Here is a 57,671-nt window from a genome sequence, read left to right as displayed (position 1 = left end):
AAATTATCAATAACTACGGGGTTTGGGCCTATGCCATCCTGTTCCTGATCATTTTTGTGGAAACCGGTCTGGTCGTTATGCCTTTTCTGCCAGGCGATTCCCTGCTTTTTGCGGCCGGCGCATTTGCTGCTCCCCAGATAATTAATGGCCAGCACGTAGACGGACCCTTTAATATTTATTACCTGATCGGCCTTTTATTTATTGCCGCCTTCCTGGGCGATACGCTCAATTATGCCATCGGCAACTGGTTCGGCCCGAAGGTTTTCCAGAAAGACTACCGTTTCTTAAAGCGGGAATACCTGTTGAAAACCGAAGAATTCTATCATAAACACGGGGGCAAGACCATTATTTTCGCCCGCTTTATTCCCATCATCCGCACGTTTGCCCCTTTTATTGCCGGAGTAGGCACCATGAAATACGGCCGTTTTATTACTTACAACATTGTGGGCGGCTTTATCTGGGTGGCAGGCTTCGTAGTGGCCGGTTACCTGTTTGGCAATATTCCGGCGGTTAAAAAGAACTTTACGCTGGTTATTTTCGCCATCATCATCTTGTCGGTGCTGCCTCCAATCCTGGAAGTAGTAAAGCATAAGATGAAACAACGGCGGGTTAACGCTTAAAACCCTAGGTTTTGGAGCAAAAAAGTACCTGTTCCTGAAGAAATAAGTTGATGCGCAGATACGGGCTGATCGGTTATCCATTAGGGCATTCCTTTTCGGAGAAATACTTTAATGCGAAATTCAAGGCCGAAGGAATAACGGATGCCTCGTACCAGCTTTTCGAGCTTCCTGCAATTTCCCAGTTTCCGGAATTAATCGCTTCCCAGCCCGACCTGAAAGGCCTGAACGTAACCATTCCGCACAAAGAAAGCGTTATTCCGTACCTGAATGCCCTGGATCCGGTTGCGGCCAGAATTGGCGCCGTTAACGTGCTCAAGTTCACGCCCGAGGGTATAATCGGCTACAATTCCGATTACCAGGGGTTTATGCAGGCCCTGCAGCAATTCTTTCCTGTTTCTTCTTCTGCCCAAGCCCTGCTTCTCGGAACCGGCGGCGCTTCCAAGGCTGTTCAGGCAGCACTCGATCATCTCCAAATTCCGTTTCGGGTGGTATCCAGAAATCCGGCGCCTAACGTTTTAACCTACGGGCAACTGAACGAGGAAATAATAGCGGCCAGTACCCTTATCGTAAATACCACGCCTCTAGGTACCTATCCTGATACCGAAGCCGCTCCGCCTATTCCGTACCACTTCCTTTCCAGCCGGCAATACCTGTTCGATCTGGTTTATAATCCGGCCGAAACGCAATTCATGAAAAAAGGAAAAGCTGCCGGCGCAAGCGTAACCAACGGTTATGCCATGCTTTGCCTGCAGGCGGAAGCAGCCTGGCAGATCTGGAACGCCTGAATTAGCTTCCTTGCCTGGTTTCTCCGTAAAAGGTAAAAAGCCTTTACATGAAACTCATCCGGAAGCTTCGCGAAAAAGCCCGCGCCCTGAATGCAGAGATCTTTGCCTTATACCTGGCCTACCGGCATCCGCAGGTTTCGTGGGTGGCAAAGCTCATTATTGCTATTACCATCGGCTACGCCTTGAGCCCGATCGATCTGATCCCGGATTTTATTCCCGTTTTCGGTTTCCTGGACGATCTTTTAATTGTTCCCGCCGGCATTGCCCTTTCCATAAGGTTAATCCCGCCCGCCGTTCTGGCTGAATGCCGGGCCAAAGCTGCTGCTCAGTTCCAGGCCGGAAAACCGCATTTCCGGTATGCCTGGCTCATCGTGCTGTTTACCTGGCTGCTGGCCCTTGCCCTTGTTTACATGATGGTTTCTAAGTTCTTCCGGGATCCGGTTACGTAAAATACTCTTCTTTTTAGGAACCTACGGTATATACACATCTTTAAGAACCAATAGCACCTCGGTCTGTGCCCTCACAGACCGAAGCAGAGGCCTTAAAAATTAGCAATGGTTTTGCTGTTTAAACTATAAAAGAAGTTCGAAATTCCGCAATTTCCGGGCAAAGCCTTTATTAAACATTAATGAGCAGGTAGCTTTTTAACCTTTAACGGCAGTGCTTCGGTCTGTGAGGGCACAGACCGAGGTGAAAAAAAGTTTACATAAATGCACTTGTCATCATGAACGTTAGTGAAGGAACTCATTGGCTCACAGCAGAAAAGGTATAAACAACGCTTGGCTATTTGCCGACTAGTTATTTCGCTACCGCTCCGCGAGGCCGCTGTTTATGAAATAGCTTCTGGACCAATCCGGGAGAAAAAGTAAAGTAAGCGAGCGGGAATTACCCTTCCGGAATTCGTATAAATGGTACCGGTTTCAGGTAAAAAACTGCCTGTAAGTAAACTAAGCTGCTGCCGGAAATGTTCTCAATTGTCTATCTTTACCAAGCTATAAAACAACCTGAATGGATTTTAAATTAACCTCCGAATTTCAACCGACCGGCGATCAGCCCAAAGCGATTGCCCAGCTTACGGAAGGAGTTCTGAACGGCGAGCCGGTCCAAACGCTGCTTGGCGCCACCGGTACCGGTAAAACCTTTACGGTAGCCAACGTGATAAAGAATACCGGTAAGCCTACGCTGGTGCTTTGCCACAATAAAACCCTGGCCGCCCAGCTTTACGGCGAATTCAAGCAATTCTTTCCGGAAAACGCGGTAGAATACTTTATCTCTTACTACGATTACTACCAGCCGGAAGCTTACATTGCCTCTTCAGATGTTTTTATTGAAAAGGACCTTGCTATTAACGAAGAGATCGAAAAGCTCCGCCTGCATTGTACTTCGGCCTTGCTTTCCGGCCGCCGCGATATTATTGTAGTGGCTTCGGTATCGTGTATTTACGGTATCGGGAACCCGGAAGAATTCGGCAAGAACGTGATCTATATTTCAGCCGGACAACGCGCCAGCCGCAACAACCTGCTTTATTCCTTCGTGCAGATCCTGTATAGCCGCACCGAAGCCGAATTTACCCGCGGTACGTTCCGGGTGAAAGGCGATACCGTAGATATTTATCCGGCTTATGCCGATTTTGCCTATCGTATTTATTTCTTTGGCGATGAGATCGAAGCAATTCAACGCATTGATCCGGCCAGCGGCAAGAAGCTCGGCGATGAAAGCAGCATTGCCCTTTACCCGGCCAACCTCTTCGTAACCGGGAAAGATACCCTGCAACAGGCCATTCATGAAATTCAGTTCGATATGGTGGCCCAGCACGAATATTTCGAGAAGGAAGGCCGCGATGTGGAAGCCAAACGCATAAAAGAACGCACCGAATTCGACCTGGAAATGATCCGGGAACTCGGTTATTGCTCCGGTATCGAGAACTATTCCCGCTATTTCGATCGCCGGCAACCCGGCGCCCGTCCTTTCTGTTTATTAGATTATTTCCCCGACGATTACCTGATGGTAATTGATGAAAGCCACGTAACCGTGCCGCAGGTGCGCGCTATGTGGGGCGGTGACCGCGCCCGGAAAACCCAGCTCGTAGAGTACGGTTTCCGTTTGCCTTCGGCCATGGATAACCGTCCGCTTACTTTCAACGAATTCGAGAGCATGCAGCGGCAAACCATTTATGTAAGCGCCACACCATCGGATTATGAATTGCAACGCAGCGCCGGGGTAGTGGTAGAGCAGATCATTCGCCCAACCGGTTTATTGGATCCGGAAATCGAAGTCCGGCCAAGCACGAACCAGATAGACGACCTGCTGGATGAAATTGATGAGCGCATAAAAATGGGTGACCGGATCCTGGTTACTACGCTTACCAAACGGATGGCCGAAGAACTTTCCAAGTACCTCGAAAAGCTGCACATTAAAGTAAAATACATTCACTCCGAAATTAAATCCTTGGAGCGGGTGGAAATTTTGCGGGAGCTACGCCTGGGCACGATTGATGTGCTGATCGGGGTAAACCTGCTCCGCGAAGGTCTCGATCTACCGGAAGTATCGCTGGTAGGAATTCTGGATGCCGATAAAGAAGGTTTCCTCCGCGACCAGCGTTCGCTGATCCAGACGGTAGGCCGTGCCGCGCGTAACGAACGCGGGAAAGTAATTATGTACGCCGACCGCATGACGGGCTCTATGCAGCGCACGATTGACGAAACCAACCGGCGCCGGATGGTGCAGATGGCTTACAATGCCGAACACGGCATTACGCCAACTACGGTTTACAAATCGAAGGAAGAAATATTTGAGCAAACGGCCGTGGCCGATGCCAAAAAGCCGGAAGTGAAAATGTATGCCGGCCCGGAAGAAGTTTCGCTGGCGGCCGAGCCGGTTATCCAGATCATGAAGCGCGATGAACTGGAGAAACTGATCCGCAAAACCGAAAAGCAAATGGAAGCCGCCGCAAAAGAACTGGACTTCCTGCAGGCTGCCAAATACCGCGACGAACTGGCTGAACTTCGCAAAATTCTGAAATCGAAACGGGACTAAATCTAATTGCTGATTGCTGCTTGTTAATTGATTGCTGGATAGCTTTATTGTTTGGTTGCACAAAGCCTCGGTATACACCTGTGCATATTGCTTTGCAGTAGCTCTATTTCAGGACTTTTTCCGGTGGAAACCATACCTTTTTCAGCTGCAATCATAAAAAAAACTCCCCGCTACTTTGCAGCAGCGGGGAGTTTTTAGTTTTATTCAACCTGGTTAAACCAGATTATAATTACTGAACTACAATGCGTTTAACAGCGATCTCTGATTCGTTGTAAACTTTCAGCAGGTAAACGCCGGAAGCAGCATTCTGTAAATCTACAGAAGTGGCTTTATCAGCAGCTACGCCACTGTAAACCAGTTTGCCTTGTAAATCACGTACTTCAATGTTCAGGTTAGAACCTTTGAATTCTTTAGCCGAAACACTGAAAAGGCCTTTGCTTGGGTTTGGATAAACAGCAACCGCGCTTGAATTGAATTCATCTCTTACACCTGAAACAGTGCTGATCTCTGCTTCGATCATGTAACGACGGCCAGGGTTACCGGCAGTAGGGATAGATTCAGTTGGCTTGGAAGTGCTGCCAACAGCCCAGGTGTAGTAAGCCTTACGACGTGATGGAAGTTCATCCTGGTAGCCCATTGGGAATACGGTATTGCCAGTATAAGTGCCCATTGCCATACCCACGTAGAATGCGGTATTGGTCAGTGTGGAAGTAGTAGTGTAAGTAATTGGGAAGTTGTAATAAGCATCTAAATCGCCACCGGTTAAGGCTACAACAGAAGATCTTCCCAGCTCTCTACCGGTAGAATCGAGAACTACGGCAAAAACAGGCAGGTTTATGGTTGCTGCGTTCGGGTCGTTATAGATATAAGCCCGCACGTTGGTAACCGTAACTGGAGTTGTGCTGGTGGTTGTATAACGAGTTAAGAAAGCCCGGTTAGACGACGTAGCCAGGAAGCCTACGCCGCTGGTAGGAGTTGTGCCAACCGCATAGCTTAATGTGCTCTGAGTAACAGAGAACGAGGTAGCTTTGGCGTTATTAGCTGGTACATCATCGGCTGGAAGGCTTACGTTAGCCATTTTAGTGCCGGTTGATGCAGCTACATAAGACGGGAACGTTACAGTTACAGTTGCGCCCGGAGCAATGCTTGGTACAATTACCGGGGTTGGGTTAAAGGCAGTACCGCCGTTAACGCTCAGCGTAACCGGTACGTTGGTTTGCGTGGCAGTACCAAAGTTCTTAATTACCGCCTGAATCTGGTTGTTGTTAGTTGGAGCAACAAGCGGCTGTTTGCCTAAGGTATATACCGCCTCAACAGCCAGATCGTTTGCCGGAGCACTGTATTTTACGAAACGGAAAGTACGGCCTGCATCTGGCAGTACATTTTTGGTGGCAACAAATGTAGGGATGTAGCCTGTTCCGTTAAAAGTGGTTGTGGTTTCAAACCGGGCTTGTGACCACGGAAGGGGAGCGAAAGTAGTAGCAGGCAGGTTGCTCAAACCTAATCTGTCGTTAGGACCTCCGGAAGAGCCTTTCAGAGCAACTGAAAAAATCTGAGCATCTTCTGTGTTGGCAGACCCTGTCCATGGACCATAAACAAACTCAATGTTGTTGGTGCCTTCGTAGAGTTTTACCTGGAAGTTAATGATGGTGAACTGGGCAGGAGTAGTAACCGTTCCGGAAACCGTAGGCTTATCAGCCAGGTTCTCAAACTGAATGGTAGTTACCCGGTTAGGGGCGGTACCTGTGGTCTCCACTCTGAATTCGGTAGGGTTAGCAGTTTGGTCTGCCGCACCTTGCAAATCTACCCCAGCTAACGGAGCAATAATGTTAATGTCTGGAAAGACAGCAGCGTTGAAAATATTTGACTGAGCAGTTGCAGTAGTGAAAGGAGTATTGCCTAATTTAATTAAGCCGTTGGTATTTAAACTGAACTCCGTAAAGTTGGTACCATTGAAGTTAAAAGTGAAACCGATCGGTTGCGCTGCAGAGTTTGCATCGTCGTTATTAGCTACGGTAATGGCAGTACCAGCAGTACCTAAATCCGTATAAGTTCCAGCGGCATTAACCCCGTTGGCAGCTTTGTAATCTAGGTTAGATTGAGCAAATGCCGATCCTGCGTTAAGGGCAGCAAGTGCAGCTGCAATGGCGAGGCTGCCTTTAAGTTTAGTAAATGTTCTTTTCATTTTAAGATTGGGTTTATTGAATTAGGGTGGTAAGTTAATGGAAATTTAAACGAAAAGCCATAAAGTATGCCTTAAAAAATAGGAATTCCCTGATTTCGCCCACTTCCGTACAGCATGGACACGCCTTTTCAGCAATTTGTTGCCTGTTGCAGAAAATATTTTTTTCAGGTTGGTTTTTAGCTCCGTTTCCTTTTTTAATGGTCCGCTTTAAGAGCCCGGCTTAACATTTTACACCAGTAGCAAACCTTTCTCCCGTAACGTCTGCCACCAAATGCTGTTTAAAACATCCGGAAAAGTAAGGTTGGCTTCTGCCGGAAAACCAGCTTCCAGATCCTTTACCCGGACCACTTCGGCAGGCTGATGCACCAATTGCTCCAAGATTTTATAAAACCAGTTCCCGATGCCAAGGGGCAGTTCCAGTTCAAAGTCTTCGGCTTTTTCGTAAAAGGTCAGTTTACAGGTTTCAACCGCTTTGCCCTTTTTTTGTTTAGAAACTACCGTTTTTTCCGGCAAATTACCAAACCAAAGTAGCCGTAAGTGTTTTTTTTCAATATCCGCTTTTCCGGGCTCGGCAATAGCATTATAAATCAGGTTCTTCGAAACGGTAGTGCGCGGCACTTTAAAATCGAACCAGAACTGCAGGTTTTCTTCCAGACCAATGCCGTGCATATAATTATAAATAGCCTTGGCCAGGCCTTTTCCGAAAGCTTCATGGTCGGTGCCCTGCGGATCGTCGTGCCAGAGGTCGTTGTTAGCAAAGTTACCGGCTGGCGGACCAATCTTTTTTACCCCGAACTTTTCCGGATGCCTTCCAATCGGGCTGTGCGCGGTCATTGAAAAACGGTGCCAGAAACCCGATTGAATAACATTATTCGCGAAAAGCTGCCGCACTACTTCTAACGAATCAAGGGTTTCCTGGGCAGTTTGGGTAGGGAAACCGTACATCAAATAAGCATGCACCATAATGCCGGCCTGAGTGAACCCTTCGGTTACGCGGGCTACCTGGGCAATGCTTACGCCTTTTTCCATTTTCGATAAAAGCCGGTCCGAGGCTACTTCCAAACCACCCGAAACCGCAATGCAACCCGAAAGCGCGAGCAAGCGGCACAGATCCGGCGTAAAGGTTTTTTCGAAACGGATGTTGCCCCACCAGCTTATTTTCACGCCGCGGTTTATGAGTTCAATGGCCAGATCGCGTAAGGCCAGGGGAGGAGCGGCTTCGTCTACAAAATGAAAGCCGGTCTGCCCGGTTTGGGCAATGATCTGTTCAATTCTATCTACCAGCAACGTGGCGGGAGCGGTTTCGTAGCGGGCAATGTAATCTAAGGTAATGTCGCAGAACGAGCAGCGTTTCCAGTAGCAGCCGTGCGCCACGGTCAGTTTGTTCCAGCGGCCGTCGCTCCAGAGGCGGTGCATCGGGTTCATCACTTCAATAAACGAAATGTATTTATCGAGCTTCAGATCCGAATAATCGGGCGTACCGACTTCGGTGTGAGAAATGTCTTTCTCTGTGCAATTATTCTTATAGGAAACGCTACCGTTCTGCAGCAAAAAAGTACGTTGCAGGTTCTCTGCTTCGCGATCGCCGCTCAGGTATTCCAGAATGCGGAGCCACGGGCTTTCGCCGTCGTCGAGAGTTATGAAATCGAGATACTTGAAAATTTTCGGTTCGTTCAGGCTGCGGAGTTCGGTATTCGGGTAACCGCCGCCCATCAGCGTTTTTATTTCCGGCCGAACGCTTTTTATGTGTTTCGCCAAAAGCAAAGCGCCGAATAAATTTCCCGGGAACGGTACGGTAAAGCCAACCACGTCCGGCTTTACTTCCGCCAGCAATTCATCCATACTTTCCAGCAGCATTTCGTCCGGAATGGTAAGCGGCGCATTTAATGCTTTTTCAATGGGATCGAAGGAAGTAGCACTCAACCCTAATTTCTCGGCGTAGCGGCTAAACCCAAAGTGCGGACAAACGGCTTCCACAATAAAATCGGCAATGTCTTCCAGATACAGCGTAGCCAAATGGCGGGCCTTGTCGGTAATTCCCAACTCTCCGAAACCGGCTTCCAGGTCACCGATCTGGTCGAAACGCGATGCTTCGGGCAGAAAACGGCTGTAGCAGATTTGCTGAGCGAGGGTAGAATCCTGGTTTTGCAGAAATTTAATGACCGGCTCCACGGTTTCGAAATAGCTTTTCCGGAGGCGGTAAATGCGTTGAGAATTGTCGCAAAGTTTCTGAATATCAGTAACGCTGCCAAACATCCGTTCCAGTCCTTTCCGGCTAAACATTTTCAACACCATATCCAGCCCCAGATCTGCCTGATGCACGTTGAATCCACGGCTTTTCAGGAAACCTTTTAAATAAGCGGTAGCCGGATAAGGTGTATTGAGTTGGGTAAGCGGTGGCGTAATAAGCAGGATAACCGGAGATTTCAAAACCTGGAATTCAATTGTTTAGCCTGCAAATTTACGGAAATTTGGTGGGTTTTTAGGTGTGAATGTGGCCGGTTGATTACCAATGTAAAGACGGCCCCGGTAGAGACGCCCTAATAGGGCGTCTCTACGATTTCGCATTCCAGAATTTAAAGGAGGATATAAATCTACCTTTCGATCACCAGTTTCTGGTAGTAGCGTTTTTCTGTTCCGTTTATCTGCAGCAGGTAAATGCCATTGGATAGACCAGATAAATCTAATTCTTCTTTCAGTTCACCCTGATTTCCGGCTTTTATTTCCTGCGCATAAACCTGACGGCCTAAGGCATCTATTAGTATTACAGAAACGTTGCGTAAACCTGGCTGCCTTAATTGCAGAGTTGTTCTGCCGGTACTCGGATTCGGGAATAACTTCAGGTTACCGGAAAGATTGTTCGGTTGGAGACCGTTCACCATAAAACTAAAGGCAGCCGAAGTATCCGAAATACAGCCGTTATTCCAGACAATAACCTGGTAGCTTCCGCTTTGGGTTGGTTTTATACCGGCAGCAGTTATACCCGCTGGCAGACCATTGAGCAGCCATTCATAGGCAGTAGCCGGTCTGGTTGTGGTCAGGCTGTCGTAGTTTATAGCCATAATTACCGGCTTAGGCGGAATGGCATTTACGGTAATTTTCAGGGTATCGGAAGCTGTGCAACCGTTTTGAACAAATGTGTACACCAACTTATGCAGACCCGCTCCGGCAATAGCAGGCGCGAACGTTGAACCTGTAACTGCATTGCTTCCGCTCCAGCTGCCGCCGGCCGGGGTTCCGTTTAGCAGGAGCGGAGTAGCATCGGCGCAAAGCGCAGTATCGGCTCCGGCACTAACTATTGGCATTCCTTTTACTACAACCCGGATGGTATCGGTGGTAGAGCAACCGGTGGCAAGGTTAGTAACCAGCACTACTTTCTCAATGGTGTCTGGAAGAACAGTATTATTTAGGTGCGAAAAAGTGGGGTTGGCTACTGCGGTATTGCTAAGGCCAGTAGCCGGAGACCAGCTATAAGCATAACCCGGCAAGCCCGTTGTCCCTAAGGTTATGTTTGTGCCCGAGCAAACGGTAGTGTCCAGCCCCGCAAAAGCAACCGGGAATCCGTTAACTGTAACCATCACAGTATCGGATCTGGTGCAGCCGTTTTGCTGAATTGTATAAATAAGCTTATGTGGACCTATGCCTGCAAGAGCCGGAGTGAAAGTGCCGTTAGGCAAAATGGCACTGCTTCCGCTCCAGGTACCGCCGGCCGGTAATCCGTTTAACGCGATCGGCGCAGCATCGATGCAAAGCGATATATCTGTTCCGGCACTGACTATTGGCATTGCTTTCACAATAATCCGGACAGTGTCGGCAGTGGAACAGCCGGTGGCCAGATCAGTTACCAGTACTACTTTCTCTATGGTATCGGAAAGAACAGTATTATTTATGAGCGAAAAAGTCGGACTGGCAATAGAAGTGCTGCTAAGGCCGGCAGCCGGAGACCAGCTATAAGCATAACCCCGTGAGCCCGTTGCACCTAAGGTTATGTTTTCTCCGGAGCAAACGGAAGTATCTGCTCCGGCAAAAGCAACAGGTAAAGCAGTAACGGTAACCTCAACTGTATCGGTGCGGGTGCAGCCGTTTTGCTGGATCGTATAAATAAGCCTGTGTACACCAGGACCAGCCGCCAATGGATTGAAAGAGCCAGTAGTGGTAACGGCAGTAGAGCCGCTCCATGTGCCACCTATAGGCGTACCGGTTAATTGCAGCAGTCCGTTATTCAGACAAACCGTCTGGTCTTGCCCCGCCGAAACCACCGGAACGCCACGCACTACAATTGAGACCAGAGCGGTGCTGGTGCAGCCAGTAGCCGGATCTGTTACCCGAAGCTGTTTTAAAATGGTATCGTTTTGCGTGAAATTGTTCACCCAGGTAAAATCCGGATTGGCAATAGTCGGATTGCTGAGGCCCGAAGTTGGCGACCAGATATACTGCAGACCGGTTACCGGTGGCGTACCGAGCCGAACGGTAGCGCCTGAACACATCGTCTGGTCAGAACCGACATTGGCGGCTGGCGCGGCTTTAACTTCTACGGTTTGGGAGCTGCTTGCCGTACAGCCGTTCTGCGTAAGGGTGTAACTAATGGTATAGATACCGGCTACAGAAGGAATAAAGGTATTGTTCACTACATAAGTACCGCTGAAAGTTCCGCCGGAAACGGTTGGCTGCAAGGTTATTGGTTGCGGTGAAATACAATAAATTGCATTCAGGCTGGCGAAAGTAGCATTCGGCGCCGGTTTAAAGGTAATGGTTACCGGTGCTGCCGGGCTCTCGCAGGCATTAACGGTTTGGGAAACGTAATAAGTTGTGGTGGCGGTTAAGGCAGCAGGAGTAAAGCTGGTACCTGTTCCCACTAGTGAAGTCAGCTGCGGGTTGGCGTACCATTTCAGGTTGGTTCCGGTAGCGGTAAGGGCTGCAACCGGCTCGCCCGGGCAGTAAGTCGGCGGAGTGCTGACTTGTGGGGCAACCGGCAAAGCATTTATGGTTAATATAGCATTACTTACTATTCCTTGGTACCCTGGTGCAGTTGCCACAACTCTTAAGCGGTAACCGGTTCCGGAAATTAAATTGGCCGGCAATTGTACCGGAATAGTATCTGAACTGGTTCCGGTTTTCCGGCCGATTTCAATAGCGTTGGTAAAGCTGCCGGAGGCATTGCTGAGTTCTGCCACAAAATCGTTGCCGGAAGTAAAAGTACCCAAGGCCCGGAACGGTAATCTGAAGGAACTGCCGGCGCAGAAAATTCTGCTGTTACCAAGCGGCTCGCCGGTTAACACAGCTACTGTAGAAGTACTCCTTACGCATATAGTAAAGCTGCCATTCAGGCTTTTCCCTTGGTAATCGTACACCCGAACGTAATAGGTTTCCCCCGGAGTAAATCCAACGGCTTTGGCCCGCTCTATGCCGGCAGTGCTGCTGGAGTCGCGGCAGACCATGGAATTCAGGCCGTTACAGTTCCCGGAGAAGATTTCAACAACCGCATCAAAATCGCCGGTACTTTGCACCGTTACCGTGTTTTCAGGACTTATTGCTACAAATTTATACCACACATCGGCAGCTTTTGCCCCGCTACAGCCGGCCAAAGATTGCGTTGCATTCATGGTAGAACCTGCAATCGGGGAACAGGATGTGCTGGTGTTCAGTGAAATGGCCTGGTCGCAGTCATCGTTAGCTGGGGGAGGAGGTAAGGTTTGAACGCTTAAACTGAAGTTGCCGCTGCCCCAGCCTGTACCCTGATGATGAACCTTTATGAAGTAAACCTGTCCGACACTAAGATTATCAAGCTCCATACTTTCCTGGCCGCCCGAAGTTGTGGCATCTGCACATTTCAGTTGTTGCAGGTTCGTACAAGCGCCGGAAAAAACTTCCATTACGCCGTCGTAACCGCTTCCGCTTTGCAGCACAACTTTGTGCCGGGTTTCGGTTGCTGTAAAACTGTACCACACATCATCGTCGCCGTTGCCGCTGCAGGCAGCCATAGAAGGCTGACCGTTGGCAGAAGAGCCGGATGTGAAAACAGGGGCGGCGTAAGAACTTGTTGATATGGAAATGGCACCGCTGCAATTATCGTTTGGCACGGCCGGAGGCGAGAAAGCGCAAATCTCATATTCGCCGGAGCCTTGCTGGTTGGCACGGGTGTAAAGCTGCATAAAATATTCCTTCCCCGGCTTCAGGTTATAGAAATCGAAGTTTATCGTGTTGCTTGTTGTATAGCGTCTGTAGGGCGAAAGCAGCGATAAAGAGTCACATGGACCGGATTTTTCGTTCGTATTTAAAACCATGGCAGCAGAGGTTTTTATGGAAATGGTAGTAAGGCCCCGGGAAACCGGAATAAATTTATACCAGATTCCGGCCGTAGCATCAAGCAGCGGATTGCCGGTCGTACCCATTGGAGTGGCATTCAGTAAACTGCCTGGGGTATAACTGCAGGAACTGTTTACCGGTAAAGTCAAGGCCGTCTGGCAAGTATTATTAGCCGGAGGAGTAGTACTGGCAGGCGTTATACTAAGGGTAAAATCAGTACAGAAAGTAGGAGCCTCAGAATCAGCAATGATATAGTAGGTTCCGTTGGAAGGGAAGGTGATCTTATTGTAAGCAACCGAATCGCTGCCGGTTACAATATAGCCAAGGGAAGTCAGCCCCGGAATATAGCCAAGTTGAGGCACCCCGCAGCCGTTTTGTACCCAAAGCGATTTGTTAATGCCAAGGCCGCCCAAACGGAACTGGTAAGTAACCGGAGCATTGGTAATATTCAGTTTGTAGATCATTTCTTCCCCTTCGCCTAAAGACAGGGAAGCGGCGCTGGCATTAAGGTCGTCGCCTTTGCCGCAGGTGGTTTGTTTTCCGCTGTAAAAAGGAATAGCCGTAATCTGGATGGCATCGGTGCAAACCGAGCCGGCCGGCCGGCCGGAGGCCTCAATGATCCCGATGCGGAAACCGCCGGTTGGCCCTGCGCCGGCTTCGGCGTGATAAACCCGTACATAATAAGTTTGTCCAGGTACCAGGTTGTCAGCATATACATATTTTTCCACCGGCTGATGATTCGGGAAATCGCGGCAGGCAACGGTAGTAAGGGCGGAACAAGTACCCCGGTAAACCTGAATAATGGGGTTATAGCCGGCATCGCCAATCACTTTGATCTGCTGAAACGGGGTAGTGGCAACAAAAGAGTACCATACATCATCATCCGGAGTGCCCTGGTAGCAGGCGGAAGCACTTTGAGTAGCGTTTAACGAAGAACCGGCAGTTGGCACAAAGGTAGCATTTACGGTTAGCGGAATGGCGCCGGAGCAGTTGTCGTTAACCGGGGTTGGGGGCGCTTCGTTTATGAAAAGCTGGTAACTGCCGCAGCCGGAAGAAGCAGCTGCCAAAACGTAATAAGTGCCGTTGGTTGTAAAATTGTAAATGTTATTTGTGCCTGTTATACAGGAAGCTGGAGCGGATTCAGGGCAGCCGGAAAAAACAGTAGTTTTTATATATGTAAAACCTGCGCTGGCCAGGTAAATGTTATAAGCCACCGGCGCATTGCTTACCGTAAATTTATAGAGGTGACCTTGACCCACCGGAGAACCGTTGCAATTAACCAGGAAGTTATATCCATTGCCGCAATTGGTCCGGATGCCGCTGTTAAAAGGTAAAGCATTTACTGTTTCAGCCGTCAGGCAACTGGTTCCTACAGGCAAATTCGGTAATTCTTTTATGCAGAGCGAGTAAACAAGATTGGTAGAAGTAGCGAAAGTCCCGGCAAAAACTTTTACAAAATACACATTTCCGGGTACCAGACCGGCCAGGCGGGCAAAGGCTGAGTCGGAAGCATAGTTAGCCGAAGCGCACCGCAGCGACTGCAGGTTTCCGCAACTTCCGGAAAGCACTTCGAAAACCATATTTGTTCCGCCGGATAGATTTTTTAGACTTATCTGGTAATTAGCCTGGGTGGCGATAAAAGAATACCATGCATCCGGGCTGTTGTTGTTCAGGCAGTTCGTACCTGATTTGGTCATATTGGCCAGTGTGCCCATTATTGGCTGGCAGGTGCCGGAGAGATTGGTAATTGGAATGGCGCCGGCACATTCGTCGTGAGCTGGTGGGGGGGCTGGTGAAGGAATTTCCCGCAGGCAGACGGTAAAATTTCCGGAACCATTAAACACCCGCAAAAAGTACTGCTGCCCTACCACCAGATCGGTTCTTGTAAAATTGCTAAAGGCGGGTGTGCGGCAACTCAGAGAAACACGCGACTGGCAATTCGCCGTCAAAAGCTCCACCGAATGATTATTCCCGGCAACATTTATCTCCATAGAGGTGGTTTTAGCCGTGAACTTATACCAAACATCCTGGATGTTGCCTGAGCAGGCCGAAGCATCCGAAATTGTAGCATTTAAGGTAGTACCATTAACCGGATTACAGATATTGCCGGGGCTTAAGGCAATGGCATTAATGCATTCGTCATTAGGTGGGCTTGGTGGGGCCGGTTCTACCGAAATCTGGAAATTTCCGCAGCCATAACCATCGTCGGCTATTAAATAATAGGTGCCGTTCTGAGCAAAGTTGACTACTTTTTCTGCCGCTTGTGCCACAGAGCCGCCGGCTATTCCTGGTATCAGGCAATTGCCGCCTGCAGAAGGGCAATCGTCATAAACATACAAAACGTAAGTGGATTTAATTTTGTATTTGACAGGAGCATTGGTCACATTTAATTTAAAAACAAAATCTTCGCCCGGCGAATACGGCTCGCTGCAATAACTCCGGTAGGTATCACCTTTCCCGCAGGTGGTTTGCACACCACTGTAAAATGGGATAGATGAAATGTTTACAGCCGTAGCACAGTTGGCACCCGGCGGGCTGATTATTTCTTTTACACAGATTGTAAAAGTTTTATTCGAAGCATTACTGAATTTATCGTAAACCCTTACGAAGTAGCGCTGCCCGGTAATAAACTGATCGTACTGCATCACTTCAGTTTCTCCCTGAAAAGTCTGGTCTTCACAATGCAAACTATTCATAGCTGTGCAGCTACCGGAAAATAATTCCATTACTGCATTAAAAGTGCCATTCCCTTTTACCGTTATTTCCTGCACCGGGGAAATTGCTACAAACGAATACCATACGTCATTAGGCAGCATACCTGTAGGAACGCAGGACGGCAGCGTTCCAGTGGCACCGGCAACAGTTCCGTTAGTGGTTATACAAGTGGAATTAACCGGTAACTCCAAAGCGCCTTCGCAATAATCGTTGGAAGGCGGGCTCACGCAGATCGAAAAAGTACCGGAACCGGAGCCTGCTTTGTAATGGTAAACCCGCACGTAAAAAGTATCGGCCAGGGTCAGGTTGTTCAGGTGTGCCAGTTCCATAGCGCCGCTGCCGGTTTCATCCTGGCATTTCAGGGAAGTAAGGTTGCCGCAGGAACCGCTGAAAACCTCCACCACCGCATCGTAATTACTGGAACTGTTTACCCGTACGGTAAGGTTGGCCTTATTCGCTACAAACTTGAACCAAACATCATCGTCGGCTAAGCCGCCAGCTGCACAAGCCGCTAACGATTGCGTAGCATTGGCGGAGCCGGAATTGGTTAACACGCAGGTCGTACCGGCAGTGAGGAGCCGCGCACCAGCGCAGTTATCGTTGGCAGGTGCCGTCTGGGCCTTTAATTCAGTTCCCTCTAAAAAGCACAGGCATAAAACAAAAAGGAAGCAGAATCTTAAATAAAGCGGAAGAGCAAAAGTGTTTTTCATAGCGTGTGGCTTAAGAATTTAGCTTTCGGAAATTATTCCTTTCCGGCACAGACAATGAAAATACCTATATGGTTGTATGGGTTGGTAAATTTTTGTTATAAAGGGTGGTTTTCCGGAATTTACAGGCCAAAAACGTAGACGCCCGGTAGAGACGCGATGCATCGCGTCTCTACAATCCCCGGAACCCCCGCGAAAAATCCACCATCAAACGGAATAATTCCTGAAATTTAGTCAGCGGCAGGGTTTCGGGTTTGTCGTTTATGTCGTGGTAGGCAGCAGTGCCGCCAAGGGTGTAGCAGAAGAAAGCCGGGACGCCTTTTTCGGAGAAGGGAAAATGATCGGAATTAGCGGCTTTGCCCCGGGCTTTTACTTCCGGGAAATACCGTTTTTCGTCGCTTATGCTTTTTAACCGGGCAAATGCCTTTTCGTGAACCCGCCCGTTTACCACCATTAAGCCAGCCTCCCCGGTACCCGTTAAATCAAGGTTCAGGAGGAATTTTATTTGTTGCAGCGGGAATAAAGGATTCTCTACATAGTATTTCGAACCCACCAGACCGGCTTCTTCGGCGCCGAAGGCCATAAACGCGATGGAATATTCAGGGCGGTTTTCGGGTTTGCCGTAGTAGTGCGCCAGTTCAAGCAGGAGGGAAGTGCCGCTGGCATTGTCGTTGGCGCCGGGAAAATAGGTTTTCTTGCCAATGCTGCCCAGGTGGTCGTAATGCGCGGAGAAAACGATAAAGGAATCGGGGTAAACCGAGCCGGGGATAAAGCCGATTACGTTCTGGGTCTGGTAAGCGGGAATAAATTTCGCTTCGGCTTCAAACTTTACTTTTTTTGGCGTTTTGGCTACCCTTTTCTGCAATACTTCGAAACGTGGTTGGGCATGCTGCTCTCTGGCAACGGTGTAGGTAAGCTTTGCGGGTTGGGTAATAAGCAGGGCGGAAGCGCTTTGCATTCTTTGCGCAAAAATAGCGGGCAGGATGTTTCGTTTTGCCCAGAATTTTTCCGGCATCAGCAGCGCGTAACCGGTCAGGCTTTTTTCCAGGAATTGTTCGCCCCGTACTTCATCCGTAAATATAAGCGTATCGAGGGGCAGCACGCGGAGCTTTCCTTTTCCGGGCCCAATGCCCGCATCGGGAATAAAGTCCCGGCCGGGCTTCAGTTTCCGGTTATCGATCTTCAGTTTCACTTCCTGAACCGTATTCACCGGCAGGCTAAAAGTCTGGTAATAGTTGTCGTTAAAAGCCTGTAAACCGGCCTGCCGGAATTGTTGCTGAATAAGACCGGCGGCTTTTTTATCGCCATCTTTTACGTAACCCCGGCCGTTAAATTCCGGACTGCAAAGGGTAAATAAATTTTGTTTTACCCGCGCCATGTCCTGGGCAAAGACTCCGGAAGGGAAGAGGAGGAAAAGTAAAAGCCGGCAAATGCGCATACAGCAAATTAAGGTTTATCAGGAGCCTGATAAAACGCTGGGTTTTGGTTGAAAAAAGTACTTTAGAATACGAGTTTGCGGCGGCTGAGGTAATAAAAAAATGCGGCGCCAGCCAGGGATCCGATAAAATCGCTTACCACATCGGAAATTTCGCCGTGGCGCCCTTGCTTCATTACCATTTGGAGGAGTTCGATAAGGATGCCCAGGAAAAGGCAAAGCGCCAGGGAAACGCCAATGGTATAGCGGAGGGAACGCGGATTGCCGTAATGGAAGTAAAAACTGCGGATAACCAGGAAAGTAAGAAGGGCAAAGGTAGCCGCGTGGCAGAAGGTATCGAAGGAAAGGAATTTCCATTCGGGCGTTTCGGGCAAGGCATTTGAGGGCAGCAGGGTTAAGAACAAAACCACTGCTGCCCACAAAAGTGCCGGGAAATAGTAACGGATAAACAAACCGCTTACAGAAAGGAGGTAATGAAAATTAAGCGCCGATCAGCTCGCCGTAGGCTTCTGCCGAAAGCAGTTCGTCCAGCTCGGCTTTGTTGTCGATGCTCATCTTGATCATCCAGCCGTCGCCGTACGCATCTGAGTTTACCAGTTCCGGGTTAGCGCCCAGTTTTTCGTTCAGTTCCTGTACTGTGCCGGTAAGCGGGGAGAAAAGGTCAGACACCGTTTTTACGGCTTCAACGGTACCGAAAACTTCATCGCGGTTCACCTTTTTGTCAACCGTGTCGATGTCTACGTACACGATGTCGCCCAGTTCGCGCTGCGCAAAATCCGTGATGCCGATAACGGCCGTGTCGCCTTCAATGCGTACCCACTCGTGCTCTTTGGTGTATTTCAGTTCGCCTGGTAAATTCATGGTTTTAGTTGTTTATTGGTGATTGTTAATGGCTGATTGTTTTTAAAAACGAAAAGATAATTAACGCCGGTTAATTTCGGCTCAAAAATAGGTATTGCATTTGCAATTAACAATTAGCAATCAACAATTAGCCATTAATTCAGTTTTACTGTTTTTTAGCATAAACCGGTACCATTTATTGCGACAGACTGTAGCGGAGCTGAATACCACCCTCGGTAACCGTATTCTTGAACGAAGTCGAGATCTTCGGGTCGGAAATGGTACGGGTAAAGTAGAACTGCAGGTTCAGGTTCCGGTTAATGGTATAATCGATGGTTGGCCGTAATTGCAGCTGCAGGTTACCGTTCGTTACTTCGTTCCGGCTCTTTTCCGCGCCTTGGTTGTCCTGAACGATGGAGTGCAGCACAATGGTGTTGTCGCGGATAGAAAGGTCCAGACGGGCATTCAGTTCGTTTTTCAGCGTTTTGTATTCGCCGTTTATCCGGAACGGAATGCGGAAATTGCTGGTAGCATAACCGGCTCCGATCACAATGTCGCTCACGCGGGTTTCGGTTACCTGGGCGTTGCTCAGGTTCAGACTTAAATTTCGTTCCGTTTTATATTCGATCCGGCCGGTAATGTTGTTCTTGGTTTTAAAGTTAACTCCCAGCAGCGGCGTCAGGCGTTCCATAATGGTTACCTGGCTGATCACGTAATACGGAATGAATTCGCCCCGTTCGTTGCGTTCGGTCGGGAAGCCCAGGTTCGGCGTGGTATAAGCAAGCGAGCTGGCAAAGTTGGTGACCCCGTAAACCGAAGTATAGCCGTGCGAGATCGAGATAGAACTTAAGTACCGTTTCACGAATGCCAGGTCCGAAAGGCCGGAATAATCGATGCGCCAGTTCGGCAGCGGAATACGTTTCACGAGGTCGCCGGCTTTGGCGCGTTCGGTTTTGTAATTGCCTGCTGCCGATTTTCCTTTGTAAGCCAGCTCGAACGCCGGAATCAGTACATCCTGGGAATTCAGCTTATAAACGCTATCCTGCGGACTGAAGCCCTGGTTTGTTTCCGGATTGGTTAGTAACTGGTTCAGGATGATCTGGCGGTTTTCGATGAAGCGTTCAAAAGCAGAAGAAACGTTGCTCTTCGGCCGGGATTCGAACATGGTCTGGATCGTTACTGTGGAAACGCTGAACGAACCGGTATTGATCGGGTTCTGTGGTTCGGCCCCTCTGCCCGGAATCGGGAAAGCGGTGCTGTCGTCTACCGGTATGCGATAGAATACTTCGCGGATATCCGAAACGTCTTTCTTAGCATCTAACAAAATGTTAAAGTTCCGGATCGGCTGCAGTTCGGTCCGGATGCCCAGGCTCCAGGTTTTCAGGGAGCTGAGCGGCGTTTGCAGGTATTGGCTGCTGTCGGTGTACCAGCCGTTATTGGCGGCGCGGTTATAAAGCTCATCCAAACCGTATTGTTTACCGGCAATAAACCCGAAGCCCGGCGCATCGAACCCTTCCTCGAAACCGAAGAACTTGGTGCGTGGCAGGTAGCCCGGCAGTAAAGATCCTTCGCTGCGGGTATAGGTTACGTTCAGGTTGCGGGCCGTCATTAAGGCGCGGAGCACCGTTTTCAGGCCTTTCAGTTCCCGGGTTTTGGTGGTGTCCTTTTGGGCCTTTTTGGCTTCTTCCGGGTTCTTTACGTTGGTTGGCAGTTTAGCCGTAACCCGCTGCGGAACCTTGGCGCCCGGTTTCTGGGCGTTCGCCTGCTTTGGTTTTTCGTTGTTTATCTTGTTCAGGAACTTCACCTTATTATACAGCTTCACCAGGTCTATCCGGCCGTTCACCGAAGTTTCAGCATTGTTCTGAATGGTATTTCCCAATTTCAACTGGCTGGAAGCCGTATCGGAAAGCGAGTTCAGGGCGTTGGAGCTGGCCGTCCAGGAATACGTTGCAGCATAACGGGTATCGGCGCTGATCCAGTCGGTAAGCGGGAATTTTTCGAGTGGCAGGCGGTAGTTAATGGCTGCTGTCTGGTCGAAGTTGGTGGTACGGCCCAGGTTTTTCAGGTTTTCCCATACCACTTTGTTTGCCGCCGCGGTATTCTCGCCGTATGGTTCGTCAATAACCGCCCGGTTCGTAGCCGTGTAATCGAATGAAATCGCTTTGGTCAGATCCCACTTCAGATCGTAGATCCGGTTAAAGAAGAAATTCTTCTGATACAGCGGCGCTATGCCGGTAGTGGTTGGAAGCTCATACGGATTATTGCGGCGCTGCAGTTGCAGTTTGTTGTAGCGGCGGTCCAGGTCGGCCCGGAACGCCAGCCTGCTTGGCAGGAACGTGGCATTCAGTTCTTTCAGCGGTTTCAGGTAAGGCGAGGCGAAGAGCGTGCTTTGCTCGAAAGGCGCAAAGTTCTTCGGCGTGGCATTATAGGTATAAGCCAGGCCGCCGGTATAGGTTTTGGTAATATCCTGGTCAGTAAGAATGTTGGTATGCAGTTTTTCGCTGTAGGCATATGATACTGAAAGGTTTTCGATGTCGTAGACCCTTGGTTTGGCATCCGGGTTGGTTTTCTCCTTCCTTACGTTGAGTAAACTTACGCTCTTGGTGGTGGTCCGGTCTATTACTTCTTTCCGGTATTCGGCTTTTTCTTCCGGGTTATCCTGATATTTTTCCAGCGATTTAGACAGTTCCATGTCGCCTTCCAGCGGGTCGTAACGCGGTTCCATTTCGGTTACGCTGTACTGGAAAGACAAAGGCACTTTTAAACCTAAACCGGAAGGAATGAACTTGTCGGCAGTAATATTCGAGTTTAAATCGAACTGCTTCGTGTTTTCGCGGGCGCGTTCGGCAATTTTCTGCTGAATGGAGCCGAAGCCTACGGTGGTATACCGGCCGGTGGCAGTAATATCGGCAACGTCGGCCAGTTTGGCGTTCACGCGGGTAGTAGCCGCCCAGCCCGCCGTTTTATCGAAGTCCGAAACGCGTAATTCATTTACCCAAATGCAGGCGGTTTGGGCCATGCCGTTGTCGCGCGGGTTCATGATCCCAATCATAATGCCCTGTACGCTGCTGAAATCCGGGTTACCCACTACCGTAATGATCTTACCATCCCGTTCCTGTGAGAAAGGCGTACGCTTATCGGCAAACATGTTATTCCGCATGCTCTTGATATCGATGAAATCGGAGAAGGCTACGTCAATTTCGTTTTCTTGCGGCCAGATCGCATTCGGGTCGGTAGTACCCTGGCGGGTCATTTTTAACGGAACGGAATATTCGTAGTAGTTCTGAGTGTAGTCGGTACCGATCCGGATATAGGCCCGCATCTGGTTATCCTGGGTTACGTCGTTCGGGCTTTCGGCGTGAATAAACATTTTCAGGCGCTTGTAGATGAGCATGTCCATGGAAACGTTTTTATACACCCCTTTGCCGAAGCCATCGAGCAGGTTTTCTACGCAGAGCTGCATCGATTGCTCGTTCAGGCGGCGCTTGTTCTGCGAGGCATAGTCGTCCTGGCGCTGGGTTCCCGGCGGCAATACGTACGGAATAGTGCTGCCGCTGGCTTCTCCGTTTTCTTCAATGTTCACGGCGGAAACGTCGAAAGCATCGGCACTCGGGTCGCAGAAACCAATACAGGTACCCGGCTTTTCGGTTAAGGAAGACTGGAATTTACGCCATTGGTTGGCCACAAACTGGAACTGCACCAAACGGAGCACTACCGGGTCATCGAAATCGGTCAGGTACATGCGCATAAACCGGATAGATTTGTAGCCGCTGATCCCGTTTACGTTGCGGGCCATCGGGGTTCGGATCGGAATGCGGAACTGGTACCAGGTTACTTTATCACCGTTAATATTATTCTCAACCTTATCTACAATGTAAGGGTTCGTGCCAACTTCCAGCTCGCCCGGAGTTAATGGAACCGTATATTCGTAATACCGCTCCACGTCCGAAACCACGTTATCTTTGTTTAAATCTTCTTTGTCCGGGTAAGGGTAGGATGCTTCGATGCTGTTTTCCGGGGAGTTCCCTTCCATGCCGTTAATGTTCTTGTAGCGGCCCAGTATCTTCACATTGCGGGCCGTATAATCGGCATTCAGGTGGTGCCTGAAATTATCGCCGGAAGGGTCATCGAGGTTGCCGTAGCCGTAAATGCTCTGGAAGAATGCTTTTTCATCCGAATCGTTCAGACCGTCCAGACCGATATCCTGCTGGCTTCGGGAACCGGCATTATTGTCGAAGGCATCGGTCAGGAAGGAGAGGGTAGTTACCCGGCCCCAGGGCGTCTCATCGGTGTCGGCGTTGGAGTTGTTGGCAGTCGGCAGGCCGTTCTCGAATTCGTAGCGGTTGTTGTCCTTCATAAGGTCTTCCGAAACGTTGCCAAGGTTGAATACCAGGCTACCACCGGTGGTGCGGGTGTCGTTGCTTGTCGGCGGGTTCTCGTTGTCGTCTATTACACCGTTCGGGCCTTTAATGAAGGGGTCCATCATCCAGAACTCCATGTACTCAATATTGGCGTTATCGAAATCGGTATCGAAGGTAATTTCCCGGCTAATGCCCCCGTAGTTGTTTTTAGGATTTACTGTGCCATCGAAATGCTTGCCATCCTGTTGGATTTTTGGCGTAAAATTGTACATGCCCCGCTCTCCCGGATAGTAGGCCATGTCGAAAGTGTATTCGTTCGTGTTGGCAATTTCCGGGTCGCGGTTCGGGAAGATCTCCCGTTTCTGTACCGCGCGGATGTAGTGGTTTTTCAGGTCGCCGGTTCCGATGTTGGATGGCTTCTGGCTGCTGCCGGTATAATACACCTGATCGATGGAGTACCAGGCCAGTTTTGCCCGGGTGAAAGCATACTCCCGTCCTTCTTTGCTTGCTCCGAAGCGGTCGCCGGGAACGAATGGGGTAGCCGCCAGGCGCCAGCCGGTATTGTTGAATCCCCCCAACGAATAAGGCGTTTTCACGCTTTCAAAGTCATCGATAAACGAAACGCCGTCTTCGCCTTTCAGCTTGGATTTAGCCGGCAGAAGCTGGGCAAATTCGCTGTTAATGGTAATTACCGAAGGCACTTTGGTTTGCACGATCGGCAGTTTGTCGGTCATTTTGGTTAAAAAGCGCGACTCGCGGCGGTAATTCAGGTCGAGGCCATAAATGGTATTGTTCGAGGGTTCGTCGCCGATGCCTACACGGTAAACGAAGGGTTTTTCGGCCAGATGCAATACCGTTCCACCCAGGGTAAAGTCCGGGTTGAATTTATAATCGAAGCGGGCGCCCATGAGCGTACGCGGCTGCACGTTAATGATCTCGGCTTTTTCGAAGGTTACCCGCAGGTCGCTGGCCGCATTCATATAACTCGGGTTCAGGATCTTTACCCGGCCCAGACCATAATCTACCTGGTAATCTACGCCTGCCTGTAATTGCGTTCCCCCGGAAAATACCTGCACCGATCCTTCAGCAATCTGGATACCCGGCAGAACAATTTCATCGGTAGCGGTAGCCTGGTAACGGCCGGTCAGGAAGAACTTGTTTTTCTCGGCAAATTGCTGGGCATCGGTCTGGGTAGAGTCGTAGAGTTCCTGGAAAACGTATTTCTGGATCAGGCGGTCTTTTTCGGCCTGGTCCTCGTTTCCGGCCTGGAACCGGCCGCGTAAGAAGCTGCCGAAGGGCTCCACCACCGGGAAAATAATGCGCCCGTTTTCCGGATCGATGGTGATGTCGGTTAAAAAGTCGAAGTTACCATCAGCGGGCCGGTCGTTGTTGCGGTTCACGTTGTCCATGTTGAACACCTGCACCAACGGCCGGTCTTTGGTCAGGTCACCTTCGCGCAAGCTGTTCAGGTCCGTTCCAGTTTCGTCGTCCTTGTAAATAACATTCATCTGGAAATTGTCGCGGCTTACCTGGCTGGCATTCAACGAGTAAATGTTCTTCATCATCAGATCCCAGGTCGGCAGACCTAAAGCCGGGTTGGTGGACTTCAGCATCTTCAGGAAAATTACCTGGTTATCGGTAACGTTCTGGTAATCGTCCTGCAATTCACCTACTTTATAGGTTTTGCCGTTCAGGGTATATTCGTAGGAAACGCCCAGCACCTGCTCCGGTAAAAGGGCAGAATTCAGGGAGATATAACCTAACTGCGGATTGAATTTATATTCGGCCTGATTTAATTTCCGGGCTTTAACGTGTTCGAAATCAATGGCTTTGTTGAAGCCCTGGCCTGCCGGGGCGGGAATCTGAGACTGCAGGAACTGATCTACAGTATTGTTGTCGCGGGCGGCAGAGCCACCGTTAGTTAAAAGTTTGTACAGGTTGTTCGCCTTGTTGTCGGCAGGTGTTCTGGTTGAACCGTTTGTAGCCAGCAGGGGGTCATGCAACGCATTCGGATTTCCTTCGGCTAAGTCCATTAGGGCAACCATGTTCCGGAGGTTTTCGGTGGCGCGGTTGTCGTTAGTAATGTAAACTTCGAGGCGGCGGATGGTGATCCCGGAATTTACCAGCGGCAGGCCCTTTAAAGCATTATCGTAACGGTCGCGGAAGAACTGGGAAAGGAAGAAGTGGCGGTCGCGATCGTAATCGCTGGCTTTGATCTCGAAAAGGCGGTTCTGCCCGCCGTTCTGAATTCTTACCTCGTCGGCGCGGCCCCGGATGTTGGAAGCAAGGGCCGTAACGGACAGACGACCGAACTGCAACTGGGTTTTCACCCCGAACAGATTCTGGCCGCCGGATATTAAGCTGTTGTTGAGCGGAAGACTAACGTTACCGGCTTCGATCTTGCGGATAATTTCTTCGTCGTAGCCGGTGTATTCGAGTTTCATGTTGTTCTCGAACTCGAAGTTGGCTTTGGTATCCCAGTTAAAGGACAGTTTCAGTTTTTCCCCGATCTGGCCGATCAGGTTCAGGGTAATGTTCTGGTCGAATTCAAAATCGCCTACGCGTTGCTGCCGAAGCGGAAGCTGACGGTTGAAGTTCCGGTTAAAGCGGGCGCCGAATTTCAGGGTAACGTTCCCGTTCGGGCGAATATCGACGTAATTGCCGCCAAAGATCCGGTCGAAAGCCGAGCTGATGTAAATTTTAGGGATTACCCGTTTGCTGGCTACCACGCTTTCGCCATCCTGGCCGGCAGTTTTGGTGCGCCAGTAATTCCGGATGGCCTGCTGCTGCTGAAAGCGGGAATATTCTTCGAACGTCATGTAGCTCGGGTTCCGGTAATCCAGTTCCCCCATTTGTTCGGTAATGTTGTAATGGCGCAGGCTGTCGTCCAGTTCTACGTTGGTAGTAACGTTGCCTGGCTGGCCCAAGTCGAAAGGCGAACGACTGGGACGCGTGGAAAAGGGATCGCCCTGGCGATCCTTTGGCCGGTAATTGGGCCGGGTGCTGGGCGTATATTTCCGGTTTCTGGTGGTATCCTGCCCGGTGGTATCGGCCGCCAGGATACTTCTGAAAGTACGGAACCCCGTTAGGTTGCTTCTATTACCCACCGTGGCTGCCTGCGAAAGCCAGGCCAACAAAGAGATAACTGCCACCGAGGCTGCAATAGTTTGTTTTCGTCCTTTAATCGAGATCAAGGTGAGTATAAGTAGGCTATGAAGATTTTAAAGCAAATTTTATCAGCTGTTCCACGCTGAGATTGTTCCCTTCGCGTTTCATTATGGCGTCCAGCGTTTTCTCGGCCACGTTTTTGGCAAAGCCCAGCGTTACTAAAGCAGATAACGCTTCGTTGCGGTTCGTATTGTGTGATACCGCCCCGAAAGCAGCGGCATCTACCGGGCTTTCTTTGCGGAACTTGTCCTTGAGTTCCAGGATAATGCGCTGAGCGGTTTTTGCTCCAATACCTTTCACCTGCTGGATCGTACGCACATCTTCCCTTACAATGGCCTGCTGAATTTCACCTACGCTTAACGAAGAAACGATCATAAGTCCGGTGCCGGGACCTACCCCGGAAATAGAGATCAGGTGCAGGAAAACGTTCTTTTCGGCCGGATCGCTGAAACCATATAACGTGTGCGCATCTTCTTTAATATGCAGGTAGGTGTATAATTTGCAGCGTTCGCCTTCCTGCAACTGGGCAAAAGTGTTCAGGGAGATCCGGATCTGGTAACCGATTCCCCCTACGTCAATAATAACGTAAGTAGGATCTTTGAACGTGAGTTTTCCGTCGATATAGGCTATCATTTATAAACCTTTATTATAGTTCTGAGCATCTACCACGGCAATGGCTACCATGTTCACAATTTCGCGGATGGAGCTGCCAAGCTGCAGAATGTGTACCGGCTTGCGCATGCCCATCAGTACCGGGCCAATGGCTTCGGCGCCGCCAATTTCCTGCAGTAGTTTATAAGCAATGTTGCCGGAGGTCAGGTCGGGGAAAACCAGGGTGTTGGCGCCTTTTTCGGCCAGTTCGCTGAAAGGGTAATGCTCGCGAAGCAGGGCGGTATTCAGGGCGGTGTTGGCCTGCATTTCACCATCTATTAACACGTGCGGGTATCTTTCTTTGGCCATTTCGGTTGCCAGACGGGCTTTTTCCGGGAACGGGCCGTTGTTGGAGCCGAAGTTGGAATAGGAAAGTACGGCAATACGAGGTTCGGTATCGAAGAAGCGCACCGCGCGGGCCGTTAAACCAATGATGTCGCAAAGTTCCTCGGTAGTCGGGTTTACGTTTACGGTGGTGTCGGCAAAGAAGTACGGTTCTTTTTTACTTAGAATGATGTACATGCCCGCCACTTTGTTAATGCCTTCTTCCACCCCGATCACCTGCAGGGCCGGCGAAATGGTTTTGGAATAATCGCGGGTAAGACCGGAAATGAGGGCATCGGCTTCGTTCAGTTCTACCATAATGCTGCCGAAGTAGTTCCGGTCGCGCACCAAACGGCGGCTTTCGAACATGCTCAGGCCTTTGCGTTTCCGTTTTTCGAAAAGCACCTGGGCATAACGTTCCCTTCTTTCATCTTCCTCATAGGTATCCAGGATCAGGCTGTCGCCTAAGTCCAGGTTGTTTTCCTGAATAATGCGTTCGATCTTTTTGCGGTTACCCAGTAAAATAGGCGTAGCAATTTTCTGATCTTTTACCACCTGGGCAGCTTTCAGGATCTTGATGTGATCGGCTTCGGCAAATACCACACGTTTCGGATCCTGTTTGGCCTGGGAAATGATCCGGTTCATCAGTTTCTGGTCGATTCCGATGCGGGTCAGGAGTTCCTGGTGGTAGGCTTCCCAGTTCTCGATCGGCTTACGGGCTACGCCGCTTTCCATGGCCGCTTTGGCAACCGCCGGGGAAATGGCCGTGATCAGACGCGGGTCGAGCGGTTTCGGGATCAGGTATTCGCGACCGAAAACGATGGAATTATCGCCGTATGCTTTCGTTACGATATCCGGCACCGGTTCTTTCGCCAGTTCGGAAAGGGCTTTCACAGCGGCCAGTTTCATAGCTTCGTTAATTTCGGTAGCCCGCACGTCCAGCGCACCACGGAAAATGTAAGGAAAACCAAGTACGTTATTAACCTGGTTCGGATGGTCGGAGCGGCCGGTTGCCATGATCAGGTCTTTGCGGGTAGCCATGGCTACTTCGTAAGGAATTTCCGGGTCCGGGTTGGCCAATGCAAAAATGATCGGATCCGGTGCCATCAGTTTTACCAGTTCCGGGGCCAGCACGTTGCCGGCCGAAAGGCCGACAAATACATCAGCGCCTTCCATGGCTTCGGCCAGGGTCTTGATCTTCCGGAGGGTTACAAACTGAGCGCGGTAAATATCCAGGTCGTTGCGTTCGGGATTAATGATGCCGTCTTTGTCGAACATCACAATGTTGTCCATTTTTACGCCGAGCGAAACGTACAGCTTGGTGCAGGAAATAGCAGCCGCGCCGGCTCCGTTGATTACCATTTTAATGTCCCCGATCTTCTTGCCAACCAGTTCCAGGGCATTTAATAAGGCCGCGCCGGAAATAATGGCCGTGCCGTGCTGGTCGTCGTGCATGAGCGGAATGTTGAGTTGCTCGCGCAAGGCGTTCTCGATCTTAAAGCATTCGGGCGCTTTGATGTCTTCCAGGTTAATGCCCCCGAAAGTAGGTTCCAATGATTTTACGATGCGTACGAACTCCTCCGGGTTGGTGGTATCGATCTCGATGTCGAATACATCGATGCCGGCAAATTTTTTGAACAGAACGCCTTTTCCTTCCATCACCGGTTTGGAAGCATCCGGGCCGATATTACCTAAACCGAGTACGGCGGTTCCGTTGGTAATTACGCCTACCAGGTTGCCTTTGGCGGTGTACTTGTAAACGTCGTCTTTGTTGGCCGCAATTTCTTTGCAGGGTTCGGCTACCCCCGGCGAATAAGCCAGGGCCAGATCGAGCTGGGTGCTGACCATTTTGGTAGGTACTACTTCAATTTTACCGGCCGGGCTCTGGCTGTGGTAATTAAGGGCGTCTTCTTTGTTTATTTTAATCATCGGTATTCTATTCGTCTAAAAAACTGCTTCGGTATTACCGGTAAGAAGGGCAATACATGCTATTACGTTAAGCCGTTAAGGAAGCAGGCGCAAGCCTTAACCTACAAAGATAAAACATTAGCAGGGATAATTACCATTTGCCGGTTTTTGCTTTCGGTTTTTTAAAATTTTAAGCTTACGTAAGATTACCGGAAATGTGGCCGGTTTATGGGTTTTGAATAAAGCTAAGGGATTTTTGTTGGAAATGAGTACTTTTTCGGTCGAAAAACCTACAGTTTGGTAGCGGGGGAGGACTGTTTCGTTTTAACGGATTCTTGCTTGGAGTATTCAGAGGGGGGATATTATAAACGTGAAACTAAAATAAATTATTAGGTCATCCCGAGCGCCAGCGAGGGAACTTATGAAGCCGCATATTTAAAATTAGACGGGAAGACAATTCTTGCTACGCTCGCTTTGTCATAGGAGTATGTATAAGTTTCTTCGACAAGCTCAGAATGACCATTTTTGTTACAATGCAGAATGAAATGACCCAGTAGGAATTGAGAAATGAAGGCATAAAAAAAGCCCTGCAATAAAGCAGGGCTTTTCAATTTTAGCCCAGGATCAGCTTCTGGCCGGGCTTGAGTTCGTTTCCTTTCAGGTTGTTGAGCTTTTTGATCTGCTCCACTGTAATGCCGTTGTACTTTTTGGAAATATTCCAGAGCGTATCGCCGGGCTGTACCGAATGAATGATGACGCGCTCTTTCGGCGTGGCTTTGCGCACCGGAGCTTTTCTGGAAGCCACCATCTTAGCAGCTTCTTTTGTTTCCTTTACTTCTGAAGCAGTTTCTTCGGTGGGTTTGGTTTCGGCGGCAGAGGCTAAAGCAGTATTTTGGGTGGAATCGGCTGGGGCACCAGGTTTAAAGATCACCAGTTTCTGGTTGGCCATTACGGTGCTGCTTTTCAGGTTATTCCAGGTTTTTATTTCCTCGATGGTTACGTTGTGGGCAGCCGCAATTTTGGAAAGGTAATCGCCTCTTTTAACCACGTAATCCGATTTTTGCAGCGCCAGGTTTTGCTGGGTAGAATCTACTTTTGCAGCCTGTTTCGCTACCATTACCGGTTCCTTGTCAACAACAGGCTGGTAAACTGGTTTCGGCTCCGCATAACGGGCATTATTTAAAATGGTAGTGCGGTTCCGGGCAAGGACCGGACGTTTTTCGGCCGGCACTTTTATGGCAAAATTCCGTACCGTTCCGGGGATCTGGTCTTTTTTGATGGCCGGGTTCAGGTTCCGAAGCTCTTCCGGGCTCAGGTTCAGTTCGGCCGAAAATTTAGCCAGGTCCAGTCCGTGGTTTATTAAAACGGTATCGGTAGCCACCGGAAACTGCAGGGAATCGGTGGTGATCTTGTGCGCTTCCGCGTAGTTCATGGCGTACATTACCGCCGTAAAGGAAGGTACGTAGCCACGGGTTTCCTTTGGTAAATAAGGGAAAATTGCCCAGAAGGTTTGTTTGCCGCCGCCAGCCCGGTTAATGGCTTTGCGCACGTTGCCGGGGCCGCAATTATAAGCTGCCAGCGCCAGTTCCCAGTCGTCGAAAATGCGGTAAAGCTGACGAAGGAATTTACAGGCGGCCTCAGTTGATTTCTCCGGGTCCATGCGCTCGTCGTAAAACGAATTCTGCACCAGGCGGAAATCGTTGGCCGTAGCTGGCATGAATTGCCATAAACCCAGCGCGCCAACCACCGATTTCGCGTAAGGGTTCAGCGCCGATTCTACCACGGCCAGGTACTTCAGCTCGGTTGGCATGTCGTGCTTGGCCAGGTATTTTTCGAAAAGCGGGAAATAGAGATTCTCGCGTTCCAGCATCCGGCGGGTGTATTTCCGGTTCCGGACGGTAAAATAATCGATATAATTGCGTACGTACGGATTAAACGTAAGCGGAATCTCGGATTTAATGCAGCTTAACCGGTCCTGAATCACCTCATCAGATTCGTAAGGGATCAGGTTGTCGAACTCCATGAGCTCTTCGGGCAGCGACGTAATAGCGCTTATTTTTACCCGAATGGAATCTTTCGAAATACCTTTACTTTCCCCAATGGGTAATCCATTGGCTTTTACATTAGCCTGGGCCAACAAAGCTGAAGCGAAGGTTAATAGTAAAGGTTTTCCGAATTTCATCAGGCAGTAAGGTTAAGGTTCTCTGTTAGATACTTAGAAAATGCAAGTAATTCCTGTTCCTCAAACGATCTGCCCATTAACTGGAGGCCGATCGAAAGGCCGTTAGCGTCTTGTGCCACCGGCAAGGAAATAGCCGGTACGCCCGCCAGGGAAGCCTGTACGGTAAAAATATCTGCAAGATACATGGCCAATGGGTTTGCCGAATTTTCGCCAATGTTAAAGGCGGTAGTCGGGGCCGTTGGCAAAATCAGAAAGTCGAAGCGCTTAAGCAGGTCTTCAGTCTTTTCTTTAATTAAGCGGCGCACTTTCTGGCCTTTGGTGTAGTAAGCATCGTAATAGCTGGCGCTCAGTACAAAGGTGCCCAGCATAATGCGGCGCTGCACTTCCGGACCGAAACCTTCAGCGCGGGACTTTTTATAAAGCGAATTCAGGTCGGTAGCCTGCGGACTCCGGTAGCCGAATTTCACCCCGTCGAAGCGCGATAAGTTCGAGCTGGCTTCGGCAGTGGTTAAAATGTAATAGGTCGGCACCATGTAATCGAGGTACGGGAAATCTACCGCTTCCACTTCGTGGCCTTCGGCTTTCAGCTGCGCAATGGCATTTTCCATGGCTGCTTTAACTTCCGGCTGCAAGCCCGGGCTTTCCAGGGTATCTTTGATATAACCGATCTTCTTCTTGCCGGAAACCGCTAAGTTCTGGCTGTAGGCCGGAACCTCGCGCTGGCTGGCTGTGCTGTCGAACTCATCCGCACCAGCCATTACTTCCAGCAGCAGGGCGGCATCTTCCACGGAGTGGGTAAGCGTACCAATCTGGTCGAAAGAAGAAGCATAAGCAATTAAGCCGTAGCGGGAAATGCGGGAATACGTTGGTTTTAAGCCTACCACGCCGCAAAAAGCTGCCGGCTGTCGCACGGAGCCTCCGGTATCGGAGCCGATAGAAGCCAGGCAAAGATCGGCCTGTACCGCCACCGCCGAACCGCCGGACGAACCGCCCGGTACTTTGGTATTGTCGGCAGCGTTGAGCACGTTCCCGAACGACGAATTTTCGTTCGAAGCGCCCATGGCGAATTCATCGCAATTCTGGCGGCCGATAATAATGGCATCTTCGTCTAAAAGGCGCTGCACGGCAGTACCAGTATAGATGGAAGTAAAGCCATTCAAAATCTGGCTGGAAGCCTGCAGTTTATGACCTTTGTAAGCCAGCACGTCTTTCAGACCGATAACCATACCCGCCAGTTTTCCGGCAGTTCCCTGCTGGATCTTGGCATCTACGGCTTCGGCCCGGGCAATGGCTTCTTCGGGAAATACTTCCAGGAAAGCATTCAGATGAGCTTTTTCGCGGATATTCTGCAGGTAATAGTCTACCAGGGCGCGGCAGGTAATGTTGCCTTGCGCCATATCGGAGCGAACAGCTGCGAGGGAGCGGTAACGCATCAGGTTATTTTGCCTTAGGGTCTTCTTTAATGCTGTTTTCTACTTCAGTTTTAATTTCTTTGGTAGCATCTTTAAATTCACGGATGCCTTTGCCTAAACCTCTTGCCAGATCCGGAATTCGCTTCGCGCCGAACAACAACAGAATTACCAACATAATGATCATGATTTCGCCGGTACCCAGGTCGCCGAGGAAAGCAAAAACGGTATTTAAAGCCATAACTTTCTGGTTTTAAAAGATAAAAAATAAGGGACTACAAAAATAAGGTATTAATTTGATATAAGTCCAGTCTGCCGCATAAAGTTTAAAACCGCCGCCTGATTTGCGTGAAAAAGCAAATAAATTTCTTGCCGGTATAATTTATTCCGGTTAAATTTATATGGCAATAATGACAGGTCTCCGTATTAATACCGGTATCCGGAAAAGCGTTACCTTTAAGGTCTTATGATTTTAATTGCCCTATTCTCTGCTCTCTGATGGAAACAAACAACCTTGCTTTAACAAATACGGCCGAAATGGTTTCCGGTGGGTACAACGGCCCCAAACCGGTTAACGAAGCCGGCCGGGTAGATGCCCTGCATGGCTACGAAATTCTGGATACCAAGCCGGAGGAAGATTTCGATGCCCTTACCCGCTTAGCCTCCTACATTTGCGAAACGCCCATTTCCCTCATTTCGCTCATCGATTCGCAACGGCAGTGGTTTAAGTCGAAGGTGGGGTTGGAGGTACCGGAAACGCCCCGGGAAATGTCTTTCTGTACGTATGCCATTTTGCAGAGCGATGTTTTTGAAGTGAACGATGCCACCCAAAACGAGATCTTTCAGAATAACCCGCTGGTTACCGGCGAGCCCAACATCCGGTTTTATGCCGGCGCGCCGCTTATCAATTCCGATGGTTTCAGCCTGGGCACTCTCTGCATTATCGATACCGTTCCGAAACATTTAACCGAACGCCAGAAAGATGCCCTGCAAACGTTAGCCCGCGAAGTAATGTCGCACCTGGAGCTTCGCCGGGCTAAATTATCGCTGCAGGAAGAAAAGGATAAACTGGAAAACCTGCTTCGCCTGGCCAATTCCGCCATAGATCAAAGCTTTGTGGCCGGTAAATCGGAAATGTTCGTGAAGCAGGAATCGAAGCTGATAAAAATAAACGCCTGTGATATTCTGTGGGTAGAGGCCCTGGGCGACTACGTAAATATACATACCGACAAAGACCGCTTTACCGTGTACGCCACCATGAAAGACATGGAAGCCAAGCTTTCGCCCAAAGATTTTATCCGCGTACACCGCAAATACATTATCCGGCTCGATAAAATTAATGCCATTGAAGACGATTCGGCCGTGATCGAAAAACGCAACAGCAGCAACGCCGGCCACATGATGAACGGCTTGATGTACGTACCGATCGGCAACTCCTTTAAACCGGTGCTGATGAAACGGCTTAACCTGCTTTAAGGATAATTTAACTTCAATACAAACTCCCTGCTCCGGGCTTTTCATAAACCCGGAACAGGGAGTTTTTTTTATACCTTGTAAAACCGTATTGAAAGCTGTTAAAAAACCTTTACCGCCAAAATAATAACCTTCATCGGCTAAAAAGGAACGTTCATCGAAAAGTTAAACATGAAAGAAAAATTGATGTTATTTTTGAAAAGGTTTTAGGAAATACACCACCCGCAAGCCGGAAAGATTTCCTCTTAAAAGTTAAACATAAGTTTGTTTTCATAGCTCAGAAAGGCATCCTGCAAAGCGGGATGTTTTTTTTTGCCTTTTCAGCCAGAACGGCATTATTCAGGATTATGGCATTCACCAAAAGTTATTTCGGCCGGTAACTGTACGTTTCCGTTTTTCTGATGCCATTTTTATCGGTCCTGGTAATTTTAGTAGGGTAGCCCTGCGGGTTATAAGTAATCTGGCTGCTGTTTGCGAGCACTACTTGCTGGTTCAGATCTTTAGCAACCTCCCCGGTAACGTTGCCGGGCAAAGCAATTATAGTAAGGTTGGTAGAAGCAAAAGGGCTTTTCCGGCCATCGTAGGTATATTCGTGCGTATAAGTTGAATTTCCCTCACCGTCGTGAAGTTTTAACTTTACCAGGTTTCCGGCTTGGAACTCGTAAACGCCACTACCGGTTTCCTGGTGTTTGGGGCTGAAATCAATGGCTCTGGCAATTTTGCCATCGGTAGTATATTCGTATTTCTGGTAATGGTGCAGGGTATCGGTTCCGGAAGCATTAACATACGAATGCAAATATTTTTCGTGCTGATCCGCGTTGTTCAGAATATATACATCCTGCTCGGTAAACTGACCGGAACTGTTGTAAACTTTCCGCTGCTTCAGTTTTCCGGTTGGGTAGTAGAAATAAAGTGCGTAACCCTGTGGCGTATTGTCTGTGAAAAAATCTGCCCGGTACAGGTTTCCTGCTGCATCGTAATGGTATTTAGAAGAAGTAACAAACGAAGAGCCGGAAACGGTTTTTTTCACTTCAACCGGTACCATTTCCTGCTGAGGATCATCCTGCCTGTCAATCTTTTCCTCCTTGCAGGAAACCAGAAATAAACCGGACAAACCCAGCACCAGTGCTTTATTCTTCCATACTTTCATAAAGAGCTTTTTTTTGAATATTAACAATTGGAAATGCTTGTTAATAACAGCTTGTTTAGGGAAATAGTATGATGTAGCGCGAAAAAAGTAATGGCTTATTTTATTTATCGGAAATATGCCTGTTCCTGCTACTGATTAAGAAGAAAGGAGTAAAGCGCGCATTTCTGAATAGAAAAAAACAGTAGGCTTTTCAGCTTAAAAACCGGCTAATACTTAGAGAAGAAAATTAATGAGGAGCCAGCCAGCCTTCCGGGTTCAGGTTGGAGCTGTTTTTCCAGATCTGGAACTGCAGTTCGGTGGTTCCTTCGGAGTTGGTGTACACGGTGCCGATCACGTCTTTGCGGTTTACGACCTGTCCTTCCGAAACATTTACGGTCCGCAATTTGGCAAAAACGGTAAAGTAGTCGCCGTGCTGGATCATCACGATGTTGTTCATGCCGGGTACGCTCGCAATCGTGAGCACTTTGCCTTCAAAAACGGCCCGGGCCTGTTCGCCCTGGCTTGTCTGAATATCGATGCCCCGGTTCTCGATCACTACGCCTTTCAGTACCGGGTGGGCGTGTTTGCCGAAGCGCTGGGAAATAAAGCCGCGGCTAACCGGCCACAACAAGCGGCCGCGGTTCCCGGAAAAAGACGAAGAAACGGCCGCCATTTCCGGGGTCATGGTAACTTTATTTACCGAAATTTCTTCTTCTTTCTCGGCTTTGGAAGTACCAGGTCTGGAAGGGGTGGCAGCTTTTTTGGCACGGGCGGCCCGGGCAGCGCGGGCAATTTCTTCCCGCACCATGTCGGCGATCAGGTTTTCCAGCTTCCGCACCGACTGCTGGCGGCGCTCAAGTTCGTTCCGTAATTCCTGTTCCTGTTTGCTGAGTTTGGTAATTACCTGGTCCTGCTGGCCTTTCATGTTGAGCAGGTTTTTATTTTCGGCCAGTCGGGTATTCAGTACGCGTTCCTTTTCCTGCTTTTTAGCCGTGAGCACGTTCAGTTCCTGGTTCAGGTTATGGGTAACGCGGTTAATTTCAGCTACCTGGGCTTTGCGGACTTCCGAATATTGCCGCAAATAACGCAAGCGCATTACCATCTGGTTAAACGATTCGGAAGCAAACAAAAACATTAAGCGGTTGTAGCTGTTGGCCGATTTCGAGGCCGAATAGATCATCAGGGCGTATTCGGCTTTCAGTTTTTCCAGGTCCTGCTGCATCGACGAAACCAGCCCTTCGGTTTTCTTTACGTCGGTTTCGATGTAGTTAAGCTGGGAAGAAATGTTGCGGATAACGCCTTTCTGGACCGTAATTTTTTCTTTGATGGCGTTGAGTTGGCCAATGGAAGCTTCTTTCTGGGCGCGGGTTTGTTCCAGAATGCGGTTGGCTTGCTGAATGCGTTTCAGGTTTTCCCGTTTTTCCCGCTCCAGCTGGGCCCGGCTCTTGGGCTTGCCTTTAGAGCGTTGCGCATCGGTACCCAGCGCAAGCACCAGCAGTAAACAGGAAAGGAAAAAAATAAAGAAACGACGCATGTAAAATTCCGGGTCTTCGCAGGTTACGGACTACAAAGATGCGAAATCGGGCAAAGATGTGCTAACGGAAAAAGGAGAATTCCCGAATTACTTGCGTTCGTAATCGGCCGGCACCGAGAAAGGGAAGGCCAGGTCCGGCTCGTTGAAGGAGAATTTGTTGTATTTAATGGAAATGGTGGCCGTTTTGGAGTTCGGGTTGGTAGCAGAAGTACGCTGCAATAAAATTAAGGCGGAAGTCGGAATTACGTTGGCCGCCTGGGTTTCATACTCACTGTACGTGGTAAGAATGGCATCACCGGTTTTTTCATCCAGAATATCCAGGCGCTTCACTTTGCGGATCTTCGGATCGAGGAACTGGTTTATCAGCAGGTTATTCTGAAGAAGCTGGATCTGCTGCAGTTCGCCGCCTATAATTTCTTTTACCATGCCCGCTTCTCCCTGAATATAGTTGCCAAGCAGCATGGCCTGGAGCATCGGGAAAGAAGCCGAAATGTTGTAGCGCTGTTTCAGCATCGAGAAGTTGCCGGCAAAATAAGTGCGGTGCAAGCGGTCCAGGATCTGAATGGTATCAGGGGTAATGCGCACGCGGGCCGCTTCAATTCCCAGGGCCGGCACCACCGAGATCCAGATCACGCTGTCTTTTTTGATCCGCAGGGTAACCGCCGAACCGAGTTTTTCATCCGGCTTTTCGAGCTGCATTTTTCCGCGGGCGCTGAAGGTAGTGAATTCCGTGTTCAGCACGTTCACATTGGGAGCAACGGGAGTGGTAGCGGCAGAAGTTACCGGCGTGGTTTCCTTTTTACAGGCGCTTACCGAAAACAGTAGGATACAGGCCAGAAAAAGTAAGAAGCGGTTATTCATAAAGTTTTTTGTCACGGATCTTTTTATCGATGAGGTCGGAAGCGTCGCCGATCTTTTTGGCTTTCTGCCACTGGGCAACAGCTTCTTCTTTCTGACCCAACTGGAAAAGCACGTCGCCGTAATGTTCTACAATGGTGGCATCTTTGCTGGTTTGCAGGGCTTTTTCCAGGTATTTACGGGCGTTCTCGTAATCCTTCATTTTGTATAGCACCCAGGCATAGGTATCGAGGTAGGTGCTTTCTTCCGGCGCTACGGCTATCAGTTTTTCGGCCATTTCCTTCGCCTTTTGCAGGTTCTGGTTCCGCACCGACAGGAAGTAGCTGTAGTTGTTCAGCACATGAATGTTGTTCGGGTCAACGGCTAGTACCGCCTCGTAAGCTGCATTCGATTTATCGTACTGTTTTAGCGAATGGTAAGCATCGCCTAATTGTAAATTGAACTGGGCAAGCATTTCCGGCGAATCGGCAGCCAGCTTTTTCCCGAATTCCAGGGCTTTGGCGGCTTTGCTGAAGTTCTTCTTTAACAAATGCGCCGTTCCGTTATAAAACCATACTACGGCCTGGTTCGGGAACAGGTCGGTGGCTTTTTCGGTATGGGCTAAAAGGGAATCGGTCTGGTTCAGTTCGGCATCGAGCAGAATTACCTGCTGCCACACCTGGAAATGGGCTTTGTCGTAACGAAGCGATTTTAAATAGTTGTCGCGGGCCTCTTTCTTCTGACCAACAATGGCCTGAATATCGCCGGAAACGGCATAGGCTTTGGCATCGGAAGGGTGGGCTTTTACCGTTAGGGCGGCCAGTTCCAGGGCGTTCGGTTCCAGGGTTTTGTTCGGCAACTGCTGAATGTAACCCAGCAAGATCCGGATCTTGGCATCGATATCCAATCCCGAATTGCTGAAAGCGGTCTTCAGTTCTTTCTCGGCCAGTTGCGGCTGCTTTTTCTGCTGATAAAGGTCGGCCAGAAGCAAATGCACTTGCGGATTATCCGGCACCGGACTTTGCAGCAAACGGTTCAATAAGGCAATGGCATCGTCGGGACGGTTGTTGCTGGCCAGCACCTGGGCTTGTGCCAGTACAAAGCGCGGCTCTTCCGGGTTGTTGTTGATCAGCTTCTGACCTTCTTCCAGCGCCTTTACCAGGTTGTTCTGCTTTAAATAAAGCTGTTGCTTTTTCAGCAGCAGTTCATCCTGGGGGCCGAATTTCTGCTCCGCTTTTTCCAGCGTTTTCAGTGCTTCGTCCGGTTTGTTCTGGGCCAGGTAGAGTTCCGTCAGGTTCAGGTAATAACCTTCTTCTTCCGGGAATTTGGCTACCAGTTTGTTGAATACCGAAATGGCTTCGGCGTACTGCTGACGGCCGGCATACAACTGACCCAGCAGCAGGTAGTAATAAGGATTACCCGTTTCCAGATCGAGGGCGGCTTTGGCGAAAGGCAAGGCCTGATCTTCCTTCCGGATGTTCAGGTACATTTCCGCGATCTTGAAATTGACCGCCGCATTCTTGGGGTTAATGGCGTGCGCCTTCTGGAACGACTCCAATGCTTTCGGATAATCGTCGAGCATGGCATACTTTACGCCGTCCAGGAAATAAGATTCGGAGATCTCGCGCTGCTTGGCGTCGAGCACCGGCGGCAACGCAACGGTGCCGCCTTTTTTAGCGCGTTTCTGTTCCGCTTTGGCAGCTTTTCGCTCCGCTTTCCTTTCTTTTTTAGTTTTCTTGGAATCATTGTCCTGGCTAAATGCCGGTTGTGCCACTGCAGAAAGCAGCAGAAAGGAAAGCGGAAGGAAAAATCTGGAACGGAACATTAATGCTTAATCTCTGATAGTGTTGTAATCGCCGATACTCAGGTCGGCTTGTTTGCCCTGGTACGTAACAAAGCTACCTACCATCGAGTTCGAAAAATTGGCATTCCGCAATTCGCTGTTTTCCTGAACAATGGAATTGTTGATTACGGAGTCGGTAATGTTCGATTTTTTACCGATGGAAACGTGCGGGCCAATTACGGAATTCATTACTACCGCGCCATCGCCGATAAATACCGGCGGAATAATTACCGAATTGGTTAAAGTAGCGTTTGCAGAAACCAGGTCTTTTTCGTCTTTAATGTATTCCAGATAACGCTGATTGGTGTAAACTGTTGCATTTTTATTGCCACAGTCGAGCCACTCCGATATTTTGCCCGGAATAAATTTGGTGCCTTTGTTTTTCATGTTCTCCAGGGCGTTGGTAAGCTGGTACTCGCCTTTGTCCCGGATGTCGTTGTCGAGCAGGTACTGCAGTTCGGAGCGCAGGTACTGACCGTCTTTGAAATAATAGATACCAATAATGGCCAGGTCGGAAACGAAGGTCGTGGGCTTTTCTACGAAATCGGTGATCTCGTTCTCGCCGTTCAGTTTCACCACGCCGAAAGCGCTCGGATCGGCTACCTGCTGCACCCAGATGGTACCGTCGGCCGAAGTATCGAGTTTGAAATCGGCTTTGAAAAGGGTGTCGGCAAAAGCAACTACTACCTTACCATCCAGGGCTTCTTTGGCGCACATAATGGCGTGGGCCGTGCCAAGCGGTTCGTCCTGGTAATGGATGCTGCCTTTTGCGCCAACCGAAGCGGCAATTTCCAGCAGTTTCTGTTCTACGGCTTCGCCGAAATTCCCTACAATAAAGGCAACCTGTTCAATCGGTTCGTGGCATACTTTGGCAATATCTTCCACCAGGCGCTGCACGATCGGTTTTCCGGCAATCGGCACAAGCGGTTTCGGAACGGTTAAGGTATGCGGGCGCATGCGTTTGCCCATGCCGGCCATTGGTACAATTATTTTCATCGTTTTATTTTTTTAGCGCTAACCGATGGTTAACGGATTTATATAGATTTTAATATGTTTAGGTAAAGTCTTAAATTACGTTGCGCAAGTTTTTTCAAGGTCCCTCTTTGGGTGAGTAGGATCATTTTATTCCTCGAAACTCTCCCCTTGAGGGGAGCCGGAGGGGTGTTAGCTACCGGTAGTTCCTTGCAGAAACCGCTCTCTTTGAGGCTGTCGCCTCACTGAAGTTTTCAACTTTAGATCATTGGTAGGTCCAAGTTCCCGCTTCGCTCAAACTTGAACCAGCTAACATTAAAAATGATCAGATAAATCTCCTGTCCTCCCCCTACCCCCTCCAAAGGGGGACTTTTTCTCTGCTTGCGTAACGTCAGGTTTTAAGCAGTTGCAGGTAAGCAATCGGTTTTTTTCGGCCAAAGCCTACCATTTTTTTCTAGTGCTTGCCGGTACTACCATAACCGCCGGCGCCGCGTTCCGTTTCCGAAAGTTCCACGGTTTCTTCCCAACGGATGGTTTCGTGGCGGGCAACGATCATTTGGGCTACGCGTTCACCGTCCTGCACTATAAATTCCTCTTCCGAAAGGTTCACCAATAGTACTTTCACTTCGCCGCGGTAATCGGCATCGATGGTGCCGGGGCTGTTGAGTACGGTAATGCCGTGCTTGTAGGCTAAACCGCTCCGCGGGCGGATCTGGGCTTCGAAACCTTCGGGCAATTCTAAAAACAAACCGGTCGGGATGAGTACCCGCTGCAAGGGTTTCAGGCTTACCGGCGCTTCCAGGTTGGCCCGCAGATCGAGACCGGCCGAAAGCGAGGTCTGGTACTCCGGCAAAGGGTGCCGCGATTGGTTTATAACTTTTATCTTCATAAAAAGAGCTTCGGAATTAATAACGGTTCAGGAATTTAGTAATAAACTTCGGCTTCTCAAACGCAAAGATGCTTAATAAAAACAACCCGCACAGGCCAAGGTGAAATAAGTGCCGCAATATAAAGTTATCTATCTGAATTAGAAATGCCGCCGCTGTTAGAATTATGGCCAGCATCAGGTAGCTGCAAATGGCTTTAACCGGATACGGAACAGGGTAATGGCGGTTTCCAAGAATTAAACAAACCGTAGCCATGCTGAAATAACAGATAAGCGTGGTGATGGCGCAACCCATGTAACCCAGCCGCGGAATAAGCAGGTAGTTTAAAAGAATGGTCAGGGCCGCGCCGCCGAAGCTGATAAAGGTACCGTAATGCGTTTTATCGGTAAGCTTGAACCAGACCGAAAGGTTGTAATACGCACCTAAGAATAAATTAGCCAGCAATAGAATAGGTACTACGGCAATGCCGGAACGGTAGCTTTCGCGGCCTAAAAGCATCTGAAAATCTTCGAGGTTGGCCGAAATAAAAAGGAAAATAAAGGCACAGCAGATCATAAACCACTTCATAACCTTGGCAAAGGTTTTGGGCGAATTTTTATCCTGGCTTTGCGAAAAGAAAAACGGTTCGGCCGCATACCGGAAAGCCTGAATGGTGAGCGACATAAAAATGGAAAGCTTGTAGCAGGCCCCGTAAATCCCCACCGCCGCAATATTGCTTACCCCCGGGTAAAAATCTTCCGGCAGCCAGACCTTCAGCAGGATCCTGTCGAGCACTTCGTTCACCATTCCGGCCAAACCCATAAACATGAGCGGGTACGCATACTTTACCATCGGTTTCAGCCAGGCAAAGTCAAGCTTAAAGCGGAAGCGGGTAAATTGTTTCCAGAGCAGCGGAATGTACAGCAAGTTGGCCCAAAGGTTTACCAGAAAGACGTAGCCCACGCGCAATTCCGGGTCGTAGATCTTCGTAATAAGCGGTTTTAAGCCGGGTAAAAAGTTGCCTTCGTAAATGTTCTGGCAGAAATAAAGAAAGAAGATATTGGCAAAAACCACCAGTACCACGTTCAGCAGGCGCAAACTTGCAAACCGGATAGCTTTATTATCGAGGCGCAATTGCGCAAACGGAATGGCCACAATGGCATCGGTAGCCAGAATAATAGCCAGCCAGGTAATGTAATGCGCTTTATCTGGGTAGCCCAGCAAGTCGGCGATCTGGCCGGAAAACAGTACCAGAATGCCCGAAAAAACCAGGCTGCTGGTCAGCAGCAAGCTTTGTACCCGGTCGTAAATATCGCGGCGGTCGGCTCCGGGCTTGTTGGCAAACCGGAAAAAGGCCGTTTCCATGCCGTAGGTGTACACAATATTCAGGAAAGCCACATACGCGTACAGTTCCGTTACAATGCCGTACTCCGCCGGAGCAAACATTTTGGTGTAGAACGGAACCAGCAAATAGTTGAGTGCCCGCCCCACAATGGTACTGATCCCATAAGCAGCGGTCTGGCTGGCCAGCTTTTTCGCAATTGCACTCATTTTTAATGTTTAATGATTAATGGTTAATGATTAATAAATAATGAGTAATAAAAATGGGTAATAAATTTTCGGACTTTAGCCTTTCGTTCTTGCATAGCTGCAAAAGGCGAAGGGTTTTACTATCCGAGAAAATTATTAAACATTAATCATTAACCATTAATCATTAAATAAAAAGGTACCCTTTTCAGATGAAAAACCCACCTTCCGGAAACGAAAGGTGGGGCTTTAAATTTTTTTCAGGTCAGGATTTTAGCGGCCGGAAAAGGCTGGTTTACGTTTTTGCAGGAAAGCCTGGGTGCCTTCTTTAAAATCCTGGGAGCCACAGCAGCGGCTGAAAGAGTTGGCTTCTGTCTGGTAGCCTTGCTCTTCTTTGTCGAAAACGGCGTTCACGCAATCGATAACCAAACCAACGGCCAGTGGCGCTTTGGAGGTAATTTTGTGCATGATCTCGCGGCATTTGTTCATCAGTTCGCTTTGCGGTACTACGTGGTTTACCAGGCCGTACCCGAAAGCTTCCTGCGCCGTGATCATGTCACCGGTCATCATCAGTTCCAGAGCCTTGCCTTTGCCTACCAGCTGGGTTAAACGCTGGGTGCCGCCGTAGCCCGGAATAATGCCCAGGTTCACTTCCGGCTGTCCGAAACGCGCGTTATCCGAAGCGATCCGGATGTGGCAGGCCATGGCCAGCTCGCAACCGCCGCCCAGAGCAAAGCCGTTCACGGCCGCAATAACCGGTTTGGTGCAGTACTCGATCAGGTCGAAGGTTTCCTGGCCCCGTTCAGCAAAGCGGCGTCCGTTCAGTTCGTTCAGTTCCGCAATCTCTGAAATATCGGCCCCGGCCACAAACGCTTTTTCGCCGTCGCCGGTAAGAATTACCCCTTTAATGTTTTCGTCGTCATACACTTCCTGCATGGCTTCTTTAATTTCCTGAACGGTTTCAATATTCAGGGCATTCATTTTAGAGGCACGGTTCACGGTTATGGTTAAAATACCGTCCTGCTGCTCTAATTTCAGGTTGTTGAACATGTTCATAATTCGCGCCGAAGGCGTTGAAGTAATTTGGTTGTTAGGTTCCGCTGCAAAGATAAGGAAATCAGGAATATTGCCTATAAAATCTATTTAAAGCAAAATCAGCCCCGCAAGTTTCGGTACTAACACGGAAAATAGCTTGCCCTTTAAACCTGTGCGGTTTATATTGCCGGTGTAATCAGATGGCTGTTACTTAATTATTTAAAAAAAAAGAATATGGGCTTTGTAAAAGAGTTTAAGGAATTCGCTTCCAAAGGCAACGTGATGGATCTGGCAGTAGGGGTGGTAATTGGCGCGGCCTTCGGCAAAATTGTAACTTCTTTTGTGAACGACGTGCTCATGCCGCCGCTGGGCATTATTATTGGCGGCGTGGATTTCAAGCACCTGAAGATCATTTTGAAGGATGCCGTAATGGAAAACGGGAAGGTAGTGGCGGAAGCGGTAACCCTGAACTACGGCAATTTTATTCAGACCATCGTGGATTTTATGATCATTGCCACGGCCATTTTCCTGCTGATAAAGGGCATTAACCGTTTAAAAAGCAAAGTGCTGGCCGAAGAAAAAGTAGCGGAAGCCGTAGTGGCAAAATTAACCCACGAAGAAGAACTGCTGACCCAGATCCGCGATCTGTTGCGGGACCGGCCTCAGGTTTAGGTAGTTAAATTATTTTAACCCCACGTCGCCTTTTGTCGTATCGGTTCCCAAATACCTAAAGCCTTTTATTTCTTTTTCTTCTTCATGCGAACACTTTTTCTCAGCTTCCTCTCTTTTTTTGCCTTTTTACCTACCGTTTTTGCACAATCAGACAGCACCAATTACTGGAACTGGGGAGGAGCCGGCACCCTGAACGTGGGCCAGGTAGCGCTCAGCAACTGGGCCGCCGGCGGACAAAGCTCGGTAAACATATTGGGGCTGGCCAGCCTTTATGCCAATTTTAAACGCGGTACCAGCGCCTGGGACAATACCATAAACCTGAATTACGGGGCTAACAAAACCGGCCCCGGTAAATTCGTAAAGAACGACGATAAGCTGGAAGTGAATGCCAAGTACGGCCGCCATGCGTTTGGGAAATGGTATTATGCCGGGCAGTTCAACCTGAAAACCCAGCTTACGCCCACTTGGGATAAAAACCACGATTCCATTATTTCCGATTTTCTTTCCCCGGCCTTCATCCTTACTTCCTTAGGTTTGGATTACCGCCCCAGCGAAAACTTTTCCCTGTTCCTGTCTCCGGCTACCGGCAAGTTTACCTATGTAAAAAGCCAGCGACTGGCCGATAAAGGCGCTTTCGGGGTAGAACCGGGCCAGCTGGATAAGAATGGCTTCCGGGTTCCGAATTCCGGCGAACGCTTCCGGGAAGAAATTGGCGCGTACCTGGCCATGCGCCTCCGCCACGACCTGATGGAAAACATAAAACTGCAAACCCGGTTAGAACTCTATTCCAGCTACAACAATAACCCGGAAAATATTGACGTTAACTGGGAAAACCGGATCGATATGAAAGTAAATGACTTTATTTCCGTAAGTCTGATTACCGAACTGATCTACGACGACGACATCGATATTGCCCTGGACCGCAACAAAGACGGGGAAATTGATGGCGCCGGACCCCGGGTACAATTCAAAGAAACGCTCGGCGTAGGACTATCCTATAAATTCTGATCCGATATTAATCCCTAAATTTCCGAACTTCTTTTGCCTGAAAGCATGTTTGTGTGTATGTTTGGTACTACTTTTGATTTTTTAGGCTACCAGGTTTATTATTCTTTACCCATTTTATAAGTATGAAAAAGTTATTCGGATTTTTATTGGTAGCATCTCTGTTTACCGGTTCGGCAACCCTTGCCCAAAGCCAGGCAGCGCCGGAAGACATAACCTCAACGTTTGCCGAGAAAGATAATTCAGATAAAGATAATTCAGATAAAGATTTACGAACCGATAAGAAGAAACAGAAACAGGTGGCTGCCGACATAAATGCCAGCGGCAACGTGTATAATTCTCAGGGAAGTAAAGCCGCAAAGCCGGTTTCGCCGTTTGCCAGTAATAGTAGCAATACCACGAACGGCGGTTTTACGGTAACCAAATACAAAGAAAGCAAAGTAGCCAAAAAATTACGCCGCGGCCAAGCCTCTTCCCGCATGTCCGTTCCGGATCCTAAAGGCAAGCCGCTGAAGCATAAAAAGAAAAAGAAATTCCTGTTCTTCAACTAAGGAAATTTTAAAAAGCCTTCCGGAAACGAAAGGCTTTTTTCTTGCTCTAATGAATTTGATTTTTTGAAATTCATTGCCGTCTGCTTTAGCTGACGGATAGCAGCAAATTCTGCTTTAGCTAGACGATTCATTTGCAGAAAGAAGATTAGGCGAAAGCCATTAATTTATGTGCCCAAAAACCATCAGCTAAAGCAGACGGCAATGAATTTTGGCCTATGAATAGGACCGGCGAAGCAGGAAACTCTGCTCAAGCCTTGGTAAAAGAAAAACCCTTCCGCTTTACAGCAGAAGGGTTTTTTCGTTTAAACGTTACCGTTTTGGCTTTAAAACTACAGCGTACGCTTGATCTCTTTTTCCTCGTAGGCTTCAATGATGTCGCCAATCTGTAGGTCTTCGAAACGCTTGATGCTGATACCGCATTCAAAGCCGGTACGAACTTCGGCCACATCGTCTTTGAAACGCTTCAGGGCCTGGATATCGCCGGAATGAACCACGATACCGTCGCGTACGATCCGTACCTTGGAGTTCCGGGTAATGGTACCGTCGGTAACCATACAGCCTGCAATCGTTCCCACTTTCGTGATCTTGAACACTTCGCGTACTTCTACGTTGGCAATCACCACTTCTTGTACGGTAGGGGCAAGCATGCCTTCCATCGCGTCTTTCAGTTCGTTGATCGCGTTGTAGATGATCGAGTACAGACGAATATCGATCTGTTCCTGCTCGGCCAGTTTACGCGCATTCTGCGAAGGACGAACCTGGAAACCGATGATGATCGCATCGGAAGCCGAAGCCAGCAATACATCGGATTCGGAGATCTGACCTACGCCTTTGCTCAGGATGTTTACCTGAACTTCGGCCGTAGAAAGCTTCAGTAAAGAGTCGGAAAGCGCTTCTACCGAACCGTCCACGTCACCTTTTACGATCACGTTAAGCTCCTTGAACGAACCGATAGCCAGACGGCGGCCGATCTCATCCAGGGTAATGTGCTTCTTGGTCCGCATGCTCTGCTCACGCTGTAACTGGTTCCGGTTGGTTGCAATTTCGCGGGCCTCCCGTTCGGTTTCCATTGCCTGGAACTTATCTCCAGCCTGTGGCGCACCGTCCAGACCTAATACCTGTACCGGGGTAGATGGAATTGCTTCCTTGATCTTTTTCCCGCGGTGGTCGGTCATGGCTTTTACGCGGCCAAAATGCGAGCCGGCCAGCATTACATCCCCAATTCTAAGGGTACCGGTTTGTACCAGTACGGTAGTTACGTAGCCACGGCCTTTATCCAGGGACGCTTCAATAACGGTACCTACTGCACGGCGGTTCGGGTTGGCTTTCAGTTCCAGGATCTCTGCTTCCAGCAATACTTTCTCGAGCAGGTCGTTAATGCCCTGGCCGGTTTTTGCCGAAATTTCCTGGCACTGGTATTTACCGCCCCATTCTTCCACCAGTACGTTTATGGCAGCTAATTGCTCCCGGATGCGGTCCGGGTTGGCAGCAGGTTTATCTACTTTGTTAATGGCAATTACGATCGGTGAACCGGCAGCCTGCGCGTGATTTAATGCTTCCTTGGTCTGAGGCATCACATCATCGTCAGCAGCTACCACAATAATTACTACGTCGGTTACTTTCGCACCACGGGCACGCATCGCGGTAAACGCTTCGTGACCAGGTGTATCTAAGAACGTGATCCGTTTGCCGGTTTCGGTCAGTACGTCGTACGCGCCAATGTGCTGGGTAATACCACCCGCTTCGCCGGAAGCTACGCGGGAGTTACGGATATAGTCAAGCAAAGAGGTTTTACCGTGGTCAACGTGGCCCATGATCGTAACGATCGGAGCGCGGTCTATCAGGTTGGCCGCATCTTCTTCCTGGTCGAGCAGGTTTTCTTCTTCTTCTGCCGAAAGGAATTCCACGTCGTAACCAAATTCATCGGTAATAATGGTAATTGCTTCCGCATCCAGACGCTGGTTAATAGACACGAACATGCCTAAGCTCAGGCACACTTTAATTACTTCGTTTACCGAAACGTTCATTAAAGAAGCCAGGTCGTTTGCCGAAATAAATTCGGTAACCTTCAGCGTTTTGGATTCCGATTGCTCCTGTGCTCTGCGCTGATCTTCCGCATCGGCAATGGCCGACCGTTTCTCGCGACGATACTTGGAACGGTTACCCTGGTTGCCGCCTTTGCCGCCGCTTAAGCGGGCCAAAGTTGCTTTAATCTGTTCCTGGATCTGCTTATCGGTAACTTCCGGTTTAGGAGCAGCCGGCGTAATAGGCCGCTGGTTGCCTTGTCCCGGACGGTTACGGTCGCCACCCGGACGGTTGCCGAAATCACGGCCGCCACCGCCTGGGCGGTTCTGGCCCTGACCTGGTCCGCGGTTATCGGTAGCGTTGGTAGTAGGCGCCTGGGTAATAATGCGCTTGCGTTTTTTCTTGTCGCCCTGACCCTGACCTTGTCCGCCGGCGCCCGGAGCACCGGGACGGTTGCGGTTGTCGGAGGATGCCACCGGCTTGCCGCCTTTTTTGCGGAAAGAATCTTTCGGTAATTCAATTTTACCAAGTACCGTTAAGCCTTTCAGCTGATCGCCTTTACCCGAAATAGTTTCGATTGGCGCTTCGGCGGCCGGAGCAGCCGGCGCTTGTGGCGCTGCCGGAGCCGGTGGGGCAGGAGGCGTTACCGGCGGGGTAGGAGCAGCGGCAGCCGGGGTTGCCGGAGCAGCTGGTTTCGGCGCTGGCGCTTCCGGAGCTGGCTTTTGTGCTTCAGCGGCTGGTTTTTCAGTAGCGGGTTTTTCTGCTTTAGGCGCTGCCGGAGCAGGCGTAGGAGCCGGTTTCTCAACCTCTGGCTTTTTCGCTTCTGCAGGCTGTGGGGCCGGCGTTTGTGGCGCTGCCGGAGCAGGAGCAGGAGTTGGTTCCGGGGCAGCAGCAGCTGGCGCTGGTTGCTCTGCTTTCGGAGCGGCAGCCGGCGTTTCGGCCGGTTTAGCCGGAGCAGCTGCGGGTTTGCCTTTGGCGTTCAGGTCTATTTTGCCTACCACTTTAATGCCTTGCAGCTTTACACCGGTAGCCGGCGTTTCTTCAGGCTGAGCAGGTGCCTGAGGTGCAGCGGCCGGAGCAGGTTCCGGGGCTGGAGCTGCCGCAACCGGGGCAGGAGCCGGAGCAGGCGCCGGAGGCGTTGTTGGCTTGGCAACGGGCTTGATAACTTCCGGTTCCGGTTCCTTTTTCTTCGGTTCCAGTTCCGTTGTTTTCTTCTTTTCGAGGGCTTCGAGTTTGTCGGCCACAGAAGATTCAAAAGCTTTGAGCAATAACTTGAACTGTTCCTGGGTAATTTTTGCGGTAGGCTTATTCTCGATCTCAAAACCTTTGAGGGTCAGGAATTCTACCACAGAAGAAATACCTATGTTCAAAGTTTTTGCTGCCTGATTTAGCCTCATTGTTTTTTCTTCTGTCATGCTCAACTATTCGGGTATTTAATTTTAATGGTTAACAGGTATTTAAAACACTATAAGTTTGCTTCAAAGTTCGGGAATTTTCCCGAATAAAGCATTTAAACAGGTTTGGGCTAACTGTATTTTTAGTTAACCCAACCAATTTTTTTATCTGAAATTATTAACTCTCGGTCTCAGATTCCGATTCGAATTCCTGACGGATGATATTCAGGACGTCTTCTACGGTTTCTTCTTCGAGCTCGGTTCTTCTTACCAGGTCTTCTTTGCTTACTGCCAGTACCGATTTGGCAGTGTCCAGACCGATCTTTTTCAGTTCATCGATCACCCAGGCTTCAATTTCATCGGAGAATTCGTCGAGGGCAATGTCTTCGTCGTATTCTTCCTGCTCGCGGAACACATCTATTTCCAGGCCAACCAGACGGGAAGCCAGCTTGATGTTCTGGCCGCCTTTACCGATTGCCAGTGAAACCTGGTCCGGCTTCAGGAATACGGCCACACGGCCTTCTTCCTGGTTTATTTTCATGCTCGAAATCTTAGCCGGGCTTAACGCACGCTGGATGTAAAGTTCGAGGTTATCGGTGTAGTTGATTACGTCGATGTTTTCGTTTTCGAGTTCACGCACGATGGTGTGAATACGGGAACCTTTCATACCCACGCAGGCGCCTACCGGATCGATGCGGTCGTCGTAAGATTCTACGGCAACTTTGGCTCTCTCACCTGGTTCGCGCACGATGTTCTTGATCACGATCAGGCCGTCGTAAATTTCCGGCACTTCGTTTTCGAATAAGCGCTCTAAAAATACCGGGGAAGTACGGGATAGAATAATTTTCGGATTACCGTTAATTACTTCCACGCGCGAAACCACCGCCCGAACCACGTCGCCTTTGCGGTAACGGTCTTTCGGGATCTGTTCGCCTTTCGGGATGATCAGTTCGTTGTCTTCGGCGTCTACCAGCATCACTTCGCGATTCCAGACCTGATATACTTCGCCGGAAATAACTTCGCCTACCAAATCTTTATATTTTTGGTAAACGATCTCTTTTTCCATGTCTTTGATACGCTGGATGAGGGTCTGGCGTGCGGTAAGCACGGCACGGCGGCCAAAATCTTCCAGTTTCACTTCCTCGGCCAGCTCTTCGCCAACTTCAAAATCCGGTTCAATTTTACGGGCTTCGGCAAGCGGAATTTTATCGTGGTCCCAGATGTCTTCGGAATTATCATCCACGATCTCGCGGTTACGCCAGATCTCGAGGTCGCCTTTCTCTACGTTCAGGATGATATCGAAATTATCGTCGGTGCCCCACTTTTTCCGGATCATGGTACGGAAAACGTCTTCCAGGATCCGCATCATGGTAGGACGGTCTATATTTTTGAATTTCGCAAATTCGGCGAACGAATCGATCAAAACTGAACTGTTCATGCTGTTCTATTTAAAAGATATTACAATATTGGCTTTCACAATGTCGTTGAAGCTGATAGAAGTTGGTTCAGCTGCAAGCTTTTTGTTTTTGCCTTTACTTTCTTCGGTTAAAAGGATACCATTTTCGCTTACTTCGTTTAACAAACCTACCTTCTCGGAACCGTCGGCCATTTTTAGTTTTAGCTTACGGCCAACGTTGCGCTGGTACTGGCGCGGCGAGGTAAGCGGCTGATCGATGCCCGGGGAAGTTACTTCCAGCACGTAGCTGAATTCTTCGCCCTGCTGCTCTTCGATGCGCTTGGCCAGGCGGCGGCTGATGCTGGCGCACTGATCGATGCTGATGCCCTGATCGCCGTCGGCCATGATGGTGACTTTTGGTTTTACAGCCGTGTCGGAAACGTGGACACCAACTAAAAACAAGTCGCCTTCCGGTAAAATTCCTTCCAGCATTTTTTCAACGGCAGCAGTGGTAAGCGTCATAGAAAGTTAAAAAACGAAATAATAAAAAACAAAACAGGGGACTTTGTTGTCCCCTCGCTTTCCTAATTTTACTACAAAAGTACGGATAAAAGTTTGTTTTTGCAAGTAACAGGTTTTTATTACGTAAATATATCGTTTTTTTAAGGTTACTACGCGCCTGTTACAATGCAAATGGCCGGTTAATTTTCTAATTTTGCTTTTCATTCCCGAACTTCTGAAGCTGCGTGCGCCGGACCTTAATTTTTACGCTCTACATTCTTACGCTTGCCTGGTTGCTGCTTTGCGTGCTGTGCATTAACACGCCGTCGGGTAAGTTCTGGCCGGCCGGTTTTATTGCCATGACCATGCCGGCACCGTTGCTGCTGAACCTGGGCTTTTTGTTCTACTGGCTCTTCGGAAAATCGGTGCGGGTTTTACTGCCGGTAGCGGTACTGTTTCTGGCCTGGGGCTTTTACAAGCGCGGCTTTGCCCTGAACCTGTTGCCCGGTAAAGCGCCTGCCGATGCCAAAACCCTGACGGTGCTGAGCTTTAACGTGCGCATTTTTAATCTCTACGAACACCTGCGCCCCGACAACCGCTTTGACCTTTCGGAGAACTCGATTGATTGGGTGAAGAACTTTCCGGCCGATGTGTTTTGCCTGCAGGAATTCTATACCGAACCGGGAAATAAAATTTATGATTCAGTAGGGAAGATATGGAAGGGAAACGGCAAATATGCGTTTGTTTCCAAGTCGCTGGTGAACGGCATTGGCGGACAGTTTGGCTTGGCTATTTTCTCGAAGTACCCGATCGTAAACAAGGGCTCCATTCAGTTCGGAAAACTGACACAAAACCACGGCATGTTTGCCGATATAAAAATGGGGGAAGATACGGTGCGGGTTTACAATTTCCATTTGCAGAGCATGAGCATCGAGGAAAAGGAAATTGTGGACAGTTATTCCAGCGAAAGCCAGGTAAAATTAATGCGGGTAAAACAACTGGCGCGCCGCCTGAAGAAAGGCTTTATGAAGCGGAGCGCCCAGGTAGATACTCTGGTTTCTCATTTTCAAAAGTCGCCGTACCCGGTAGTTATTGCCTGCGACCTGAACGATACGCCTTACAGTTACAGCTACGATAAGCTCGACGGTTTGCTGCGCAATGCTTTCACCGAAGCCGGAAACGGGTTTGGCGCTACCTACAACGGCAGGCTGCCTTTTTTAAGGATCGATAACCAATTTTACAGCGATCATTTCCGGATCGTCGATTTTAAAGTGCATACCGAAGTCCCTTATTCCGACCATTTCCCGCTTTCGGCTACGTATGTTTTCCGGAGGAAGTAAGTTTTTGGGATAGTACTTGTTTAGAAGCCATTTTATAGATAATGCTGTCATCCTGAACGTTAGTGAAGGACCTCGTCGGCTTCCAGTAGAAAAGCCAGAAATAGCGCTTCTGCTAACCGGCGACAAGTTGTTTCGCTATCACTCAACATGTCAAATATATTTTGATAATACTTGTTTAGTAACTTTCTGGCCGAGTATATGGAGGAGGCTTCTTTGTGAATTTCATCCCTCATTCATTGCCGTCTGCTTTAGCTGACGGATCCGTCAGCTAAAGCAGACGGCAATGAATTTTTTTGCAATGGGATTTCGCGGACCGTAGATTAAATACAAAAGGCTCTGAACTTATTTTATGAAGTTCAGAGCCTTTTGTGATTTGGAGTGGTTTGAAAAGCTATTTGCTTAAAAGGATTTTAACTACATCGATCGTTATTCTGTAAGGAGTTTAGGGCTTCAAAGCTCAGAAATTACAAGATTCTTCCAGAATGACAGAAAAGAAAAATAACAGGAAAGAAAACTTACTGGAAAGAAACTGGTGTAACAATTAGCTGTGTTGCCGGGTTGCCATTTCCTGTTTGTGGGCGTGGTTGCTTTTGGTAGCGGAAACTTTGGTGGCGGTGTAGTTCAGGCCGAAAAAGAAATTTTCGCGGAGGAAACCATTTTTGCGCCAGAGCTGCTGTTCTTTTTTAAGGAGTTCTTCGGTGTTGCCGTTCTTGAAGAAAAAGGGCAGGTATAAGCGTACGTATTGCACCGAATCGGCTGGGATGTGGAAACCGGCCTGGCTTAGTTCCTTTTTCCAGGAGCTTAAACTGCGGATGTTTTCGTTTCCGATCAGGATGTTTTTCTGCAGGCGTTCGTCGTAGATTTCGATGATGCGTTTGTTGCCCCGCTGCTTGTAGAGCTTTAAATTCTGGATGATGTTGTTGCCGTTTTCTTCCACAATTACCAGGCGGCCGTTTGGCGTCAGGGTCTGGTTGAAGATCCGGAGGGCGTCCTGCAGGGGTTCCAGGTGGTGGAGGGTGTCCTGAATGATGATGGCATCGTAGGCGGCAGGTTTTACCGGGGCATCGAAAAGGTTTTCGTAGTCGGCGGTGAACAGGCTGGTGTCGCCGAATTTGTCCCAGTATTTTTTGCGGCCTTCAATTTCCTTGTAATAAAACTCCAGGGTGGTGCCGTGTACTTTAAAACCGTTCATGGCCAGAAACAAAGCCGTAGTACCGAAGCCGCAACCGCAATCCCAGATCGCTTCGTTGCGGTCGGTAATATTATCGGCAATGTACTGGAGCCGCTGGCAGAAATATGATTTCCGGAACTCAAAACTGGATGGGGTTCCCAGGAATTTATAATAATTCTGCAGGCTCGGGGTCTGTTGAAGCTCCTCTAAAAACAGGTCGAAAAATTCGGCAACGGTCATAACTAAAATATTATCAGGCACTCGGAGTTAAGATGTTAACGCCTGAGCCAAAGGGTCCGGGATAAAAAAACAAATCTAGTATTTTTTTTTGTTACCTGAAACCTTAAAGCGCTGGCGTCAGGCAAACTATTATTTTAATTCTGAAATCTGTTACTTTGGTGCAAATGCGTGAACTACCGGATTCGGCCCTTATTTTAATGGTATAAAAGGGCTCTAATTCGAATACAATTCGCAACTTTGCAGTTTAGAGGTTCGCTTTACTTTTTTGGGCTGAATGCCTACGGTTTTTGAACAAAGATTTATGAATACATTTCCGCTGAAAATATACAATACCCTTTCGCGCAAGAAGGAAACGTTTGAGCCGCTGCACGCCCCGTTTGTGGGCATGTACGTGTGCGGTCCGACGGTTTACAGCGATGCGCACTTAGGTCACGCTCGGGCTTATGTTACTTTCGATGTATTGTACCGTTACCTGAAAAATGCCGGCTACCAAGTGCGTTACGTGCGCAACATTACCGACGTAGGCCATCTGGTAAACGATGCCGACGAAGGAGAAGATAAGATCGGTAAAATTGCCAAACTCGACAAACTGGAGCCCATGGAAGTGGTGCAGCGTTTTACCAACAGTTTCCACGCAGACATGGCCCGGCTGAATATTCTGCCGCCGGATATTGAACCAAGAGCTTCGGGCCACATCATCGAGCAGATCGAAATGATAGAGGAAATTCTGAAGAACGGGCTGGCTTATGAAGTGAACGGTTCGGTTTATTTCGATGTGCCGGCTTATAATAAGGACCATAAATACGGCAAGCTTTCCGGCCGGGTAATAGAAGATCTGCTTTCGAATACGCGCGATCTGGACGGGCAGCAGGAAAAACGTTCGCCCTTGGATTTTGCCCTTTGGAAAAACGCTTCGCCGGAGCACATCATGCGGTGGCCTTCGCCCTGGGGCGAAGGTTTCCCGGGCTGGCACCTGGAATGCTCAGCCATGAGCCGCAAATATTTAGGCAACCTCTACGATATTCACGGCGGCGGACTGGACTTAATGTTTCCGCACCACGAATGCGAAATTGCCCAGAGCCAGGCCAGCGACAGCCATACCGACGAAGCCAAATACTGGGTGCACAACAACATGATCACCATTAACGGGCAGAAAATGGGCAAATCGCTGGGCAACTTTATTACGCTGGGCGAACTTTTTTCCGGCGACCATAAAATGGTGGAAATGCCGTATTCGCCTATGACCCTGCGTTTCTTTATTCTGCAGGCGCATTACCGGAGTACCCTGGATTTCAGCAACGAAGCGCTGCAGGCCGGCCGGAAGGGCTACATTAAACTGATGAATGCCTTGCGTTTGCTCGAAAAACTGGAAACCGCATATGCCGAAGTTGCCGAAGAAGGCGAAATAGCGGCTGACGTGCAGAAAATGGTGGAAAGCTGCTACGCCAGTTTGGCCGACGACATGAATACCGCAAAAGCTATTTCCGGCTTATTTAATATTGTAACCTTCCTGAACGGCAAGTTCCGGGAACCGGTGGTTTCGGCAGAAGTTTCCAAAGCGACTTTCAATTTCATTTTGCAAAATTTCCGGACCCTGGTTTTGGACGTTTTAGGGTTGAAAGACGAAAAACCGGCCGATGCCGATGCGTTGCTGGAAGTGGTACTGGATTTCTATAAAAAAGCCAAAGCCGAAAAAGATTACGCACAGGTAGATGCCATCCGGGCCGCTTTGAAAAAGCAGAACCTGGTACTGAAAGATTCGAAAACCGGAGTAGACTGGAGTTATGAATAAAAGAATTATTGCCGCCGCCTTTTTTGCTGCATTCAGTAGCGTTTTATGGAGTTGCGAAACCAAAACCAAAAAGGAAGAAACCACCACCACGGCGACTGAAAAACCTGAACCGGTGAAACTGGAAAGCCCTGCCTTCAATGCCGATTCGGCGTATGCGTTTACGGCAGCCCAGGTTAGTTTCGGGCCGCGCATTCCGAATACCGAAGCGCACGTAAAAGCCGGCGATTACTTAATTGCGAAGCTGAAGGAATTTGGCGCGGAAGTTACGGTGCAAAGTTTCGAGAGCATGGCTTTCGACGGCAAAATGCTGAAGATGCGCAACATTATCGGCACGATAAACCCGGCGGCGAAAAAGCGCGTGATGCTTTCGGCACACTGGGATACCCGCCCCTGGGCCGATAAAGATTACCAGCGAAAAGACGAACCGATCGACGGGGCCAACGACAGCGCCAGCGGCGTTGGTATTTTACTCGAAGTAGCGCGGGTAATTAATGAGGCCAAAGGGAAGCCGGATATAGGCGTGGATATCGTACTTTTCGACGGGGAAGATTACGGTTACGATGAAAGCACGCAAAGCGACAAGGTAAACAAACTGGCCAACAGTGGGGTAGATACCTGGTGCCTGGGGTCCCAGTACTGGATGAAGAACAAGCACGTGCCGGGCTACGACGCCGCGTATGGTATTCTGCTGGATATGGTTGGTTCTAAAACCGCCAAGTTTGCCAAAGACGAATCGAGCCGGAGCTTTGCCGGTGGGGTGCTGGATAAGGTCTGGAGCGTAGCCCAGCAAATAGGCTACGGTGATTACTTCGTGAACGTAAATACCCCGGGCATTACCGACGACCATTACTATGTGAACCAGGCTGGCATACCCATGATCGATATTATTGAGTACAACCCGCTCACCAACGATTATTTTGCGCCATACCACCACACTCACCAGGATAATATGAGCATTATTGAGCGGCGGAGTTTGAAAGCCGTAGGCCAGACGCTGCTGGAAGTGCTTTACCGGGAGTAGGGAAGGGTATTCTTTTGAACTGAAAAGTCCTGAATGGCTGGCTTTGGCTGGTAGTTCAGGGCTTTTTTTTGTTATCTTTGTTAAATAAATGAATATTAAAGTGTTATTAAATTAATCTTTTTTTTTAGAATTCAGAACTTCAAGTCTAATGTTATTATGAAGAAACTCTTACTCTTTCTATGCCTTAGTGTCTCTATTAATGTATTTGCTCAAAAAGATTTTAGACCAGGTTATATAGTCTTAAACTCTGATACTGTAAAAGGTTTCGTTAAGTACCAGGGCGATAAAGCTAGTGTAGAAAAGTGTGTGTTTAAAAAAAGCCTTGAAGATCAAGAGAAAAGATATTTTCCTACCGAACTAAATGGTTATGGTTTCGAGAGTGGGAAAAAATTTGAAGCATTAATACTGCCTGTAAATGGGGGATTCCAAAAAAGCTTTTTTTTAAATGTATTGGTAAAGGGAAAATCAAGTCTTTATTTCTATCGTGATTCAACAGATTTCGATCGCTACTACTTAAAAACTGATTCAGGTTTGAAAGAATTGAAACAAGACATCCGCTATGAAAAAATGAAGGATGGGAGGAAATTTAAAACGGTTGATAATTCTTACCATAAAGTGTTGATGGAGGCTTTTACTACCTGCCCTTCTATTTTGGAGCGAGTTAAAAAAACGAATTTTAAAGAAAGCGCATTAGTAGGTATAGTAGCTTCTTTTA

37 protein-coding genes (2 of these 37 running past the window's edge) are annotated in these 57,671 nt (G+C 49.0%); 12 read left to right on the top strand and 25 right to left on the bottom strand.

Features of this window, described 5'->3' with window-relative positions; all coding sequences use genetic code 11:
• The 4 genes from F0P94_RS06165 to uvrB all read left to right on the top strand — a co-directional run.
• Window positions 1–620, top strand: the 3' portion of a protein-coding gene (locus tag F0P94_RS06165; protein WP_150902935.1) for a DedA family protein. The gene continues 58 nt to the left of window position 1, outside the view; only the last 620 of its 678 coding nucleotides appear in the window; its start codon lies off the left edge, out of view; its stop codon occupies window positions 618–620.
• Between the two features lie 50 nt (window positions 621–670).
• Complete coding sequence (locus tag F0P94_RS06160; RefSeq protein ID WP_150902934.1) at window positions 671–1,405, top strand: shikimate dehydrogenase family protein; 735 nt, start codon at window positions 671–673, stop codon at window positions 1,403–1,405.
• Between the two features lie 47 nt (window positions 1,406–1,452).
• On the top strand, window positions 1,453–1,854 hold the full coding sequence (locus F0P94_RS06155; RefSeq protein ID WP_150902933.1) for a YkvA family protein: 402 nt from the start codon (window positions 1,453–1,455) through the stop codon (window positions 1,852–1,854).
• A gap of 559 nt (window positions 1,855–2,413) precedes the next feature.
• Window positions 2,414–4,441, top strand: coding sequence for an excinuclease ABC subunit UvrB (gene uvrB, locus F0P94_RS06150; protein ID WP_150902932.1), 2,028 nt, complete (start codon window positions 2,414–2,416; stop codon window positions 4,439–4,441).
• A 229-nt stretch (window positions 4,442–4,670) separates the two neighbouring features.
• Here the strand turns inward: uvrB and F0P94_RS06145 are convergent, their stop codons facing one another.
• From F0P94_RS06145 to tatA, 12 genes are all read right to left on the bottom strand, one after another.
• A complete protein-coding gene (locus F0P94_RS06145; RefSeq protein ID WP_150902931.1) occupies window positions 4,671–6,626 on the bottom strand; it encodes a T9SS type A sorting domain-containing protein in 1,956 nt (651 codons plus the stop codon).
• Between the two features lie 228 nt (window positions 6,627–6,854).
• Window positions 6,855–9,056, bottom strand: coding sequence for a B12-binding domain-containing radical SAM protein (locus F0P94_RS06140; RefSeq protein WP_150902930.1), 2,202 nt, complete (start codon window positions 9,054–9,056; stop codon window positions 6,855–6,857).
• A gap of 164 nt (window positions 9,057–9,220) precedes the next feature.
• On the bottom strand, window positions 9,221–16,357 hold the full coding sequence (locus F0P94_RS06135) for a T9SS type A sorting domain-containing protein (RefSeq protein WP_150902929.1): 7,137 nt from the start codon (window positions 16,355–16,357) through the stop codon (window positions 9,221–9,223).
• 169 nt (window positions 16,358–16,526) lie between these two features.
• Window positions 16,527–17,792 carry a M28 family metallopeptidase gene (locus F0P94_RS06130; protein WP_150902928.1) on the bottom strand — a complete coding sequence of 422 codons (1,266 nt, stop codon included), beginning with the start codon at window positions 17,790–17,792 and terminating at the stop codon, window positions 16,527–16,529.
• 62 nt (window positions 17,793–17,854) lie between these two features.
• A complete protein-coding gene (locus F0P94_RS06125) occupies window positions 17,855–18,241 on the bottom strand; it encodes a VanZ family protein (RefSeq protein WP_150902927.1) in 387 nt (128 codons plus the stop codon).
• A gap of 28 nt (window positions 18,242–18,269) precedes the next feature.
• A complete protein-coding gene (gene gcvH, locus F0P94_RS06120; protein WP_150902926.1) occupies window positions 18,270–18,650 on the bottom strand; it encodes a glycine cleavage system protein GcvH in 381 nt (126 codons plus the stop codon).
• 175 nt (window positions 18,651–18,825) lie between these two features.
• The gene (sov, locus tag F0P94_RS06115; protein ID WP_225307128.1) at window positions 18,826–26,184 is read right to left on the bottom strand and encodes a T9SS outer membrane translocon Sov/SprA; all 7,359 of its coding nucleotides are present in this window, start codon (window positions 26,182–26,184) and stop codon (window positions 18,826–18,828) included.
• A gap of 16 nt (window positions 26,185–26,200) precedes the next feature.
• Window positions 26,201–26,791, bottom strand: a complete 591-nt coding sequence (gene ruvA / locus F0P94_RS06110; RefSeq protein WP_150902925.1) for a Holliday junction branch migration protein RuvA — start codon at window positions 26,789–26,791, stop codon at window positions 26,201–26,203.
• A complete protein-coding gene (locus F0P94_RS06105; RefSeq protein WP_191906938.1) occupies window positions 26,792–29,062 on the bottom strand; it encodes an NADP-dependent malic enzyme in 2,271 nt (756 codons plus the stop codon).
• A 592-nt stretch (window positions 29,063–29,654) separates the two neighbouring features.
• A complete protein-coding gene (locus F0P94_RS06100; RefSeq protein ID WP_150902924.1) occupies window positions 29,655–31,223 on the bottom strand; it encodes a lytic transglycosylase domain-containing protein in 1,569 nt (522 codons plus the stop codon).
• Window positions 31,223–32,659 carry an Asp-tRNA(Asn)/Glu-tRNA(Gln) amidotransferase subunit GatA gene (gene gatA, locus F0P94_RS06095; protein WP_150902923.1) on the bottom strand — a complete coding sequence of 479 codons (1,437 nt, stop codon included), beginning with the start codon at window positions 32,657–32,659 and terminating at the stop codon, window positions 31,223–31,225. The genes F0P94_RS06100 and gatA overlap by 1 nt, the downstream gene beginning before the upstream one ends.
• 1 nt (window position 32,660) lies before the next feature.
• A complete protein-coding gene (gene tatA / locus F0P94_RS06090) occupies window positions 32,661–32,873 on the bottom strand; it encodes a twin-arginine translocase TatA/TatE family subunit (RefSeq protein ID WP_150902922.1) in 213 nt (70 codons plus the stop codon).
• Window positions 32,874–33,130: 257 nt separating this feature from the next.
• Between tatA and F0P94_RS06085 the strand changes: the two genes are divergently transcribed.
• Window positions 33,131–34,108, top strand: a complete 978-nt coding sequence (locus tag F0P94_RS06085) for a GAF domain-containing DNA-binding protein (RefSeq protein ID WP_150902921.1) — start codon at window positions 33,131–33,133, stop codon at window positions 34,106–34,108.
• Window positions 34,109–34,469: 361 nt separating this feature from the next.
• Here the strand turns inward: F0P94_RS06085 and F0P94_RS06080 are convergent, their stop codons facing one another.
• The 8 genes from F0P94_RS06080 to F0P94_RS06045 all read right to left on the bottom strand — a co-directional run bounded on the left by F0P94_RS06080 (window position 34,470) and on the right by F0P94_RS06045 (window position 43,869).
• Entirely contained in the window at window positions 34,470–35,255 is a 786-nt protein-coding gene (locus F0P94_RS06080) for a hypothetical protein (RefSeq protein ID WP_150902920.1), read from the bottom strand.
• Between the two features lie 226 nt (window positions 35,256–35,481).
• The gene (locus F0P94_RS06075; RefSeq protein ID WP_150902919.1) at window positions 35,482–36,768 is read right to left on the bottom strand and encodes a murein hydrolase activator EnvC family protein; all 1,287 of its coding nucleotides are present in this window, start codon (window positions 36,766–36,768) and stop codon (window positions 35,482–35,484) included.
• 87 nt (window positions 36,769–36,855) lie between these two features.
• Window positions 36,856–37,629, bottom strand: a complete 774-nt coding sequence (locus tag F0P94_RS06070) for a DUF4292 domain-containing protein (protein ID WP_150902918.1) — start codon at window positions 37,627–37,629, stop codon at window positions 36,856–36,858.
• A complete protein-coding gene (locus F0P94_RS06065; RefSeq protein ID WP_150902917.1) occupies window positions 37,622–39,430 on the bottom strand; it encodes a tetratricopeptide repeat protein in 1,809 nt (602 codons plus the stop codon). Before F0P94_RS06065 ends, F0P94_RS06070 begins: the two co-directional genes overlap by 8 nt.
• 6 nt (window positions 39,431–39,436) lie before the next feature.
• Window positions 39,437–40,444, bottom strand: coding sequence for a sugar phosphate nucleotidyltransferase (locus F0P94_RS06060; protein WP_150902916.1), 1,008 nt, complete (start codon window positions 40,442–40,444; stop codon window positions 39,437–39,439).
• Window positions 40,445–40,874: 430 nt separating this feature from the next.
• Window positions 40,875–41,309 carry a dUTP diphosphatase gene (gene dut / locus F0P94_RS06055; RefSeq protein WP_150902915.1) on the bottom strand — a complete coding sequence of 145 codons (435 nt, stop codon included), beginning with the start codon at window positions 41,307–41,309 and terminating at the stop codon, window positions 40,875–40,877.
• A 16-nt stretch (window positions 41,310–41,325) separates the two neighbouring features.
• Window positions 41,326–42,837: a lipopolysaccharide biosynthesis protein gene (locus tag F0P94_RS06050; protein WP_150902914.1), complete on the bottom strand. Its 1,512-nt coding sequence runs from the start codon at window positions 42,835–42,837 to the stop codon at window positions 41,326–41,328.
• A 249-nt stretch (window positions 42,838–43,086) separates the two neighbouring features.
• A complete protein-coding gene (locus F0P94_RS06045) occupies window positions 43,087–43,869 on the bottom strand; it encodes an enoyl-CoA hydratase/isomerase family protein (RefSeq protein ID WP_150902913.1) in 783 nt (260 codons plus the stop codon).
• A 213-nt stretch (window positions 43,870–44,082) separates the two neighbouring features.
• Here F0P94_RS06045 and mscL point away from each other — a divergent pair, with 213 nt between their 5' ends.
• The 3 genes from mscL (at window position 44,083) to F0P94_RS06030 (ending at window position 46,076) form a co-directional block, all read left to right on the top strand.
• Window positions 44,083–44,520, top strand: a complete 438-nt coding sequence (mscL, locus tag F0P94_RS06040; protein WP_150902912.1) for a large-conductance mechanosensitive channel protein MscL — start codon at window positions 44,083–44,085, stop codon at window positions 44,518–44,520.
• Window positions 44,521–44,604: 84 nt separating this feature from the next.
• Window positions 44,605–45,528 (top strand): DUF3078 domain-containing protein, encoded by a 924-nt coding sequence (locus F0P94_RS06035; RefSeq protein ID WP_150902911.1) that lies wholly within the window; start codon window positions 44,605–44,607, stop codon window positions 45,526–45,528.
• Between the two features lie 122 nt (window positions 45,529–45,650).
• A complete protein-coding gene (locus F0P94_RS06030) occupies window positions 45,651–46,076 on the top strand; it encodes a hypothetical protein (RefSeq protein WP_150902910.1) in 426 nt (141 codons plus the stop codon).
• Here the strand turns inward: F0P94_RS06030 and F0P94_RS19960 are convergent.
• The 4 genes from F0P94_RS19960 to F0P94_RS06015 all read right to left on the bottom strand — a co-directional run bounded on the left by F0P94_RS19960 (window position 46,073) and on the right by F0P94_RS06015 (window position 51,413).
• On the bottom strand, window positions 46,073–46,207 hold the full coding sequence (locus tag F0P94_RS19960) for a hypothetical protein (protein WP_262714325.1): 135 nt from the start codon (window positions 46,205–46,207) through the stop codon (window positions 46,073–46,075). The genes F0P94_RS06030 and F0P94_RS19960 overlap by 4 nt on opposite strands.
• Window positions 46,208–46,405: 198 nt before the next feature.
• The gene (gene infB / locus F0P94_RS06025) at window positions 46,406–49,516 is read right to left on the bottom strand and encodes a translation initiation factor IF-2 (RefSeq protein WP_150902909.1); all 3,111 of its coding nucleotides are present in this window, start codon (window positions 49,514–49,516) and stop codon (window positions 46,406–46,408) included.
• A 157-nt stretch (window positions 49,517–49,673) separates the two neighbouring features.
• Window positions 49,674–50,933, bottom strand: coding sequence for a transcription termination factor NusA (gene nusA, locus F0P94_RS06020; RefSeq protein WP_150902908.1), 1,260 nt, complete (start codon window positions 50,931–50,933; stop codon window positions 49,674–49,676).
• A gap of 6 nt (window positions 50,934–50,939) precedes the next feature.
• A complete protein-coding gene (locus tag F0P94_RS06015) occupies window positions 50,940–51,413 on the bottom strand; it encodes a ribosome maturation factor RimP (protein ID WP_225307127.1) in 474 nt (157 codons plus the stop codon).
• A 224-nt stretch (window positions 51,414–51,637) separates the two neighbouring features.
• Here F0P94_RS06015 and F0P94_RS06010 point away from each other — a divergent pair, with 224 nt between their 5' ends.
• Entirely contained in the window at window positions 51,638–52,732 is a 1,095-nt protein-coding gene (locus F0P94_RS06010) for an endonuclease/exonuclease/phosphatase family protein (protein ID WP_150902907.1), read from the top strand.
• Between the two features lie 541 nt (window positions 52,733–53,273).
• Here the strand turns inward: F0P94_RS06010 and F0P94_RS06005 are convergent.
• Window positions 53,274–54,143, bottom strand: a complete 870-nt coding sequence (locus tag F0P94_RS06005) for a class I SAM-dependent methyltransferase (protein ID WP_150902906.1) — start codon at window positions 54,141–54,143, stop codon at window positions 53,274–53,276.
• A 301-nt stretch (window positions 54,144–54,444) separates the two neighbouring features.
• On the opposite strand from F0P94_RS06005, the gene cysS reads away from it, so the two are divergent.
• From cysS to F0P94_RS05990, 3 genes are all read left to right on the top strand, one after another.
• A complete protein-coding gene (gene cysS, locus F0P94_RS06000; protein WP_150902905.1) occupies window positions 54,445–55,935 on the top strand; it encodes a cysteine--tRNA ligase in 1,491 nt (496 codons plus the stop codon).
• Window positions 55,928–56,956, top strand: coding sequence for a M28 family peptidase (locus F0P94_RS05995; RefSeq protein WP_150902904.1), 1,029 nt, complete (start codon window positions 55,928–55,930; stop codon window positions 56,954–56,956). Before cysS ends, F0P94_RS05995 begins: the two co-directional genes overlap by 8 nt.
• 156 nt (window positions 56,957–57,112) lie before the next feature.
• A protein-coding gene (locus F0P94_RS05990) for a porin family protein (protein ID WP_150902903.1) crosses the window boundary here: on the top strand, window positions 57,113–57,671 show its beginning. 662 nt of this gene lie beyond the right edge of the window; only the first 559 of its 1,221 coding nucleotides appear in the window; it begins with the start codon at window positions 57,113–57,115; its stop codon lies beyond the right edge, outside the window.

It is taken from the genome of Adhaeribacter soli (assembly GCF_008727925.1).
Lineage (GTDB): Bacteria > Bacteroidota > Bacteroidia > Cytophagales > Hymenobacteraceae > Adhaeribacter_A > Adhaeribacter_A soli.
The sequence above is the reverse complement of the archived record's forward strand: the minus strand, read 5'-3'. Positions and strand labels throughout refer to the sequence as shown.

What these genes read in the sequence shown, in the direction of transcription:
- dut (WP_150902915.1), bottom strand. Translation starts at nt 41,309, where the DNA reads ATGAAGATAAAAGTTATAAACCAATCGCGGCACCCTTTGCCGGAGTAC.
- F0P94_RS06100 (WP_150902924.1), bottom strand. Translation starts at nt 31,223, where the DNA reads ATGAAATTCGGAAAACCTTTACTATTAACCTTCGCTTCAGCTTTGTTG.
- F0P94_RS06160 (WP_150902934.1), top strand. Translation starts at nt 671, where the DNA reads ATGCGCAGATACGGGCTGATCGGTTATCCATTAGGGCATTCCTTTTCG.
- F0P94_RS06070 (WP_150902918.1), bottom strand. Translation starts at nt 37,629, where the DNA reads ATGAATAACCGCTTCTTACTTTTTCTGGCCTGTATCCTACTGTTTTCG.
- uvrB (WP_150902932.1), top strand. Translation starts at nt 2,414, where the DNA reads ATGGATTTTAAATTAACCTCCGAATTTCAACCGACCGGCGATCAGCCC.
- F0P94_RS05995 (WP_150902904.1), top strand. Translation starts at nt 55,928, where the DNA reads ATGAATAAAAGAATTATTGCCGCCGCCTTTTTTGCTGCATTCAGTAGC.
- gcvH (WP_150902926.1), bottom strand. Translation starts at nt 18,650, where the DNA reads ATGAATTTACCAGGCGAACTGAAATACACCAAAGAGCACGAGTGGGTA.
- F0P94_RS06130 (WP_150902928.1), bottom strand. Translation starts at nt 17,792, where the DNA reads ATGCGCATTTGCCGGCTTTTACTTTTCCTCCTCTTCCCTTCCGGAGTC.
- F0P94_RS06045 (WP_150902913.1), bottom strand. Translation starts at nt 43,869, where the DNA reads ATGAACATGTTCAACAACCTGAAATTAGAGCAGCAGGACGGTATTTTA.
- F0P94_RS06060 (WP_150902916.1), bottom strand. Translation starts at nt 40,444, where the DNA reads ATGAAAATAATTGTACCAATGGCCGGCATGGGCAAACGCATGCGCCCG.
- F0P94_RS06105 (WP_191906938.1), bottom strand. Translation starts at nt 29,062, where the DNA reads ATGATTAAAATAAACAAAGAAGACGCCCTTAATTACCACAGCCAGAGC.
- F0P94_RS06015 (WP_225307127.1), bottom strand. Translation starts at nt 51,413, where the DNA reads ATGACGCTTACCACTGCTGCCGTTGAAAAAATGCTGGAAGGAATTTTA.
- F0P94_RS06085 (WP_150902921.1), top strand. Translation starts at nt 33,131, where the DNA reads ATGGAAACAAACAACCTTGCTTTAACAAATACGGCCGAAATGGTTTCC.
- cysS (WP_150902905.1), top strand. Translation starts at nt 54,445, where the DNA reads ATGAATACATTTCCGCTGAAAATATACAATACCCTTTCGCGCAAGAAG.
- nusA (WP_150902908.1), bottom strand. Translation starts at nt 50,933, where the DNA reads ATGAACAGTTCAGTTTTGATCGATTCGTTCGCCGAATTTGCGAAATTC.
- F0P94_RS06050 (WP_150902914.1), bottom strand. Translation starts at nt 42,837, where the DNA reads ATGAGTGCAATTGCGAAAAAGCTGGCCAGCCAGACCGCTGCTTATGGG.
- F0P94_RS19960 (WP_262714325.1), bottom strand. Translation starts at nt 46,207, where the DNA reads ATGAATCGTCTAGCTAAAGCAGAATTTGCTGCTATCCGTCAGCTAAAG.
- F0P94_RS06030 (WP_150902910.1), top strand. Translation starts at nt 45,651, where the DNA reads ATGAAAAAGTTATTCGGATTTTTATTGGTAGCATCTCTGTTTACCGGT.
- F0P94_RS06005 (WP_150902906.1), bottom strand. Translation starts at nt 54,143, where the DNA reads ATGACCGTTGCCGAATTTTTCGACCTGTTTTTAGAGGAGCTTCAACAG.
- F0P94_RS06145 (WP_150902931.1), bottom strand. Translation starts at nt 6,626, where the DNA reads ATGAAAAGAACATTTACTAAACTTAAAGGCAGCCTCGCCATTGCAGCT.
- tatA (WP_150902922.1), bottom strand. Translation starts at nt 32,873, where the DNA reads ATGGCTTTAAATACCGTTTTTGCTTTCCTCGGCGACCTGGGTACCGGC.
- ruvA (WP_150902925.1), bottom strand. Translation starts at nt 26,791, where the DNA reads ATGATAGCCTATATCGACGGAAAACTCACGTTCAAAGATCCTACTTAC.
- F0P94_RS06065 (WP_150902917.1), bottom strand. Translation starts at nt 39,430, where the DNA reads ATGTTCCGTTCCAGATTTTTCCTTCCGCTTTCCTTTCTGCTGCTTTCT.
- F0P94_RS06035 (WP_150902911.1), top strand. Translation starts at nt 44,605, where the DNA reads ATGCGAACACTTTTTCTCAGCTTCCTCTCTTTTTTTGCCTTTTTACCT.
- mscL (WP_150902912.1), top strand. Translation starts at nt 44,083, where the DNA reads ATGGGCTTTGTAAAAGAGTTTAAGGAATTCGCTTCCAAAGGCAACGTG.
- F0P94_RS06080 (WP_150902920.1), bottom strand. Translation starts at nt 35,255, where the DNA reads ATGAAAGTATGGAAGAATAAAGCACTGGTGCTGGGTTTGTCCGGTTTA.
- F0P94_RS06155 (WP_150902933.1), top strand. Translation starts at nt 1,453, where the DNA reads ATGAAACTCATCCGGAAGCTTCGCGAAAAAGCCCGCGCCCTGAATGCA.
- F0P94_RS06135 (WP_150902929.1), bottom strand. Translation starts at nt 16,357, where the DNA reads ATGAAAAACACTTTTGCTCTTCCGCTTTATTTAAGATTCTGCTTCCTT.
- infB (WP_150902909.1), bottom strand. Translation starts at nt 49,516, where the DNA reads ATGACAGAAGAAAAAACAATGAGGCTAAATCAGGCAGCAAAAACTTTG.
- F0P94_RS06075 (WP_150902919.1), bottom strand. Translation starts at nt 36,768, where the DNA reads ATGCGTCGTTTCTTTATTTTTTTCCTTTCCTGTTTACTGCTGGTGCTT.